Raw genomic sequence first — 57,069 nt, forward strand, 5'->3', positions numbered from 1 at the left:
TTTCCGAAAAATTTTTAGAGGCAGGATTTTCTGTGACTCTGGTGACCACCCCAACTGCGGTTCAACCGAATGCACACCCTCGTTTAACAAAAGTGATCATCAAAGATGTCGCTGAACTTCAAACAGTTCTTGAGAAAGAAACTCCAACTCATCAGGTCCTTATTCATTCCATGGCTGTCTCCGACTACAGTCCAGTCTATATGACAGGTTTTCATGCTGTAAAAGAAGCTACTAATTTAGAGCAATTTCTCCATCAAACCAATCAGGAATCGAAGATTTCATCGGAGGAAGATTATCAAGTTCTCTTTTTGAAGAAAAATCCTAAGTTGATTTCCTTGGTGAAAGCCTGGAATCCAGACATTCGTTTAATTGGATTTAAACTGCTGGTTGATGTATCCCAGGATCAACTGCTATCAGTTGCTCGTGCTAGCCTCAAAAAAAATCAGGCAGAAATGATTGTCGCCAATGACTTGAGCGAAATTCAAGACGGGAAGCATCGAGCATACTTAGTTACTAAAGATGCTACTCGAATAGCCAAAACGAAATTGGATATTGCTCAAAAAATCTTCCATCACATTACAAATAAAGGATAAAACCTATGGCCAATATTCTACTAGCTGTTACAGGAAGTATTTCTGCATATAAGGCAGCGGATATCACCAGTCAATTGACCAAGCTCGGTCATCAGCTGAAGGTAATCATGACTCCTGCAGCTACAGCTTTTATCACTCCCCTAACCCTTCAGGTCCTTTCAAAAAATCCAGTCGGTCTAGATGTCATGATTGAAGAGGATCCACAGCGGATTGAACACATCGACATTGGAAAAGAAACAGACCTCTTTCTAGTAGCACCGGCTAGTGCCAATACGATTGCTAAACTTGCCATGGGGCTAGCAGATAATATGGTGACGAGCACAGCTCTAGCCTTGCCTCAAGAAACTAAAAAAATCCTAGCCCCCGCTATGAATACGAAAATGCTGGAACACCCAGCTACCCAACGAAATCTAAAACTCTTACAAGACTACGGCTATCAGATTATTCAACCTCGCTATGCTACTCTGGCTTGTGGCGATCAAGGGGCTGGAGCTTTAGCTTCTATCGAAACCATTCTAACTACTATACAGGAGTCGCTTTCATGAAAAAATCCTCATCCATTTCACGCATTGCTATATTTTTCGCGGTAATGATTACCATCCATTTTACAACTTCCTTCATCTTACATTTTGTACCATCAGGTATTCAGCCAACCTTGGTTCATATCCCTGTCGTGATCGCGTCTATCATTTATGGACCTCGTACAGGTGCTATTCTAGGACTGCTTATGGGACTCTTTAGTTTAACGATGAATACTCTTGTTTTAACCCCAGCAAGCTATCTATTTAGTCCCTTTGTGCCAAACGGAAATCTCTATTCCCTTGTCATCGCTATAGTACCGCGTATTCTCATCGGGGTAACACCTTATTTTGTCTATCGATGGATGCACAATCGTACTGGGTTAATAACAGCCGGCATTGTCGGATCTATGACCAATACTGTATTCGTTTTAAGCGGGATTTACCTCTTCTTTGGTAATACCTTTGGGAGAGGAATTCAACATTTTCTTGGCTTGATTGTGTCTACTAACTCACTCATCGAAGTTATTGCAACGGTTCTGATCACTAGTGCCGTTGTCCCAGCCCTCGAAAAATTAAAATAAAAAGTTGAGAGTGGGACAGAAATCGGTCATTCGTTAGAATTTGATTTCGTTGTCCCACCTCCGCACAGTTGAGTAGGGCTGTAAAAGCTGATGAAATCAGCGTAGTAGAGCCCACTCAAGCACTGCGTCTTGCTCGACAATCTAAAGATAATTGAGAGGCTAGGACTTTTGTCCCAGCCTTTTTTCTATCCAAAATTCCCTCTTTATTTTTGAAAAGATTTACAATTATCGCTAGAATTTTCTGAAAAAATTTGCTATAATGTGAGCGATTAATTATATATTAAAAAGGAGACGCTTGCATGACTTATCAAGAAAACTTCCAAAAATGGGCTGATTTTGCTGACCTACCAGATTACCTTCGTCGCGATTTGGAAAACATGGATGAAAAAACCAAAGAAGATGCCTTCTACACGAACCTTGAATTCGGTACTGCTGGTATGCGTGGATTGATTGGTGCCGGTACCAACCGTATTAACATCTATGTAGTCCGTCAAGCAACTGAAGGTTTGGCTCGTTTGATCGAATCAAAGGGTGGAAATGAAAAAGAACGTGGGGTAGCCATCGCTTACGATAGCCGTCACTTCTCTCCAGAGTTTGCCTTTGAATCAGCAGCCGTTCTTGCAAAACACGGTATTAAATCCTATGTCTTTGAAAGTCTCCGTCCAACTCCAGAACTTTCATTTGCTGTTCGTCACCTCAACTGTTTTGCAGGGATCATGATTACAGCTAGCCACAACCCTGCTCCCTTTAACGGATACAAGGTTTACGGTGAAGATGGTGGCCAAATGCCTCCACACGACGCGGACGCTTTGACAACCTACATCCGTGCCATCGACAATCCATTCGCTGTGGAAGTCGCTGATGTTGAAGCAGAAAAAGCCTCTGGTTTGATCGAAGTTATTGGTGAAGCGATTGATGCTGAATACCTCAAAGAAGTCAAAGACGTGAACATCAATCCTGCCTTGATTGAAGAATTCGGTAAAGACATGAAGATTGTCTACACTCCACTTCACGGTACTGGTGAAATGTTGGCTCGTCGTGCTCTTGCTCAAGCAGGATTTGACTCTGTTCAAGTCGTTGAAGCTCAAGCAACTCCAGACCCTGACTTCTCAACTGTAAAATCACCAAACCCAGAAAGCCAAGCAGCCTTTGCTCTTGCAGAAGAACTTGGTCGCCAAGTAGGAGCTGATGTTCTTGTGGCAACTGACCCTGACGCTGACCGTGTCGGTGTTGAAGTCCTTCAAAAAGACGGTAGCTACCTTAACCTTTCAGGTAACCAAATCGGTGCTATCATGGCTAAGTACATCTTGGAAGCCCACAAAAACGCTGGAACCCTTCCAGAAAATGCAGCCCTTTGCAAATCTATCGTATCAACTGACTTGGTAACGAAGATTGCTGAAAGCTACGGCGCAACTATGTTTAACGTCTTGACTGGTTTCAAATTCATCGCTGAAAAGATTCAAGAATTCGAAGAAAAACACAATCACACTTACATGATGGGATTTGAAGAAAGCTTCGGTTACTTGATTAAACCATTCGTACGTGATAAAGATGCGATTCAAGCTGTCCTTGTCGTTGCTGAGCTTGCTGCTTACTACCGCTCTCGTGGTTTGACACTTGCTGACGGTATCGAGGAAATCTACAAAGAGTACGGCTACTATGCTGAAAAGACAATCTCTGTTACCCTCTCTGGTGTTGACGGTGCTGAGCAAATCAAGGCGATTATGGCGAAATTCCGTGAAAACGGGCCAAAAGAATTTAACTCAACAGAAGTTTCAATCACTGAAGACTTCAAAGCACAAACATCTACTGCTGCTGATGGCACTGTAACAACCTTGACAACTCCTCCAAGTGATGTATTGAAATACACACTTGCTGATGGTTCTTGGATTGCCGTTCGCCCTTCAGGTACAGAACCAAAAATTAAGTTCTACATTGCCGTTGTTGGTGAAAGCAACGAAGATTCTCAAGCTAAAATTGCTAACATCGAAGCTGAAATCAATGCCTTTGTAAAATAAGAAACCACAAAAGATGAGATCAACCAATCTCATCTTTTTTTCGTATCAAAATACAGCATTTTTTCGCCCTTTATGGCATACTAGATTTATAAGAAAGCGAGGTAATCTCATGGAACAATTTTTAGAAGATATTAAAGATCTTGAAGTAACCACTGTTGCGCGTGCGCAAGAAGCCATCGACCAAAAAGAAACAGCAACCTTCTTTATTGGACGCAAGACTTGCCCATATTGCCGTAAGTTCGCTGCTAAATTAGCAACTGTAGTAGCTGAAACAAAAGCTCATATCTACTTCATCAATAGTGAAGAACCAAGCCAATTAGAGGCTTTACAAGCCTTCCGTTCAACCTATGGCATTCCAACTGTACCAGGATTTTTACATGTCGAAGCAGGTGAAGTAACGGTTCGTTGTGACTCTTCTATGTCAGAAGAAGAAATTAAAGCATTCGCTCATCTATAAGAAAAAATTGAGGCTGGGACAAAAGTCCTAGCCTCTTAATTATCTTTGGATTGTCGAGCAAGACTCAGTGGTTGAGTGGGCTCTACTACGCTGATTCCATCAGCTTTTACAGCCCTTCTCAACTGTGCGGAGGTGGGACGACGAAATCGAATTCTAACGAATTACCGATTTCTGTCCCACTCTCATTTTTCGTTTTCTGTAAAAGTCGTCCAAATCTTTTGCTGGGGTTTGGCAAAAGGATAGGCCGAAAATTCTTCTGGTCTTAACCAAACAGTCGATTCACTTGTTGGCTGCTCTCCTTCTTTTACCAAGCCGTAACGAAGTTGAACCTGCCATTTGCGATGTGAAAAGACATGCTGGACGATGGGATAAGATTTCTCTTGCCAATCAATGACCAAGTCATAATCCTGTTCAAAGGAAAGTATTTCCGGAAGGTCTCCTGCTTGCCCCTTTCCATCCAGTAGAGACAACTGCCCCAAGTTCTCCGATAGATTATCCACTTCAATCAAGGGAAAATGCCAAAAACCAGATAATAGGCCTTCTCGTTCATTTTTCTCCAGCAAATAGCGCCCTTGACTATCCTTTATAATAAAGGCTGTTAAATAAACTGGCACTGGTTTCTTTTTAGGAGCCTTGATGGGATAACGATCCATGGTTCCATGCTGATAAGCCGCACTAAATTCCTTAACAGGACTCTCCTCCGGCCTTGGATTGACTGGTGATTCGATATCAGAGCCTAAATCCATTAAGGCTTGATTAAAGTCGCCAGGACGGTCCGGATCGATTAAGATTTCCATCATGGCTTGAAAAATTTTACGATTGGTCGGGATTCCGATATCATAGTCCACCTCAAACAAGCGGGCTAGGACCCGCATGACATTGCCATCCACTGCTGGTTCTGGCAAGCCAAAAGCAATACTAGCTATAGCACCGGCTGTATAAGGTCCAATTCCCTTAAGTTTTGAGATAGCCTCATAGGTTGATGGAAATAAACCTCCGTAGTCTTCCATCATCTGCTGAGCGGCTTTCTGCATATTGCGAACCCGTGAGTAATAACCCAAACCTTCCCAAGCTTTCAAGAGTTTCTCTTCTGGCGCCTTATCCAAATCCTCAATCGTCGGAAACCAGTCAAGAAAACGCTCATAATAAGGAATAACCGTATCGACGCGTGTCTGCTGGAGCATAATCTCTGAGATCCAAATTTTATAAGGATCCTGCGTCCTTCTCCAGGGAAGATCCCGTTTATTGGCATCATACCATGCTAATATTTTTCTTCGGAAAGAAGCAATTTTTTTCTCCTCCCACATGGTAATCCCGTAATCTTTTAAATCCATCATATTCCTAGTATACCACAGAATGGACTTTTACTTTTACAATTCTGACTTTATCAATAAAAAGAGGCTGGGACAAAAGTCCCAGCCTCTCAATTTTCTTTGGATTGTCGAGCAAGACGCAGTGGTTGAGTGGCCTCTACTACGCTGACTTCATCAGCTTTTACAGCCCTACTCAACTGTGCAAAGGTGGGACGACGAAATTGAATTCTAACCAATTACCGATTTCTGTCCCACTCTCCTTTAAATTATTCTTATTGTTCAACAGCTTGAGCCGCTGTGATCAAGGTCAACTTGTAAACGTCATCTGCATTACATCCGCGGGAAAGGTCGTTCACTGGCTTGTTCAATCCTTGCAAGACTGGACCTACCGCCGCAAAGCCACCAAGACGTTCTGCCATCTTGTAACCAATGTTACCAGCTTCGATACCAGGGAAGATAAAGACATTGGCTTGACCTGCTACCTTGCTTCCTGGAGCTTTCAATGCTGCTGTTTCAGGTACAAAGGCTGCGTCAAATTGCAATTCCCCATCAATTTCAAGATCTGGACGAAGCTCATGAGCGATTTTTGTTGCTTCAACTACTTTATCAACACTTTCACCAAAACCTGAACCTTTTGTTGAATAGCTCAACATGGCGATTTTTGGATCAATCCCAAACATCTTCGCTGTGATAGCAGAGTTGATGGCAATTTCAGCCAAGCCTTCAGCATCTGGATTGATGTTAATCGCACAGTCACCAAACAAGTAGCGTTCAGATCCGCGAACCATGAGAAAGGCACCTGAAGTCCGTTTAACATTTGGACGAGTTTTGATAATTTGAAGAGCTGGACGAACGGTTGCTGCTGTTGAGTGAATCGCACCTGACACCATTCCATCAACAATTCCAAGATGTACCAACATGACACCAAAGTAGTTGACATCATCTAGCAAAATTTGGCGTGCTTCTTCTTCTGTCATTTTACCCTTGCGACGTTCAACTAAGGAAGTTACCATCTCTTCAAAACCTGAGTAAGAATGCGGATCGATGACTTCGTATCCTTCCAAAACTCCTTCAATTTCAAGGTAAATGCCAATCTTATCCGGATTCCCAAGCAAGACAGGGGTTACGTCTGTTTCTTTCACAATTCGTTTTGCTGCTTGAAGAATACGTGGTTCTTCACCTTCTGGTAATACAATACGTGCATTCTTACCAACCAGGTTGGCTTTGAGGTTTTCAAAAACTTCCATGAGTTTCTCCTTTGAAAAAAATTAAATATTTGTTAACTGTTTTAAGACCTGGCTAAAATCATCTGGCAAAGAACTTTCAATTCGGAGTTCTTCTTCCAAAAAAGGATGACAGAAAGCCAAGGAATGGCAATGTAAGGCTTGTCGAAGTATCCCGTCTTCTAAGGAACCACCATAAAGATCATCTCCCAAAAGCGGATAACCAATATGAGAAAAATGAACGCGAATCTGATGGGTCCGGCCTGTATGCAATTGGATATCCACCAGATGAATATCACCGAAAGACTGGACAACTTGGTAGCTGGTATGAGCATACTTGCCACCTTTTGCTACTTTTCGGGTAATGATCGAGTCTTCATCACGCGCAATGGGGGCAATAATGTCACCCTTGCTTGCCAACTCTCCCGTCCCCTTTACCAATGCAAAGTAACGTTTTTGAATGGTCTTAGCCTGAAGTTGTTTATCCAATCGGGCATGGGCATAGCCATGTTTAGCAAAGAGCATGATTCCACTAGTGTCCTTGTCTAGACGGGTGACAATATGAACCAGCTGGTTTTCATACTGGTTTCGAACGTAGTAACCCTTGACAAAGTTTGCAATGGTATTGGAATGAAGAGAGCTAGGAATGGATGCCACTCCTGCCGGTTTGTTGAGGACTAAGAAATGATCGTCTTCATACAAGATTTCCAAATCACGATCAATGGCCTCCAAGGCTTCATAGCCTTCCTCAGAGGGAATATCAATCGTTACCTTATCTCCTATATCAAGAAGATAAATGGCATTTTGTTCAATGCCATTCACTAAAATCTGGCCTCCAGAAAACTTGATCTTGGCCAATAACCCCTTTGAAACCTGGTGCTTCTTCAGGAATGTTTTGACCTTGACGTGTTCGTCTGCAATAAACTCGAACCTCATTCGTCAATATCTCCAATAAAAGCATCCTTGACCCGATTCCAGAAACTGGTATGACTTGGGCTCGCTACGAAATTGATCTTGTGGTTATCAATCTGGTACTCGATATGGACGATATTTCGATAGGAATAAGTTGAATTATCAACAGAGAGAATGTGAAAACCAGGCCGGCTTGGCGTAATTTCAATCTTATCTTTTTTAGGAACAATGATCGATGAACCCAAAGTTCGATACACACGGTTATTGAGGCTAGCAATTTCTGCAATTTGAAGTGCTTCGATTGTCGGGTGAAGAACAGCCCCTCCCAAAGACTTGTTATAAGCCGTACTACCTGTAGGGGTTGAAACGGTAATGCCGTCCCCTCTGAACCGCTCAAAATGAACGCCATTGATGGTTAGGTCAGCCACCATGGTTCGGTCACTACGTTTGATAGTCGCTTCATTTAGGGCTCGCATAATCTTAGTATCGCCATTTTCAAAGGTCACTTTGACATTCAGGATTGGGTAAGATACCTTGGCACCTGTATCGTACTTAAGATTTTCTACTAATTTGTCAATCTCATCATCTAGATAGTCCGTATAAAATCCAAGATGCCCCGTATGCACCCCAACAAAACGAACCCGATCTAATTGACTCTCGTACTTATGAAAAGCCGAAAGCAACATGCCATCTCCACCAATGGAGATCACGATATCCGGATGTTTTTCAGTCAAGATAAAATTATTCTTTTTTAATTTATAACGAAGTTGTTGAAAGACCTCTTCGCTCTGGCGTTTTCGATTTCGAATAATCGAAACCTTCTTACCTGTAGTCCTCATCTGTATCATCACTATTTCCGACACCATCGTTTAATTTACGATGCATAGGATCAAAAAGGGCTTGCGCCTCCTGAATGGCATCACGAATGGCGCCCATTTCCTCATCGAGTTGATAAGCTAAATTCGCAGTGACTTCAAGACGCTTTTTAATCTCGTCCGGAAAATCTCCTTTATATTTGTAATTTAATGAGTGTTCAATGGTGGCCCAAAAATTCATAGACAGGGTACGAATCTGTATCTCTGCCAAAATAGTTTCATAGCCATTAATGGTATCTACTGGGTACTCTACTACGACGTGGTAGCTTCGATAACCACTAGACTTTTTGTGACGAATATAATCTCTTTCCTGCACCACGCGCATATCTTGACGCTTACGAAGAACTTCTAAGACTTCTTCTACGTCATCTACAAATTGAACCATAACCCGCAGACCAGCAATATCTTGCATATCTTGAGCCAGGTTCTCTTCAGAAATACTTCTGCGTTCCATTTTTTCGAGAATACTCTCAATCGGCTTCACACGACCGGTCACAAACTCGATTGGGGAATGCTTTTGTTGTTTGCGATACTGCTTTCTTATCCCACGAAGCTTAATCTTCAACTCACCAACTGCTTGGATATAGGGATCTAAAAAATTTTCCCAATCAATCGCCATTGAATCACCTTGTCATCTCAAAGTTTTTTGTATAAAATAAACACATCTATTATTATATCATAAAGAGCTTGCAAACGAAAGAAAAGGACGTGGCTATGAATCATTTAGAAATTGAATTTAAAACCTTACTAACCAAGGAAGAATACGACTCTCTTAAGGATTTTTTCAAGGAACAACCTCCTATTCGACAAACCAATCACTATATCGATACGCCCGACCAAGCCATCCGGAATCATCAGATGGCCTTGCGCATTCGTACCTTAGCTGATCGGGCTGAGCTAACCCTTAAAGTACCGCAAGAAGCGGGACATTTTGAATACAACCAAGCTCTTACATTTGATCAGGTAGAAGACTTTCTATCCAAGAAAAAACTCCCTCAAGGTGAGATTGCCAGCTTTCTCACTGATTTAGGAATTCCACTAGCTGCCTTAGATGTCTGGGGTAGTCTGGAAACAGAGAGACGTGAGAAAAGAATCCCTAAAGGTTTATTAGCCTTTGACCGTAGTCGTTATAATTCTATTGAGGACTATGAGTTGGAAATGGAGGTAGATGCTGCCTCAGATGAAACTTATTTTCACGAATTTCTCAAGGAAAAACAAATTGAATATAAGCCAGCAAAAAGTAAAGTGGCAAGATTAGCTCAAAGTTTGCTAAAAAGCTGAAATTACTGAATTTTTTTGCTAAAATAAGACTAGACAAAAATATCTAAATGAGGATCAAACACATGTCAGAAAAAAACAATATGAAGCTCTTCGCACTCAACTCCAATCAAGAAATTGCACAAAAAATTTCGGAAGTTGCTGGCATCCCACTCGGAAAGCTTTCTTCACGTCAATTCTCAGATGGTGAAATCCAAATTAATATCGAAGAAAGTGTGCGTGGATATGATATTTACATCATCCAATCTACTAGCTTCCCAGTGAACAATCACTTAATGGAATTGTTAATCATGGTAGATGCTTGCCAACGAGCAAGTGCCCATACCGTAAACGTGGTCCTTCCATACTTTGGGTATGCTCGTCAAGACCGCACTGCTGCTCCTCGCGAACCAATTACAGCAAAATTAGTTGCCAACATGCTTGTCAAGGCAGGGGTAGACCGTGTTGTAACCCTCGATCTTCATGCGGTTCAAGTACAAGGCTTCTTCGATATCCCAGTAGACAACTTGTTCACGATTCCTCTATTTGCTGATCACTATATCAAACAAGGTTTAACCGGTTCAGATGTAGTGGTTGTCAGCCCTAAAAATTCTGGAGTGAAACGCGCACGCAATCTTGCAGAATATCTAGATGCCCCAATTGCTATCATCGACTACGCCCAAGACGACTCTAGCCGTGACCAAGGCTACATCATCGGGGATGTCAAAGGAAAAAAAGCAATCCTTATCGATGATATTTTAAATACAGGAAAAACCTTCTCTGAAGCTGCAAAAATTGTCCAACGAGATGGCGCTACTGAGATTTATGCTGTTTCTAGTCACGGACTTTTCGTTAAAGGAGCTGCAGAATTACTAGACCAAGCACCGATTAAAGAAATTTTAGTTACAGACTCTGTAGCAACCAAAGAGCAAAAACCAAAAAATGTAAAATACATTACTGCAAGCGAATTGATTGGAGATGCCCTTGTACGTATCCAAGAGCGTAAACCAGTTAGTCCACTCTTTGCATACCACAAGAAATAAGGTGATGGCGTGATTTATTTTGACAATGCAGCAACAACTCCTCTAAGCCCTGGAGTAATCAAGGTGATGACAGAAACGATGGAATCCAGTTTCGGAAATCCATCCAGTCTCCACTCCCACGGTCGCCAAGCGAAAAAGATACTTAGAGATGCTAGGAAATGCGTTGCATCTTGTTTAAAAACCTCTAGTCAACAAATTACCTTCACTTCTGGGGGAACCGAAAGCAATAACACTGTTATAAAGGGCTACTGTCTCAAACACAGACAGAAAGGCAAGCATATTATCACCACGGCTATTGAGCACCATGCCGTTCTTGAACCGATTGAGTACTTGGTCCAAGAATATGGATTTGAAGTAACCATCATTCAACCAGTAGATCAAAAAATTCGACCTGAAGATATTCGAGCCGCCCTTCGTCCTGATACTATTTTGGTGTCCACCATGTATGCCAATAACGAGACGGGTGATCTCTTACCCATCAAGGCTATTTCAGACCTTTTAAAAGACCATCCTGCTGCTTTTCATGTGGATGCTGTTCAAGCCGTTGGTAAGCTTTCTGTAGCCCCTGAAGAGCTAGGAATTGATTTTCTAACCGCCTCTGCCCATAAATTTCATGGGCCTAAGGGAGTTGGTCTTCTCTATGCTAGAAAGCCTGACTTTTTCAATCTCTTACACGGTGGTGACCAAGAAGACAAGCGTCGAGCTAGTACAGAGAACTTGATTTCAATTGCTGGAATGGCTCAAGCCCTCAAAGAAGCAACTGATCAGTTAGACGCAAATTATCAGTATATTCAGAGCTTATCTGAACGTATCCTAACTGGCCTAGAGGATCTAGATTTTTATCTGAATTGCACAGACTCCAAACTTTCTCATGTCTTAAATATCGGCTTTCCAGGTATCAGCAATGATATCCTACTGCTTCGTTTAGACATGGCAGGAATTTCAGTCTCAACCGGCTCTGCTTGTACAGCAGGAACTGTTCAACCAAGCCACGTTCTTGCAGCTTATTATGGCGAAGATTCTCATCAATTGAAGGAATCTATTCGCATTAGTTTATCCGAATTCAATACGACCGCTGAGGTCGATACTTTTATAACAACCATTCACAAAATTTTAGGAGAATTACATGGCATTTGAAACATCTGTCTCATTACCAAACTGCGATTACACATACGCAATCCATCCAAATATTAAAAAATATACCCTACGCGACAATACCTTTGCACAAACAAAGGTTGGGAACTACGAATTAGATCGTTTATTAGAAGCTGTTCCAAACAGCGGGGATGGCTTTAAGCTAAAAATTATCATCAATAAGGATTTAACAGGATTTAAAATTAACATTACTGATAAGTCAGGCCTTCGCTTGGTGAATATTTTTAAAAATCCAGAAAATAAAATCATCCAACAAAAATTCTACTTCCTTATGGATAGTCTAGTTGAACGGGAAATCTTTGAAAGGATTGAAAAGTAATGACCAATGGTCTCATAGTCCTCACTTATTTGGATGCATACCAAAAGGAACGTCAAATCAGCTACGATAATTTGGATCACTGTTTATTAGCTTTTTCAGGCTGTGTGACCCTTCCAGATTCCTATCAGGTTGTTTCCGTATCCTACAAGGGACAAACATTACCTTTTACTGGAAAGATAGGCGACTTCTATCGCTATCTGATTCAGTTTGATCAGAGTTTAAGAAATTCCAACTAAGAAAGAAAAGCACCTTTTTGGTGTTTTTTTTAGTAGAAGATAGTTGCTTTATTCACAAACTTTTTATACAATAGATTTGAAAGGTTGTGATATTGTGAAACAAGATAAGACTAATCCAATTCCTCGTGCTACTGCCAAACGACTCTCCCTCTACTACCGCATTTTTAAACGCTTTAATGCAGAGAAAATCGAGAGAGCCAATTCAAAACAGATTGCTGAAGCCATCGGGATCGACTCCGCAACTGTTCGTCGCGACTTCTCCTACTTCGGAGAGCTAGGACGACGTGGTTTTGGTTATGATGTCAAAAAGTTAATGAACTTTTTCGCAGATCTCTTAAATGATAACTCCATCACCAATGTTGCTATCGTCGGTATTGGGAATATGGGAAGTGCCCTTCTTCACTATCGCTTCCATGAGCGAAACAAGATGAAGATTGTCATGGCATTTGATACCGATGATCATGAGTTAGTCGGTACTAAAAGTAAAGATGGTATTCCGATTTACGGCATATCAACGCTGAAAGAAAAACTAGAGGGACAAGAGATTCAAACAGCCATTTTAACCGTTCCAAGTGTAAAATCTCAAGAAGTTGCAGATGTACTGGTTGAAGCTGGTATCAAGGGAATCCTTAGCTTTTCCCCAGTACACTTAACAGTTCCAAAAGATGTGGTTGTCCAATATGTCGATCTAACCAGTGAACTACAAACCCTTCTCTACTTTATGCGCAAAAATACATGACAAAATGAGGCTGGGACAAAAGTCCTAGCCTCTCAATTGTCTTTGGATTTTCGAGCAAGACGCAGTGCTTGAGTGGGCTCTACTACGCTGAGTTCATCAGCTTTTATAGCCCTACTCAACTGTGCGGAGGTGCGACGACGAAATCGAATTCTAACGAATGACCGATTTCTGTCCCACTCTCTTTCTGTCTATACCAATAAGTCTGTCTCCTCTCGGTAGCTATAATAATCATCAGTTGAGACAATCAGATGGTCAAGAAAAACAATTCCAAGACAATTACAGGCTTCAATCATTTGTTGGGTGACACCATCATCATTCTTACTCGGATGAATGATTCCAGATGGATGGTTGTGAACAAGGATTAAAGACGTCGCCATATGCTTGATGGCATAATGCAAGATCTCTCGAGGTTCTGCAATGCTACGATTGACTGTTCCGATAAAAATCACTTGCTGATGGATAATTTGGTTCTGGGTATTCAGATACAAGGCCAGTAAATGCTCTTGTTTCTCATGGCCGATCTTTTGCTGCATCATCTTTGCAAGCTTCTGACTACTCATAATTTGTTCTGTTTCAATCACTTGGGAAGTCTGGATTCGTTTCCCAAGTTCAATAGCAGCTAACAGCTCAATTGCCTTTACTTTCCCAATCCCTGGAACTTCCTGTAGCTCCTGAAAGCTCATACTAGCCAATTCCTTTAAGCTCTTTAGTGAGCCTAAGAGCTCCTGTGCGATCTCGTAGACTGTTTTATTTTTGTTCCCCGTCCGTAATAAGATGGACAGCAATTCTTGATTACTGAGCTTATCAGGACCCTCTGTAAGCAAGCGTTCTCTAGGTAAAAGACTAGCTTCTTGAAATACAATATGATACATAAAAACCTCCTCAATTAATAATTCGCAATTGAGGAGGAAAATGGATGAGTCTGTATAAAATTTATATAGGACAAACTACTTCTCTTAGGTTTTCAAGGATTCGAGTTTCTTCATTTGAGAAGTTAATTCTATAGCCTTCTTGCACTTGTTCCAAGGTCCTTAGGAATTGACGAATTTCGTATCGAATTAAGTGTTCTTGATCATCAGGAAGGTTTTCAATGGTTTTAAAGACCTGTTCAACTTCGTAGATTCCCTTGGTAATGAGTCCCGTTTTTGGAAAATCATTGACCAGTAAGCCGTAGAAATTTCTTAGCAGAGTATAGATATCTTCTGTAGGCATTCGGTTCCTCCAAGCTTCTTTCTATCACTCTTCTATTATAAAATAGAAAGCATGCAAAAATATGTCAGTCAGGTAACATTTTATGACTATCCTCTTACAAATTGGCAGAAAATTAACAGAAAAAAAGAGGTCAAGGACCTCTTTTTTTGTTGATTATAATTGCATTTGATTATAAGATTTTGTGAAAGCTTCTAGGATATCTTTTGGTGCTTTTGAGTAATCTACTGAAGTTTCCAAAGTACCTTTTACAATCGTACGATAAGTTGCTGCGGCATCCTCACAGGTCACCAAAGTAATTTCATTTACCCCTTCTCGATCTGCAATGACATCGACCCGATCTGGCGTTACTGTCTCAACAGAATTGATGACATAGGTATACACCTTTTCCTTATCAGTGATATAGATTTTCATTCCAGCTTTGGCATGTTCTAATGGGGAAAAGAGCATTTCATTTGCCCCAGTCAAACCAAAGACATGGTGACTGGCCAAGGAGTAATTCCTTTGCCCCATAACCTGGTCCTCTTTCATGGTACCTGCCCCATAATAAAGCCCCACATTATCTAAGCCTTTAAAAATCGGAAGGTTCATCTTCAATTCTGGAATTGCAATTCCTCCAATAACAGGTAACTTTTGTGCCTGCCATTGGGCATTGATGACAGATTCTGTAGACAGCGATTTGACTTCTTTAAAGTCAAAGCTAGTCTTAGCCTCTTTATTCTTATCGATGGTCTTTTTCGATACCTTGTTGACCTGGTACTGATTGGTATGCCAAACCATGATCATGTTCCGAATCGGAGCATTAAAAATCAGAGCGATAGACAAAAGGATCAGCAAGGTAGCAAAGATATTAATCAAGCGATTGCGTAAGCTTGTTTTCTTCTTTTTTCTTCTTGAAGCCATTGTTCACCCTACCCTTCACTTTCCGTTTCAGTTTCTGACTCATCTTTTTCGTCAGCTTGAACCGTTGTAAAGGTTACGATTTGGGCATCTTGATCCAGACGCATGACTTTCACACCCATAGTCGAACGTCCAGTTTGAGAAATATTCGCTACGCTTGTACGAATCATGACGCCTGTATTGGTGATAATCATCAAATCCTCATCTCCTTTGACAGTCATGAGACCGGCAAGAGGACCATTTTTCTCAGCCACATTCGCAGTTTTAATCCCTTTACCACCACGTCCTTTAGTTGGATACTCATCAGCACGCGTGCGTTTACCATATCCCTTTTCAGTGATAATCAATACTTCATCTTGATCTGTAATCACGCTTGCACCGACCACTTGATCCCCTGGACGAAGGTTGACACCTCGGACACCAGTTGCTGAACGTCCCATATTCCGAACAACAGACTCTTTGAAACGAACAGAATACCCAAATTTAGTCCCAATGATAACGTCAGCATTCCCATCAGTAAGAAAGACGTTAATTAGCTCATCCTCATCTTTGAGGTTAAGAGCTTTCAAGCCATTTTGACGGATGTTGGCAAACTCGGCTACACTGGTTCGTTTAACTAGTCCAGAACGCGTTGTAAAGAAGAGATAGGCGTCTTCACTACGATCCTGAGCGACGTTAATAATTGTCTGGATGGATTCACCATCATCTAACTTCAGCAAGTTAACAATCGGAAGTCCTTTGGCTGTACGGCCGTATTCAGGGATTTCATAGCCTTTGAGACGATATACCCGTCCCTTATTGGTAAAGAAGAGCAAACGATCATGGGTGCTAGTAGAAACCAATTCACGGACAAAGTCATCATCCTTGACCCCTGTACCTTGAACACCACGTCCCCCACGTTTCTGAGCAGTAAATTCAGCTTGATCCAAGCGTTTAATATAGCCTTTGTTGGACAGGGTAATCAAAACGTCTGTTTCTTCAATTAAGTCCTCATCTTCAAGAGAAAGAACTTCTCCGACCATCAACTCAGTACGACGAGCATCGCCGAATTTACGTTTAACTTCATCCAATTCTTCCTTGATGATCGTAGCTACACGCTCAGGCTTAGCTAAAATGTCTGCAAGATCAGCAATCAAAGCAATGAGGTCATCGTATTCGCTTTGGATCTTGTCGCGTTCCAAACCAGTCAAACGACGAAGACGCATATCCAAGATAGCTTGGCTTTGACGCTCAGAAAGCTTAAACTTACTCATCAATTCAGCTTGAGCTTCTGCATCTGTCTGGCTATTCCGGATGATTTTAATCACTTCATCGATGTGATCAAGAGCGATTAAGAGTCCTTCCAAGATATGGGCACGAGCTTCCGCCTTCTCTTTATCAAAGATGGTCCGACGAGTCACTACTTCTTTTTGGTGCTCAATATATGATCCTAAAATCTCACGAAGGGAGAGAATTTTAGGGACACCATTTTGGATGGCCAACATGTTGAAACCAAAGTTGGTTTGCATTTGGGTCATCTTGAAGAGATTGTTTAAGATGACATTAGCTGAAGCATCGCGACGGACTTCAATGACGAAACGAACCCCTTCACGGTTTGATTCATCCCGAACAGCAGTAATGCCATCAATCCGTTTCTCTTGGACCAAACGTACAATATGTTCATGCACTTTGGTCTTGTTGACCATATAAGGAAATTCTGTCACAACAATGCGTTCACGACCAGTCTTGGTCTCTTCAATTTCCGTGCGAGAACGCAAGACAATCGAGCCCTTTCCTGTTTCATAGGCCTTATGAATACCTGATTTGCCCATGACCAAAGCTCCAGTTGGAAAGTCAGGTCCAGGAAGCACTTCCATCAACTCACGCGTTGTCACATCAGGATTGTCCATCATTAACTTGACAGCATCAATAGACTCACCGAGGTTGTGCGGTGGGATATTTGTCGCCATCCCTACCGCAATCCCTGTCGCCCCATTGACTAACAAGTTAGGGAAGCGAGCTGGAAGGACGTTTGGTTCCCGTTCGCTTGCATCATAGTTATCTGTGAAATCAACTGTATTCTTGTTGATATCTCGAAGCATTTCAAGAGCAATCTTGCTCATACGAGCTTCTGTATACCGTTGGGCAGCGGCTCCATCTCCATCCATAGAACCAAAGTTCCCATGCCCATCTACAAGCATGTAACGATAGCTCCACCATTGAGCCATACGAACCATAGCCTCATAAATAGAGGAGTCCCCGTGTGGATGGTATTTACCCATAACATCCCCAGTAATACGGGCAGATTTCTTATGTGGTTTATCTGGCGTAACCCCAAGTTCATTCATTCCGTATAAGATCCGACGATGAACTGGCTTTAAACCATCCCGTACGTCAGGAAGAGCCCGAGATACGATAACACTCATAGCGTAATCGATAAAACTGGTCTTCATTTCCGATGTTAAATTAACATCAACTAAGTTATTATCCTGCATTAAAACAATGCCTCTCTTTAATTAATTCACCATACTATTATAACACATTTAGTACTTTTTTTCTCCTTCGGAACACAAGTGTAAAAACGTTTACATCGTCCAAATTAGAGGTAAAACCGTGACAAAGAATAGTAAAAGTGGTAGAATAAATGCGAATGGGGAAACCCAAAAAAATAGAAGGAGACGTTTAGAATAATGACTTTAACTAAACAACATAAAAAAGTTATCCTTGTCGGTGACGGTGCTGTAGGTTCATCTTACGCTTTTGCACTTGTTACTCAAGGTATCGCACAAGAATTAGGTATCATCGAAATCCCTCAATTATTTGAAAAAGCGGTTGGTGATGCTGAAGACCTTAGCCACGCTCTTGCCTTCACTTCTCCTAAGAAAATTTATGCTGCTAAGTACGAAGACTGTGCGGATGCTGACCTCGTTGTTATTACTGCAGGTGCTCCTCAAAAACCAGGTGAAACTCGTCTTGACCTCGTCGGAAAAAACCTTGCTATCAATAAATCAATCGTTGAGCAAGTTGTTGCTTCAGGATTTAACGGTATCTTCCTTGTAGCTGCAAACCCAGTTGACGTCTTGACATACTCTACTTGGAAATTCTCAGGTTTCCCTAAAGAACGCGTTATCGGGTCTGGTACTTCTCTTGACTCAGCTCGTTTCCGTCAAGCTCTTGCTGAAACCATTGGTGTTGATGCACGTTCAGTCCACGCCTACATCATGGGTGAACACGGTGACTCAGAATTCGCTGTTTGGTCACATGCTAACGTTGCCGGTGTAAAATTGGAACAATGGTTGCAAGCAAACCGTGACTTGAATGAAGCTGACCTTGTAGATCTCTTCATCTCTGTACGTGATGCTGCTTACTCAATCATCAACAAGAAAGGGGCTACTTACTACGGTATCGCCGTTGCCCTTGCTCGTATCACTCGTGCCATCCTTGATGACGAGAATGCCGTACTTCCACTTTCAGTCTTCCAAGAAGGCCAATACGGAGTCGAAAACGTCTTTATCGGTCAACCAGCTATCGTTGGTGCCCACGGTATCGTTCGTCCAGTAAATATTCCATTGAACGACGCTGAAACACAAAAAATGCAAGCATCTGCAAAAGAATTGCAAGCTATTATTGATGAAGCATGGAAGAATCCAGAATTCCAAGCAGCTTCTAAAAACTAAGCAAATAATCAAACACCATGTCTAGGACATGGTGTTTTTTTATCTTATGAACATTAAAAAGGAGACCCGAAGGCCTACTCCAACTTTTAAAAATGCTTCTTGGCCTTGAAACAAAAAAGAGAGCCTCTCAGCTCTCCTACCGTCATCCACCCTGAGGGAATCGAACCCCCATCTCAAGAACCGGAATCTTACGTGATATCCATTACACTAAGGGTGGCAACTATGATAGTATATCAAAAAAACAATCATTTTACAAGTAAAAAAAGCTTACCAAAAGGTAAGCTTTAAAAATATTACAATTCGATATCGCCAAACAAGTCAGCCATTGAGAATCCAGTTTGAGTTTCTGGAAGTTCAAAGTCACGTTTTTCTTGTTTTGGACGACGTGGACGTTGTTGACGTTTTTCTTGTTTTTCGCCTTCTTCTTGAGCTGGACGTTCTTCAAGTGCTTTGATAGAAAGTGATACACGTTCATCAGCAGCATTTACTTCAAGAACTTTAACAGTTACTTCTTGTCCAACTTTAAGAACATCTTTTGGATTTTCAACACGTTTGTGTGAAATTTGTGAGATGTGAACAAGTCCATCGATACCTGGCAATACTTCAACGAATGCACCAAAGTCAGTCAAACGTTTAACTGTACCTTCGATGACATCACCAGCAGCCAATTTTTGTTCAACGCCATCCCATGGTCCAGGTGTTGTAGCTTTCAATGAAAGTGATACACGCCCTTCTTCTTCGTTCAAGTCAAGAACTTTCACTTCGATTTCTTCACCAACAGTTACAACTGATTTAGGTGAAACGTTGCGTTCGTGTGACAATTCAGTCAAGTGAACCAATCCATCAACACCACCAAGGTCGATGAAAGCACCGAAGCTAGTGATACGAGCAACTTTACCAGTTACAACATCACCAACGTTCAATTTACCAAATACTTCAGCGCGTGCTGCAGCTGATGCAGCTTCAACAACTTCACGACGAGAAAGGATGAAGCGGTTTTCTTTTGCGTCAACTTCTTTGATTTTAGCATCAAATTCTTGACCTACGAAACGTTCAGTGTTACGTACAAAACGAGTATCAAGCATTGAAGCTGGAATAAATCCACGAAGTCCTTCAAATTCTACTGAAAGTCCGCCCTTAACAGCGCGAGTTCCTTTAACAGTAACAACTTCTTCTTCACGTCCGACCAATTTGTCCCATGCTTTGCGAGCTTCCAAACGTTTTTTAGATACAAGGTAAGTTACTGTATCAGTATCTTTACCAACTACTTGACGAAGAACAAGCAATTCAAGTGTTTCACCTGGTTTAACCAAGTCATTGATGTCAGCATCACGATCGTTTGTCAATTCGCGAAGAGTCAAGACACCTTCGACACCAGTTCCAGAGATTGCAACGTTAGCTTGTGTAGCGTCAACTGTCAAAACTTCAGCAGTAACAACATCACCTGGCTCAACTTGGCTAACACTGTTTAGCAAATCTTCAAATTCATTCATCTAAAAAATCCTCCAACAATCAAGTTTTCTAAACTTGACATACTTATAATTATTTTTCCTAAGCAAGCACTCGCAACGAAATCAAAATGATCTACAACGACTTCTTCATATAAAGAAATAAAATACCTGAGTAGATATTTTACCACCTTATCTGATATTACCTAGAACTGGGGTAGCTGGATTCGAACCAACGCATGAGGGAGTCAAAGTCCCTTGCCTTACCGCTTGGCTATACCCCAAACATAGAATGGAGAGAGAGGGATTCGAACCCCCGAACCCGAAGGAGCGGATTTACAGTCCGCCGCGTTTAGCCTCTTCGCTATCTCTCCAAGCAAATCAACAGACACAATTATACCATTGATTAAATGAAAATGCAACCCCTTATTTGTTCAAATTATAATTTTCGATGGCACTTTCCACTGCTTTTTCAAGGGATTTAAAAAGACTATCTACGGATCCGTTTTTCACAAGAGCAAACTGAGCACCCATATCAGCAATCTCAGCAATAGCCTTTTTTCCAATCGTTAATTGGTAGCCATCAAAGGTTTCTTTACCTACAAGCACTTTACTATCTGCAATTTGAATTTCAATTTTTTTATCTTTCTTACTCATTCTTCCACCTCATTTCAACCCCTTTATTTTACAAAATTTTTCACATGCTTGCAAGCCGAAAATGTTTAATGATTAAATTATTTCATTTCGCAGCTATCTGCTTCTGGCAAAAAAAGAGAGAGTGGGACAGAAATCGGTCATTCGTTAGAATTCGATTTCGTCGTTTCACCTCCGCACAGTTGAGTAGGGCTGTAATAGCTGATGAAATCAGCGTAGTAGAGCCCACTCAACCACTGCGTCTTGCTCGACAATCCAAAGACAATTGAGAGGCTAGGACTTTTGTCCCAGCCTCTCTCATACTTGGTTTATTCAGTTACCTTGAAAATCCATCCTTCTGGCGCTTCAATATCACCAAACTGGATGCCTGTTAATTCATCATAAAGCTTCCGGGTAATTGGTCCTACTTCTGTTTCTGAATAGAAGACATGGAAGTCATCTCCGTGTTGAACTCCACCAATAGGAGAAATGACCGCTGCTGTTCCACAAGCACCTGCTTCAACAAAGCGGTCTAGATGATCAATTGGCACATCCCCTTCGATTGGTGTCAAACCAAGACGATGCTCTGCTAGATAGAGCAAGGAATATTTGGTAATTGATGGCAAGATGGAAGGACTCAGTGGAGTGACAAACTCATTATCAGCTGTAATTCCAAAGAAGTTTGCTGACCCTACTTCTTCAATCTTGGTGTGGGTCGCTGGATCCAAGTAAATCACGTCGGAGAAGTTCCGAGACTTAGCTAATTTACCAGGTAAGAGGCTAGCAGCATAGTTTCCACCAACTTTCGCTGCACCTGTCCCATGAGGTGCTGCCCGGTCGTACTCATCTTGAATCAGGAAGTTGGTTGGGACCAAGCCACCCTTGAAGTAGTTTCCTACTGGCATTGCAAAGATGGTAAAGATGTATTCCTCTGCTGGTTTCACACCGATAATATCTCCAACCCCAATCAACAAGGGGCGAAGATAGAGAGTTCCACCAGTCCCATACGGTGGGACATACTCTTCGTTGGCACGCACTACTGCTTTACAAGCTTCCACAAACATATCCGTTGGAACTTGAGGCATCAAAAGACGATCAGCCGTCCGTTGTAAGCGTTTTGCATTTTCATCCGGACGGAATAATTGAATACTGCCATCCTTTGTCCGATAAGCCTTCAATCCTTCAAAGGCTTGCTGTCCATAGTGCAAACTTGGAGAAGATTCTGAAATATGAAGAGTGGAATCTTCAGATAACTCTCCCTTCTCCCAGGCTCCATTTCGGTAATAAGAAATGTATCGATAGGGTAATTTCATATAAGAAAATCCAAGATTTTCCCAATCAAGTGATACTGTCATATTTATTTTCCTTCTTCCATTCAAGACTTGCTAAATAGCAAGAGCCACCTTTGAAGATGACTTATTCATGTACTCTATTTTACACCATTCCATGAGAATTTCAAGTGGAGTTTGCAATTTTCTGAAAATTTATCAATCAAGAAAGCCAGCTACAAAAGAGCTGACTTTTATCTTATTTAATTCTAGCAGTAAAGACTTCTTGATCAGAAATTTGATCATTGACAAAGGAACCATTGCTGGTTCGTTCTGACAAACTGAGTTGGGTAACATCCACTTCTGTCACCTGTCCTGTTGTCGAGGTGATTTGAAGGATCTGATCCTGCTCTCCTACTTCCTCCTGGCTCGTAAAGAGATCAAAATCTCCTTGGTCCGTGAAGACTGGACCTGCCTTGAAGACGCGGTGTGGCTTAGACTTCAGCTCACGTAAGACTTGTAGTCCACGTTTAGCCCGGCTGGTCACAGGAATATCGTCTTGCGACATCCGTTTGAGACTACCTCGTTGGGTCAGAATGTACATACTTGGTGTTGTCGATTTAAAGACGGCTACCACCTGATCCCCGTCTTTGAGGTTAATGGCTTTAACTCCTGCTGCTTTAGCCCCGACCACTGGGACTTCCTCAATATTGAAGCGTAAGCCATAACCATTTTTGGTAATGACCATGATGTCCTCGAGGACAACTGGTGCAACCGCTACGATACGGTCCTCTTGGTCCTTCAACTTAGCATACTTGGTTGATTTGGAGCGATAGGTCCGCCATGGGCTCAATTCCTTGCGTTCAAAGCGCTTGATTTGTCCCTGTTGGGTAGCTGCGAAGTAGGTCACGCCCTCAAACTGATCCACAATCTCTGCAAAAATAATTTCTTCTTCCTGCTCGAAATTGGTCAAGGTCTGACTGAGGTGTTCTCCGATATCCTTCCACTTGGTATCTGCCAATTCATGAACAGGTCGATAAATGGCATTTCCTAAATTGGTAAAGAGCAAGAGATGCTGGGTAGTCTTAGCAGGCTCTACAAAAATCAATTCATCGTCGTCTCGCTTACCGACTTCTTCCACTGTAGATGCATTGAAAGAACGAGGAGAGGTTCGTTTGATATAACCAGCACGGGTCACGCTGACGAAGGTCTCCTCTTCGACAATCAGACTAGCAGTATCAATCTCGATCGTCTTAGCGGTGTCTTGCAACTCACTGCGACGCGGATTGCCAAAGAGTTTCTTAACTTCACGCAATTCCTTCTTCATGAGATTGAACATGGTCCGTTCATCCCCAATGATGGCTGCCAAGGTCGCAATTTGCTCCTTGAGGTTAGCATGCTCTTCTTCCAAGGTTACGATATCCGTATTGGTCAAGCGGTACAATTGCAAGGTAACAATGGCTTCTGCTTGTTCTTCGGTAAAATCGTAGCTGATCTTGAGGTTTTCCTTGGCATCTGCCTTGTTATCAGAAGCACGGATCAAAGCGATGACTTCATCAAGGATAGAAATGACGCGGATCAAGCCCTCTACGATGTGGAGGCGTCGTTCCGCCTTTTCCTTGTCAAAGCGAGAGCGAGCGACAATGATATCCCGACGGTGAGCAATGTAGCTAGACAAAATCGGCACAATTCCCACTTGACGTGGGGTATAGTTGTCAATGGCCACCATATTGAAGTTGTAGTTAACCTGCAAATCTGTGTACTTAAACAAGTAGTTCAAGATCAAGTCTGCATTGGCATCTTTCTTCAACTCAATGGCAATGCGAAGACCATCCCGGTCAGACTCATCCCGAACCTCGGCAATACCGGCCACCTTATTGTTGACACGGACATCGTCAATTTTCTTAACCAAGACAGCCTTGTTGATCTCATAAGGAATCTCGGTAACGATAATTTGTTGCTTGCCGCCTTTGAGTTGCTCAATCTCTGTCTTAGAGCGAACAACCACCCGTCCCTTACCTGTTTCATAGGCTTTCTTGATCTCATCCCGCCCTTGGATAATGGCACCAGTCGGAAAGTCAGGCCCAGGTAAAAACTCCATGAGCTTATCTACCTTAGCAGATGGATGGTCGATCATGTAGACCACAGCATCGATGACTTCAGCAAGGTTATGAGGCGGAATATCTGTCGCGTAACCAGCTGAAATCCCTGTAGCCCCATTGACCAAAAGGTTTGGAAAGGCTGCAGGCAAAACAGTTGGCTCTTTTTCTGTATCATCAAAGTTCCAGGCAAACGGAACTGTGTTCTTTTCGATATCTTGAAGGAGATAACCAGCAATTTCAGATAGACGGGCTTCAGTATAACGCATGGCAGCCGGTGGATCACCGTCCATTGAACCATTGTTACCGTGCATTTCGACAAGGATTTCACGGTTTTTCCAATCTTGAGACATGCGGACCATGGCATCATAGATGGAACTATCCCCGTGAGGGTGGAAATTCCCCATGATATTTCCGACAGACTTGGCAGATTTCCGGTAGCCCTTATCATGGGTATTCCCGTCCTTATTCATCGAATAAAGAATCCGCCGTTGAACAGGTTTCAAGCCATCCCGAATATCAGGAAGAGCCCGTTCTTGAATAATGTATTTGGAGTAACGACCAAAGCGCTCTCCCATGATGTCCTCCAGGGACATGATTTGAATATTACTCATATAAGATACAAAGGGACGTTTCGGCTTGCCGAAAATTTCTGTAGAAAAATAGGAAATCGATGCAGGGTTCCATGAACCCAAAGCGATTTATCTTTTTTCCTAGGAAATTAGTCCCGTGTTCAGTTACTACAAATAACTAAACGATCCTTTCTGTAGTTTTAAATACGTTGTTAAATGATTGAATCAAGAGCTTCACACACCTTTAGGGCGTGTTCAACTCCTTTCAAAGAATGTAGAGTATGTGTAATGATAAAAGAATGTAGGTCGTGTTCAGTTACTACAAATAACTAAACGGTCCTTTCTGTAGTTTAAGGTGTTTAAAATAGATGATTGAATCAATGATTCGACAGTTTCTCCTCGGCATAAGCCATCATCTTCTTAGCCTCTATGTGATTGTAGGCAAACCCCATCTTTTTTGCCAATTTTTGCGCTTCACAATTGAATAGCTTCATGGTAGAAAACAAAGACTGAGTGACCTTCTCTAAACTAGATAAATCAAGCAGATTAGAGAACTCCTTCTCTTGCTCCGCTGGTAGATATTGAAAGAGATACTTGTAGTTCTTTCCGATGTCTACGGTACTCCGAGCACTTGCTACCTGCCAAGCCAAGACCTTCAAAAGTTCTTGCTGGCAAATGCTATAGAGGTGGTCAGCCGCATAGACCATTTGATTTCTTCGAATGCCCTTGACGACATAAGTCGATACCCACCAAAATTCATTGCAGGATGCTGCAAATTCCTCTTCGGAGGGCGGAGCAGTCCAGTATCGCTTCGGATTAGGTAGATAAGCTTCAAACAAGCCTTTGTCGTCTTTTAAGACTTTGAAACCTGCCTCGCTGTCCACCCACTCTTGGATGTGTTCCTTGGGACAGAGTGTCAAATCGATGCGGTTGCCATCTTCAAAGAGCATAAGATAAAGGTATCGATGACCAAGTAAATTGTGCTGTTCAATCAGACGGTTACCAAACCGGTTTAGCCAAGATAAATCTGAAATCAGCTCTTCCAGATTCTCAACTATATAGACCACGTCATAATCTTGAAACTCATCTTTTTGGGTCTGTGGATTGATCCGCGATCCGGATAAAGCCACTGCTTCCGCTTTCAAGTTATCAGCTATCTGCAAAATCAGAGTCATAATTTCTGTATCAGTTCTCATTTTAATACCTTTTTATAGTTGAACCTACATTTTAAATTAAAAATCTATTTAGATTATTTTTATGATTGTATTTTTTAGAAACTTAGACAGCTGAATAAAGTGAATTATAATCTCCACTCTTATCACTTGTCATTTGATTGACGCCATTCTTTATAGGACTCTATGTCTTTTTTTACCATAGACAAACAAAACGAAACAACTGCCATGTCATCTACATATCCAACACCTGGAATAAAGTCAGGAATAAGATCAATTGGAGACGCAAAATAAATAAGCGCACTAGTAACAGCTAAAATGGTTCCATAGGGGACAGAAGTATATTTTCCTTCTGCAAAATTTTTTACTAAAGATATCATGACTGGAATAATAGACAACTCCTTTCCAATCATTGGAATTTCTTCAATCTTTGTCTCTAACCCGCGCAAAAATTTATCTAATTTATCTTTATCATTTAATAAGGCTTTAGACCTTCCGTACCCACTCTCAAGAGCTTGCTTTACCTGCTCTTTATTCATACTATTTGCCATAGGATATTTCTCCACTAATTTATTAACAAATCAATTAAATAAAAATAGAATCTTTAAAACGCTGTCGTTTCTTCCAGGGTAAACTTGACGTTATCTTCGATCCATTGGCGGCGAGGTGCAGCCTTATCACCCATTAGGACCGAGACGCGGCGTTCTGCACGCGCTAAGTCATCAATGGTGACACGAATCAAGGTGCGGGTTTCTGGGTTCATGGTGGTTTCCCAAAGTTGGTCCGCATTCATCTCCCCCAACCCTTTGTAACGTTGGAGAGTTGCCCCACGGCCAAAGGTCCGACGCAGGTCTTCCAATTCACTATCTGTCCAAGCATAGGCCACTTCTTCTTTCTTCCCTTTGCCTTTAGACATCTTATAAAGAGGTGGCATGGCAATATAAACACGTCCTGCTTCAACCAAGGGACGCATATAGCGATAGAAGAAAGTTAGGAGCAAGGTCTGGATGTGTGCCCCATCCGTATCCGCATCGGTCATAATGATAATCTTGTCATAGTTGGCATCTTCGATTGTAAAGTCAGCCCCAACTCCAGCACCGATGGTATAGATCATGGTGTTGATTTCCTCGTTTTTGAGGATATCGCTCATATTGGCCTTCTCAGTATTGAGAACCTTCCCTCGAAGTGGAAGGATGGCCTGGAACTTACGGTCTCGACCTTGCTTGGCCGATCCACCGGCTGAGTCTCCTTCGACTAGATAGAGTTCATTCTTAGCAGCATTCTTGGACTGGGCCGGGGTCAATTTACCAGATAAGAGTCCCTTATCCTTCTTATTCTTCTTCCCATTACGACTCTCATCACGCGCCTTCCGAGCGGCTTCACGCGCATCCCGAGCCTTGATGGCCTTGCGAATCAGATTGGAAGCTAATTCCCCATTTTCCATGAGGAAGAAGGTCAACTTGTCAGCTACAATCCCATCAACAACTGGACGAGCCAAAGGACTTCCTAGTTTGTCCTTGGTTTGCCCTTCAAACTGCAAATGGGCTTCTGGAACCAAGATCGAAAGAACAGCGGAAAGGCCTTCACGATAGTCTGATCCCTCTAGGTTCTTGTCTTTTTCTTTGAGGAGACCTGTCTTTCTTGCATAGTCGTTCATGGCCTTGGTAATGGCTGTCTTAAGACCGGTCTCGTGGGTTCCCCCATCCTTAGTGCGGACATTATTAACAAAGGACAAGATGTTGTCAGAATAGCCATCATTGTATTGGAGAGCGACTTCTACTTGGAAGCCTTCTGATTCTCCATTAAAGTAAAGAACCGGCGTCAAGGTTTCCTTATCTTCATTTAAGTACTCAACGAAATCCTGAACCCCATTCTCGTAATGGAAGGCCACATAGTTGTCTTCTTCCTTACGTAGGTCTGTCAGCGTCAGCGTTACGTCTTTAAGCAAGAAGGCTGATTCTTTGATCCGTTCTGCAATGGTATTAAACTTGAAATCCGTCGTTGAGAAAATAGTTGGATCCGGCATGAAAGTAACCTTAGTCCCAGTCTTCGACTTAGGGGCCGTTCCTATCTTCTCAAGAGTGGTAACAGGCTTACCGCCATCTTCAAAGCGTTGTTTGTAGACCGCTCCATCACGAGTGATCTCAACCTCAAGCCAGCTAGAGAGGGCATTCACGACGGAAGACCCCACCCCGTGGAGACCACCAGAGGTCTTATAGCCACCTTGACCAAACTTCCCTCCAGCGTGGAGAACCGTAAAGATAACCTCAACGGTTGGTTTGCCCATCGCATGCATCCCTGTCGGCATCCCCCGACCTTGGTCAGCTACAGATAGAGACCCGTCCTTATTAATGGTAACGTCAATTTGAGAACCAAAACCTGATAGAGCTTCATCGACGGCATTGTCGACAATTTCCCAGACCAAATGGTGGAGACCATTTCCATCTGTCGATCCGATATACATCCCTGGACGTTTACGAACCGCATCCAACCCTTCTAGTACCTGAATGGCATCGTCATTGTAATTATTAATGTTGATTTCCTTTTTAGACACAAGGAACCTCCTGTTTGTTCATCTTTTCTATATTACAGCTTTTTAGGAAATTTTGCAAAATTTTTCTTTCTTCCCTCCCTTTCAGTAGCCCATTTAAGTGCGATTAGCTTTAACCGACTATCCGATGTGACAATTATGGACGAAATTTTCTTTTTCATTCAAAGCAATTTTGATATAATGAAATTATGATGAAAACAATTCTTTTACTCGTATTAGCCTACTTATTAGGCTCTATCCCTTCTGGTTTGTGGATTGGGAAAGCCTTCTTTAACATCAATCTACGGGAACACGGTTCTGGAAATACAGGGACCACCAATACCTTCCGCATTTTAGGGACGAAGGCAGGTCTGGTCGTCTTTGCTGTTGATTTCCTCAAGGGAACCTTGGCTGTTTTATTGCCGACCATTTTTGGGGTTTCAGGAATTTCTCCTATGATCTTTGGTCTTTTAGCGGTCCTTGGGCACACCTTCCCGATTTTTGCAGGCTTTAAAGGAGGCAAGGCAGTAGCAACCAGTGCAGGGGTCCTCATCGGCTTCTCCCCTCTCTTTCTATTTATCTTAGCTATTTATTTCTTTACTAGCCTCTATTTGACAAGTATGATTTCCTTTTCAAGTGTGACGGTCGCTATTCTGGCCAGTATCGGAGTCCTCATCCTCCCACTGACTGGTTGGATTCTCCCAAGCTACGATCTGATTTTCACCATCGTCGTCCTCGCACTGGCGACCTTGATAATCATCCGCCACAAGGACAACATCAAACGAATCCTTAACAAGAATGAAAACATCGTCACTTGGGGCAAAAACATCACCCATCAAAAACAAAAAGGGGAGTAGGACAGAACGAATTTTGAATAAAAATCGTTCGTTGGCCCACCCCCGCAAGGCTGATTAGGTCATCTTTGGAGCTTAAAAGGCGAACAAAGATGCCAATCAGCTACTGCGTCTTGCAGTTATAACTATCATATATAAGAGACTGGACACTTTATGCCCAGCCTCTTTTTTATGTTCAATAATAGAAGGTTTTTAGAAGAAAGCAAAGAGGAGTCTCCCCTCCACTTCTTCTATAACTTCACTTTCAATAGTCTCTCTATTTCTTGATAAAGAATCTTTGTTGGCTGGTAGCCTTTGCTTTTCTGAGCAAGAGCCTTTAAGTGTGACCAATCTTCTCGAGAAACCAATTCATTAAATAAGCGCAAGACTTCAGATTCCGTCTTTTTACGAGAAACTAATCCTACTTGGAATAACTCAGCCCGAACCGCATTGTCAAACTGGTCATAGTCCTGGGGCAAAATCAGACTTGGAATGCCCTTTTCGATACAGCCCATCAGAATCCCTGCACCTGCATGATGAATGGCAAAGTCCATTTGATCCAGAACATCTGAATAAGGGAGGTAATCAAAGATCAGAAGATTCTCCGACAAGATCCTTGGTGTATGCTCCAAACCAGCAGAGTCGCCTAAGGTTACGTAGAAGACATAGTCAGGATATTCTTGGCTCAAAATCTTTGCCAACTCCACCATCTGCTCTTTTTCCCATTTTAAATGAGTCCCGCAAGTGACGAAAACTCGCATTTTAGAGGTCGTAAGATACTGCTTCTGTTCTTGGGGAAGTCGGTCAAAAGATAGACAGCGATAACCAACCCATTTGAGCTGGGGTGGAAAATCGTCTCGAAACTCCAACTCTTTCATGCCTAGAGCTAAGATTGAGTAGGGAGAGTAAACTGCTTCTGTTCCATCTTCACGGTACAATTTGAAGTCCGCTAGGGTAACGAGATTCTTCTTAACCAGCGCAAGTCCAACTTTCTTTGCCAGACGAATGACCTGCCTGCCCATTGCATCTCTCCACTTGTAGAATATTCCCTGGTGTGGTCTCCAGCCACCTAGATAAGCAGGGGTAGTCGTGCGACTCTCAATCGCCACTGGACTTGGAATGGTCGTAATCCAGGGGATTTCCAAACGATCTGCTAACATACCAGCAGGAGCTGCTACAAAATCTGCAATAACCAAGTCAGGTTTTCCCTCAGAGTTCCAAATTCGATTTATTTCGTCGAAAACTTCAGGGAGCAGTCTGCTATTGGCTATTAATTGTTGGTACATGATAAATAGATTTGCTTGCTTTGGTGTATTCGCTATATCTTCCATCACTGTCGGACGATCAGGAAACAAGGCAAGGCAGTCAAAACCAATCTGCTCAACCAATGTCTTTTTCTGAAAACCTGTAATGACACGGATCTGAAAACGCGGATCCTCTAGCAAGGGCTTCACCAGAGTCAAGGTTGGAAATAAATGGCCACTAAAGGGAACGCTAATCACATCGATTTTTATCACTTTGTCTAATCCAGTCATAGATGATTCCTTTCACATCTTTTCTGTATTCATAGCTATAATGATCCGTATCCACTTGAATATCCGCTGAGTGGCGATCAAGAATACGTGAATAAGGATCTTTCTTTCCTTTGATGACTAGCAGTTCTATATCCTTTTGACTTAAGAGAAGCTGGGATACAGGTCCAAGCGCTATCACGCGCAATCTTGGAAGGGTGACCTGATTGCCTAAACTTCTGAGCCACTGGGTCAGCATATTGACCCCTGAACTCTTACAAACAAGAACTACTTCCTGCGCTTCCAACAAGGGAGACAAGTGCTCCTGTAACAACTTTAGGAAACGCGGGTTCAATATCGTATGCCAATAGTAGATGATATTGGACGTAGCAGCCGACAAGAGGGATACCTGAGGAAACTCTATGTGTTCAAAATCTTGATTGAAGGGGAAATTACTGGCTACTACTGAATAGCCAGATGGACAAATAGCATGGAGGAGATCTAGTTGTCCAGCTGTCAGCCCAGCACAAGTGATATCACTGCTCCCACTAAGAAAGAGGACCAAGCGATCAGAGTCTAGCATGGTCTGATCAAGAGACAAAGCAGACAAACGGTCTAGATAGGACTTCATCTTACTCATAACGAATCCTTCCATCTGTCACACGAATCTTCCGCCCCCGCCAATTAATCACAGGAGGAGTCACTAGAACATAGACAAAGAGCCAAGGAAGCAGGAAATCACTCAGCACTTCGTAGGCGACTTCATCCAAGTGTAGGCGATTGGATAGAATGCTTTGTCGATAGAGGAGCATCCATACTGCCTTGAATAGTAGTAAACTCAAGCCTAGAAGAAGATAAGGCCAACCTAAAAACAGACTTAGGATGAAGCCTGGAAAAGGCAGAAAACTCGGTAAGCCAATGAGGCAAAAGACCTTCCAATCCAGGTGTTCTTTGAGATAGATAGAGCTAAAGAGAAGCCACCGCTTCATCTGGAGCAGGTATTGTTTGACGTCCTTGATAGTGGTTCGAACATTACAGGTAACCCGCGTTTGGACAATGGATACTCCTTTACTCCTTAAAAAATCAGCCACAGCTAAATCATCACATAGATAATCCTTAATCGCTGTGAAGAGCCCCTGCTCTTTTGCAAGTTCTACCGGTAGGATATAAAACATCCCGTTGATGGAGTGATTCGCCTCAACTTCTGCCATGGTAAAATAGGTAATGAAGGAATTGCCATTGACGAATGCTGCAACTAGCTTGGACCAGAAATTACTTCTTTCTTGGTTATAGGGAATACCTGTCAGAATGACCTCTTGACCCAGATAGGCAGTCAATTCACCCATTTTAGAAAAATCAATCACACTATCATCGTCCAAAACAATCAGGTAAGGCCGGGTCAGCTCCTCTACAACCTGCTCAATCTTGTAACTCTTAGGATTAATCCCCTGAGGGACGTCTTCGATGAGAAAGATTCGAATGCGTTGGGCAAAGGAAGCATCTTGGCAAATCTGATCTGCTACTCGCTGGGCTTCTGTATCAGACTGGTCAATCAACCAGTAGAATTCTACTGCTTCTGTTTGCTGGAGATTGGCCCGCAAATCACTCTCTAAACGAGGATCCCCAGAGAGGATGGGTTGGACCACAGTAAAAAGCTCTTCTGGAAAGTCCGCAAGATGAGCCTGACCTTTTTTATAATAAGTGAAGGACAGCAACCAACGGATGAGAAATAAGAGAAGATAAGCAAAGCCTAAAAATATAACTAACAATTTCATCTATTAAGTCCCTTTCGTAAATACCTTGCAAGGAGACGAATGATCCATCTTTGGGGAAGCAAGCGACCCAGCCACACTAGCAAGCGATAGCGAAGGCCGATAACAGCATAGGAAGTACCCCTTTCTATGAATCGGATCAACTGCTGAGCGACTTTCTCAGGCTTCATCTGCAATCGACCGCCTCCCAATGCTTCTACTAGTTTAGGAGGAAAAATAGCTGTTTGGACTGGTCCAAGAATATAGAGACCTAGCTGGACTGGAGAATCTGATTGACTTAGTTCCTCCTGGAGAGCAAGGGTATAGGTCTGCAAGGCAGCCTTGCTGGAACTGTAGGCTGCTAGATAGGGATGAGGAAAAAGAGCTGCCAGAGATGACAGCTGGACCAGCTGGATCTTCTGATTTTTCTGCACTAACTTTTTGATTAGGTGGACCGGAGCATGATAATTGATTTGCCAGAGATCTTGCTCATTTGCTGTGGCTAGATCGCTACCTAGGGAAAAATAGGCTACCCCTGCACAATTGACGAGAAGATCTGCATCTAGGTTCTCTACAAAAGCTTCTAGAGCCTTTTGATCTAGCATATCTAATATTACGGTTGACAGTTGCGCCTCGCTCCCAGTTAGTTCCTCTTGGACTTGGGAGAGTTTGTCTGAATCACGACCTACTAAGACCAGATGATCCAGACGTTTTGCCAGTTCTTTTGCAAGCTGCCGGCCAATCCCTCCTGTAGCCCCTAAAATGATCGCTTTTTTTATTGTATCTTCCATCTTCATAGCTCTAGTGTACCAAATTTCGATTAGATAGGAAACTCCTACTGCCATTTCCAACCTTTAAGCTACAATCCATACCTTAAAAAATGAGAATTTCACTTTTAATCATTGAAGTAGGGATTGAAATAGTTTATAATAGCTTGAATTAACAATAGAGAGGGATTTTTATGAAATTCTATTCCTATGACTATGTACTGAGTCAGATTAGCCAACAGAATTGGGTCATTGTTATTATGTCCATTCTCTTAATCTTGGTAACGGCTTTTTTCGCCTTTAAGGCTTATAAGGATAAACGCGGAAGTAAGTTCCGTGAATTATCTATCATTTCTGTGTTAATCTTAGTAGCCTTTGTTTTGATTAGTATTTCAAACTTCCAAACCAAGCAGTCTAATGACAATCAATTTCGCTCTTCCCTTCACTTTATCGAGGTTGTTTCAAAGGAATTGGGTGTTGATAAAGAAGAGGTCTATGTTAATACTTCAGCTGCAACTGATGGAGCCATTATTAAGGTAGGTGACCGATTCTACCGCGCTATTAGTGGAACAGATCCAGATAGTTATTTACTTGAAAAAATGGATTTATATAAAACAGATGTCGAACTGGTGGAGGTTGAAAAATGATAAGCTTTTTTGTTACAATTGCGATTAAATTGGCCTTAGGGCTTCTGTCTCTTGTTTTTGTTATCAATGTAACAGGTAAAGGAAATCTAGCACCAAGTTCTGCAGTAGACCAAATACAGAACTTTGTGCTTGGGGGTATTATTGGTGGGGTTATCTACAATAGTTCTATTCCCATTCTTCAATATGTCATCATCCTCATCATCTGGACGATTTTGATTCTGTCACTCAAATGGCTTAATACCAATGTTTACTTTATCAAACATCTGATTGATGGAAAACCAACCATTATCATTAAAAACGGAAAATTAGATCCAGAAGCTTGTCGCTCAAAAGGCCTTTCTGCTTCTGATGTTGCACTGAAATTACGCTCTCAAGGGATTTTCCAACTGAAAGAAGTTAAAAGGGCCGTCATCGAGCAAAATGGCCAACTCATTATTGTGCGAATGGGAGATGAAAATCCCAAATACCCAATCATTACAGATGGTGTGGTCCAAGTAGAAATTTTAGAAACCATCGGTAAAACTGAAGAATGGCTTATGGCTGAACTAAATAAACAAGGATTTGAAAATGTTGATGACATCTTTATCGCAGAATACGACAAGGGTGAGATTAATGTGGTGACTTATTAAAAACTTACTTCAACTCCTACTTAATCAAAAGGACTCTATTCGCAAAATAGAGTCCTTTTATTTTTTGTCTATTTCCCGACCGTACTTCGATAACTACTAGCTGTTAAGCGATCAAACAGGAAAGATCGGTTTAATAAAACTATTGCAACTGTGATGATTGCAAATAGTAGCAACATTAAAAAAGTCAGAGCGAACAAGCAAAGGAACACGAGCCTATCTGCAGCTTTGTTAAACTCATTCATCAAAGTCACTAGGCCAATGGAATCAAGCAGAAATAGCTAACTAATAAGATTCCTTTAGGGATGATAGCAAGTAAAACAGCTCCCTCTTTGAGAGGTTTATGACGAGCCAACCACTTTAACTCTGAACAAGGAGAAAATCGGATTCATCAAGCGCTGGCTAGTTATCTATACTTTAGCCTCAGTATAAATACCTTGTTTTTTGTTTTGAAATAAATATGCCTTATAAGGAATCGACTATATCCTTAATAATCTCCATAGGTTTGCTTTTCTTACGACCATTAACGGTTTCAACGATATTATAAACTTTTAAACGATTGTCAGTACCGAAGACAAACTCAAAACGAAAATTACGGCCGTTTGGTGCCGTTGTATCAAATTCTGTTTTATATTTATCATGAATGGGACTAACTGGAAATTTATTAAAGAGCAAACGGCGTTTCTCTCCGGCTTCTTTCAGACAGTTTTCTAACTCCCGACAATAGTTATAAAACATCTGATAGAGGTCTTCTTCCGAAATTCTTCTTCTAAAAACTAATGATTTAAAATCCCAAAAAATTCTGCGCGGGATTTCAATGCTAAATGAAAATCCCTCTTGATTGATTCTTTCTAAAAATTCATCTCTTGTAATCATAGAACCACTTTCTCTTTTTTCAATCTGTAGTATACCATTATTATTTCTATACCTAGTCATTCCATAATGAAATCAAGCAGATCCATCAAGGTGAGTTTCTTACGACCATTGACTGTCTCAAATAGATTATAAACTCTTAGTTGTTGATTCTTTTTGAAAACAAACTCAAACCGGAACTCCCGACCATTTGATTCGACTACATAAAATCTGGTATTATACTTACCCTTCAGCTCTAATTCATGCATTTGCCGGTCTTCTATCTCCCTACAAAGTGAAAGAAATATCTGATAAAGCTGCTCTTCAGAGAGCCTTTTTCTTCGAACCAATGACTTGAAGTCATTATATCCCCACCATGGAATTTGGATATTGAATAAAAAGCCTTCCAGATTCACTTTATCTATAAATGCTTTTCTAGAAATCATACCAATTCCCCTTCTTTGGAATAGCTTTTGACTCTATTATACCATCTTTTATTGTTTCACAAAAAGAGGCTGGGACAAAAGTCCCAGCCTCTCAATTGTCTTTGGATTGTCGAGCAAGACGCAGTGGTTGAGTGGGATCTACTACGCTGATTTCATCAGCTTTCACAGCCCTACTCAACTGTGCGGAGGTGGGACGACGAAATCGAATTCTATCGAATAACCGATTTCTGTCCCACTCTTTACTCTATTTCTTAATAGTACTCCCCTTGACGGTAGTTCCAAGAGTTGAAATGATCGGATAAGTGCATCATGATCTTATCGATATCCAATCCTTTACGGATCACGACTGGACAAGTATTGACAGAACGGCTACCTGCTCCTTGTTCTGGGATGAGTTTTCCTTCCGCATCCACCATAGAAACCATCACCCCTTGTTCATAGCGCGTTTCAATGGTCTTATCTGGTTGGATAGAGGCTACATAATCATCGGCTTCGATGACCAAATCTACGGCACCTTCGATACGCTCACCAATTCCTTGGACCTTCCCACGGTTTCCTTTGCCTGAAGGGTTAGCTGAAGAGGCGTAAACCATCTTGCCTTCTTTTTCCCACATTTCTTTGGCGATTTGCTCACCAGCTTTACCGAATTTGATGACAAAACAGCTGGTTCCACGAACGTCTGTCATGAGTTCTTCGCGTCCATCGCCGAAAGCTTGTAACTTAGCATAGGCATCTTCACGCCAAGGAAGGATACAACCAAGCAAGATATCTTCATCCCAATGTTTTTGGTAGAAGGCATCAATTTCAGGATTCAATTGTGCAAGGGCACGAAGTTCAGCCATGCTTCCACAAAGAACGACACCTGGCTTGTTGCGGTTACGTTCTTTAGCTTCGAACTTCCGTTCCAAGCCAGCCTTGTCACTGGTCATGATGATGTAGCCGACTTTTGTAGGACAGACGATACAACCTCCCTCTCCTTTCAAAATGTCAAATCCTTCTTGTGAAAGTGTTCCGTCCCATTGAATGTGTTTTGTCATAAATTTCGTCCTCTTCTATTCTTTTTTTCTATTCTATCAGATTTCCTGAAAATCTACAATATATTTTCTGAATATTCTTAATTAACTATACAATTTTATTGCCAATAAGCTGGCCGTTGCTTTTCATAAGCGGCAATCAAGTCCTCATATTGAAGTGTAATCCCAATATCATCTAAACCGTTAAGCAATTTGTGCTTCCAATCTTGATCGATCTCGAAGCTAAATTCTCCAACTGGCGAGATAACCTTTTGCTCTTCCAAATCCACCGTCACTGGATCTATTGGCTTCAAGCTGGCCAGTTTTTGTCGAACCTCTAAGGGCTGTACAATCGGGAGCATTCCATTATTGAGTTCATTATTGTAATGGATATCTCCAAAGGATCCGGCGATGACGACTTTAAAGCCATAATCAGCCAAGGCCCAGGCTGCATGTTCCCGAGAGGAACCTGCCCCAAAATTGTCACCAGTGATCAAAATGGTTGCCTTGCGGTATTCCGGCTTATTAAAGATAAATGTTGGATCCTCGGTATACTGATCGTCCAAATAGCGCCAAGCATACATGAGGTATTTGCCAAAGCCTTTTTTATCAATCAGCTTTAAGAATTGCTTGGGGAGGATTTGATCGGTATCGATATTATCGTTCATTAAGGGAACGGTTGTCCCCGTATAAATGGTAAATTTCTCCATGATTCCTCCTTTATTGAACTTCAGGCATTTGGCGCACATCGACAAAGCGACCAGCTATTGCCGCTGCAGCTGCCATAGCGGGGCTACAGAGATGAGTCTTGGCCCCAAATCCTTGGCGATCTTCAAAATTTCGGTTGCTGGTAGAGGCACAGTGGACCCCATCTGGAACCTTATCTGGATTCATTCCTAGACACATAGAGCATCCTGGGTCCCGCCATTCAAAACCTGCATCCATAAAGATTTTATCCAAGCCCAACTTTTCAGCGGCTTGCTTAACCGGACGAGAACCAGGTACGACAATGGCTGTTAAGTTGGGCGCGATCTTTTTGCCTTTCACAAACTTGGCTGCCAACTCCAAATCGCTGAGACGCGCATTGGTACAAGATCCGATAAAGATATAGCCTAATTCAATGTCTGCTGGTTTTTGGCCAGGTTCTAGATCCATATAATGATAGGCACGTTCATCGTTCATGTCCCGAATCTCTGGAAAGGGAGTTTCAATGTCCACTCCCATAGAAGGATTGGTCCCCCAAGTTACCATCGGAGCCAAGTCAGATACATCCATACGGATGACCTTGTCATATACGGCATCGTCATCACTGACCAGAGTCTTCCAATCCGCTACTGCTGCCTCAAAATCATTTGGCACACATTCGCGTCCGCGAAGGTAGTCAAAGGTCTTTTGGTCTGGATTCATGATTCCCATCTTAGAGCCAAACTCAATAGACATGTTACAGATGGTCATCCGCTCTTCCATGGTTAAGCGATCAATCGCTTCTCCCCGATACTCTACGACGTAGCCAACTCCACAGGCAACACCGTAGCGCGCTATCAAAGCTAGGATGTAATCCTTTGAATAAATCCCTTTTTGCGGGGTTCCGGTGAATTCGACCAACATCTTCTTGGGTTTGACCTGCCAGATGGTCTGGGTGGCAAAGACATGCTCTACCTCACTGGTCCCAATTCCAAAGGCAATTGCACCGAAGGCTCCATGGGTTGCAGTATGGCTGTCTCCACAGACGATGAACTTTCCAGGCTGAGTTCGTCCAGTTTCAGGACCAACCATATGAACAATTCCTTGCTTAGCAGAACCATGGGCAGCATGATCAATCCCAAAGTCTTTGACATTCTCAGCTAATTTATCAATCTGGGCCTTAGAAATCACATCCCGGATATCATAAATGTTAACAGTGGGGACATTGTGATCAAAGGTTCCAAAGGTTAAATCTGGCCGTCGAACCTTGCGTCCTGCATCCCGTAATCCCTGAAAGGCTTGGGGACTGGTGACCTCGTGGATATAGTGTTGGTCCACATACATGAGTTGGGGCTGGCCTTGCTCACCGGTCACTACATGCCGTTCCCAGATTTTATCAAAAATTGATTTTCCTGCCATCCTTACCTCCATAAAGCGTAGAGTGTGTATAGGGTGATAAGGGTTCCTAAAAGCCAGGTAACCTTAAAATACCACTTCTGTGTTTTGTGATGAAAGAGGAGCCCTCCAGTCCAAGCCCCTAGCCCCCCAACTGCAAAAGCATAAAAGAGCAAGGTCTTTTCTGGTATCCGCCAGTCATTTCGTTTAGCCTTTTCCTTATCAACTCCGTAGAGGATCCCTACGAAGAGATTCCATAGAAGAATCAAGCCAGTAATCATTCCTTTTACACTCATAATCGTTTTATAATCTCTTCTGTCATTTCTCTTGTCGAAGCACTGCCTCCTAGATCTCTCGTGAAGACGCCTGTTGCTAGAGTCGCTTCAACCGCTCTTTCAATACGGCTAGCTTCTTCCTCTCGATCAAAGCTCTCTCGCATCATCATGGCAACAGAGAGGATCATCGAGACTGGATTCGCCACGCCTTGACCCGCAATATCTGGAGCTGATCCATGAATAGGCTCATACATGCTTGGTCCTGACTCCGAATGACTAGCCGATGGCATAACGCCAAGAGTTCCAGATAAGACACTGGACTCATCTGAAAGGATATCTCCAAAGAGGTTTTCCGTCACGATCACATCAAAGCGAGAAGGATTGGTAATCATCAGCATAGCTGCTGAGTCTACCAACTGGTGCTCCAAGGTCACATCCGGAAAGTCTAATGCCACTTGGTCTGCAACTTTTCTCCAAAGCTTGGAGGTTGCGAGGACATTTTGCTTATCAATGCTGGTGACTTTCTTGCGACGTCCACGCGCAATCTCAAAAGCCTTACGCACAATTCGCTCCACTTCTTCCACTGTGTAATCATTGATATCCCGCGCTTGATCATCTTCTAAGATATGCTCTCCAAAGTAAATCCCACCGGTTAGTTCACGAACCACTACAAAATCTACCCCATGAATCCGGTTTTCCTTCAAAGGTGAGAGGTGCTTGAGGGGGTCGTAGATTTTGACTGGGCGAATGTTGGCATAGAGGTTGAGCTCCTTACGAAGAGCCAATAAAGCTTGCTCTGGCCGAATCGGTGCCTGGTCATACTGGGGACTTCCGATAGCTGCTAAGAGAATGGCATCGGCTCCCCTTGCAGCCTCAAGAGTGGAAGCTGGTAGAGGATGACCAGCCACATCAATCCCAGCTCCACCAAATGGATGCGCTTGGACTGAATAGTCAAAATTTGTTTTTTCTGCCACTGCTTGCAGAACGGTCAGTCCAGCTTCCATGATTTCTGGTCCAATCCCGTCCCCGGCTAGGGCGACAATTTTTTTCGTCATTACATTCTCCTTTAGGCTTCTGGTAGATCCCGATAGGACACAATATGGCCAATCTCTCCGGCATTCTCTTTTTGCACCAAGGTATTGGCATTGATATAAGCGATCGCTGAAGCCTTCAAGACGTCAAAGTCCAAACCGGATGCATTGAAGATAGTATCCGTCGCTTCGTTTTCAACAGTGACCAGTACACGCGCTTGGGCATCAATCCCATCTGTCACCGCATCAATAGTGTAGGAAGTCAGACGAACTTCTTGATGGAAGAATTGATCAATAGCATTAAAGATTGCTTCCACTGAACCTTGACCTTTGGCAAGGTATTCAAGAATTTCACCATTTTCATTTTTCAGACTGACTGCTGCGGTGATGCTTTCATCTTCATTGGTTGTAAGGCGAAGATCATCAAAGTGGAAGCCTTCTGGATTTTCCACTGCTGTACCGGCAACAAGGGCGCGGATATCGGCATCAGTGATCTCGTGTTTCTTGTCTGCCAGAGATTTGAACTTCGCAAACAATGGCTGGATGTCTTCTTCTGTGAATTCCAATCCCAACTCATGCAGTTTTTCGACAAAGGCATGGCGCCCTGACAATTTACCAAGTGGAAGACTGTTGCTCTTGACACCCACCAACTCAGGCGTGATGATTTCATAGGTAAGCGGATTTTTAAGGACTCCATCTTGGTGAATCCCAGACTCGTGTGAGAAGGCATTGCCGCCAACCACTGCCTTGTTTTTAGGAATTGGAATCCCAGAGTAACGAGAAACCAACTCAGAGGTGTTGATGGTTTCATTAAGGACAATCGGACTCTCCACTTGGAAATAGTCTTCGCGAATATTAAGGGCGACCGCCACTTCTTCAAGCGCAGCATTTCCAGCCCGTTCACCGATTCCATTGATGGTTCCTTCGACACGACCAGCTCCATTCTTGACAGCGGCGAGGCTATTAGCAACTGCCATCCCTAGATCATCATGGCAATGAGGAGAATAGATGATCTCGCGGTCTGTTTTGACATGGTCAATCAAGTATTTGAAAATCGCGCCATATTCTGCTGGTGTCGTGAAGCCGACCGTATCAGGAATATTGATGTAGCTAGCCCCTGCATCGACTGCAGTTTGAACGACTTGCAAGAGGAAATCCAATTCCGTCCGAGTCGCATCTTCCGGTGAGAACTCCACAATCTCAAACTTAGAACGTGCGTAAGAGACGTGCTCTTTGATAGCCTCAAGAATTTCTTCCTTGGTCTTGTTGAGTTTAAACTCCCGGTGAATCGGACTGGTTGCGATAAAGACGTGAACTTGCGGATACTTAGCATCTTTCAAGGCTTCATAACAAGCATCAATATCGGATTTGACCGAGCGAGCCAAACCCGTCACAGCAGTCTTGGTCAAGGTCTTTGCAATTTCCTGCACAGCTGTGAAAGAATCGGGACTGGCTGCTGGAAAACCTGCTTCGATAGCAGAAATGCCCCACTTCTCCAATTGCTTGGCAATGGCAATCTTTTCTTTGATGGAGAAATTGACTCCAGGAGTCTGTTCGCCATCCCGAAGACTGGTATCTAAAAATTCAACTTTACGCATAGGGTCTCCTCTTTTCTAAACATAGTGAATAAAATAAAAACATCTCGCCAGTTACCTAAGCGAGATGTTTTGTTACTCCCGCTTGGTAAGCCAAACAGGACTAATGCTTTTGCACTAGCCCGAGTACCTCAACAACAAAGCAAATTGAATAAACTTAGCTGTTTTCATGTTTGACTTTTCTCCTTTGTTTGATGTCTTGTTTAGTATTTTAGCACAGGGAAAATTGAATGTCAAGAATTTTCTATAATATTCTGAATTTTTTGAATAGAAGAAAAATAAAGGCGAAAGCCTCTTTTTGCTTTCGCCTCTTATTCTTATTTTTTTCTGTAGAGATCAAAGATGATTTGATCATTGTAAAGATCAATGGTATTTGCTTTGACATAAAAATTCATCTCATTTTTGATCTTGGCAAGCTCGATCTTTATCGTCGCCTCTTTGCTATCAATGCTTACAAAGTCAGGTAGATCCTTGTTTGTAGATAGCATCTGCATCACGGTCTTCTTAGGAAGTTTCAAGGTCCCAACTGAAAAATCCTTGAGAGTCAAGAGGATGCTCCCATCCTCTAGCTTACTCGGCTGGAAATAGATATAGAGGGGGTACTCCTTTCCTAAAAAGTTCAGTTTCCCCTCCAGTAACATCTGTTGATTGTCTGCATAAAGTTGATAATCACTCAAATGATAACTTTTCAGCATGACCTTGATGGTTTCATTAAGTTGAGCTCTTGTCGTTGTCATACTGCCAATCTTAACATCTCCTTTTTGGTTAGGAGTCTGTAGTTGACGGACATCCTCTCGAACCGTTGAGAAGCGAGTCCATACGACTAGACTGGTTGCGAATAAGAAACTGACCAAGCTAAGAAAGAGCCATTTCCAGATATTTATCGGGGTTTTCTCTCGTCTCTCCTTAAAATGAGGCCCTGTGGTTGGTGGCTTGACCTTCTTTTCACTCAAACCATTTTTTCTTAGTTGCATGTATTTTCTCCAGTACGGCTTCTTTCATAATTTCATATCCTGTATTATTGGGATGAAAACTATCCTCGTCATACAAGGCATCGTTGGTCACAGTTTCTTTTCCTAATTCGTTCTCTGTCACCCCACTCTTACCATCAATGCCCTTATAGAGAAGGTCGTTGATCGGAACAAAATAGACGCCCTGATAAGCAGAGAGGGTCTCCTCCGTTCTTTGGTTCCATTGATCCACAAGCGTCTGCAATTCCGTTAAATCGGGGAAGTTGAGATACAAGGGATTATAGATCCCCACTACGTAAATAGGCAAATCAGGATTGTCTTTGCGGGCCAATTCAATAATTTGTTTAAGATTTTTCACGTAAGTCTTAGACGGCTTATCAAAGCGATCCAGATCTAAGTTGCTGGTATCCTCAAGAATGGCCTTTCGCAGATCATTGCCCCCGACAGTGATGGTCAGTAACTGAGCCTGCTTCAAATCCTTTCGAATCTCCTTTTTCTCCTGCATACGTGTCAAAATTTGACTGCTGGTATTGCCAGCTACACCATAGTTAATCGCTTTGAATTCAAGACCTGTTTCATTGGTCAAACTCTGAGCAAGAAGAGGAACAAAGCCTCCTTGATTGGTGCTATCTCCTACGCCTTTCGTCAAAGAATCCCCAATCGCTACATAGGTGACTGTCTTTTTTGGGGCGCTTGCTGATGGTTTGGTCATCACTGGTTCTGCCGAAGGAAGGAGCCAATTGACCAGAAAAAAGCAGACCAGAAAAGTGACCAAACAATACAAGATCATTTCTAGTATTTTTCTACTATTCATATACTCCTCATTCGTCCAGCCTTTAATTTAGATTTCTTGATTGTCTTTTAGTTCCGTTCAGGCTTGGTAGACAATGTTCCCCTGGCAGATGGTATAAGCTACCTGTCCCTTGAGGGATTCTCCAACAAATGGGGAATTGGCTGCCTTAGAGGCAAAATGATCAGATACCAAACGGTCAGCCTCTGGGTCAAAGATCACAATATCTGCTGGTCCACCAACTTCTAAATAGCCTGCTTCAAAGTGATAGAGTTTTGCAGGATTATAAGTCATTTTTTCTAAGAGCTCCATTAAACTAAGCTCTCCAGCGTGAACCAAATAGGTCAAACCAAGCGATAGAGAGGTTTCTAATCCTGTCATGCCGGAAGGAGCTTTGGTGATATCGGCCACGTTCTTTTCATCCGCATGATGAGGCGCGTGGTCCGTTGCAATCACAGAAATAACTCCTGACTTCAAGCCTTCGATCACTGCACGGCGATCCTCTTCCCGACGAAGGGGAGGATTCATCTTGGCATTGCTTCCCTTAGACAGCAAAAGATCTTCTGTCTTAGAGAAATGCTGAGGAGCTACTTCTGCTGTGACTGGAGCGCCGATTGCTTGAGCAAACTCAACTACCTTCACACTCTCAGCTTTAGAAAGGTGCTGGATGTGGAGGTGACCACCTGTCGCATGAGCAATCATGGCATCACGCGCTGCCATAGAGTATTCAGCTACACCTGTCGCTCCACAAACCTTGAAGTGTTCTCGGGCAATGTGCTCATTGAGTCCCAGAATGCCATTCAATTCTGGATCTTCTTCATGCAGACTAATAAAGGTACCTAGACGCTTGGCTTCTTCCAAAGCTTGACGCACTACTTTGGTACTTTGCAAAGGTATCCCATCATCAGAGAAACCGACAGCCCCAGCTTGTAACAAGCCTTCAAAGTCGGTCAAATGTTGGCCATCAAAGTTCTTGGTAACCGTCGCAACTGTCTTGACATGAATGGCTTCCTTGGCAGCAGAATCCAAGACTTCATTTAAGGTCTCGACATCCGAAATAGTTGGAGTGGTATTGGCCATCATGACAACTGTCGTAAAACCACCCGCTGCGGCTGCCAGAGCTCCGGTGTGAATATCTTCCTTGTGGGTCTGACCAGGTTCACGGAAGTGAACATGAATGTCCACTAAACCTGGCGCTACCACCTTGCCACTTGCATCAATGACTTGGGCTTGCTCGTAAGAAAGAGATGGGCCTATTTCAACAATTTTACCCTGATCTACCAAGAGATCACACACTTGATCCAAACCAGTTTTTGGATCCATGACACGACCATTTTTAATGACTAACATCTTCTACTCCTTTATTCATAGAAATCGACATGGGTCTCTAGTAAGCGATCCCCATCATAGCGAAACATTGCTGAAAAGAAGGGTCTATCTTCCAAGAGCCACTCGACAAAGGTGTGGTCCCCTTCCCAAGTAGGTTTTGAGAGGACTTGATCATAAGGCACCCACTCCAATGTCCCTTCGTTACACTCGATGAGCTCTCCTTCAAAATCGGTCACCTTGAAGACATAGGTGTACCAGTCCAGATCTGGAGTAAATTCAGGGAAGGTAATGATCCCTTTCAAGACTGGCTTGGCTCTAAGGCCCGTCTCCTCAAAAATTTCACGCGCAGCACACTCTTGAGGAGTTTCTCCGCGTTCTAATTTTCCACCAACTCCAATCCATTTGCCTTCATGGACATCATTGGGCTTTTTATTGCGATGCAACATGAGAAATTCTTTCCCATTGTCGATATAACAAATCGTTGCTAATTGTGGCATTTCTTTCTCCTATCTTAACCAATCAATCGGCTCGCGTCCCGCTTTTTCCAAAAATTGATTGGTTTTTGAAAAGGGCTGGGAACCAAAGAATCCTCGGTAGGCCGATAAGGGACTTGGATGAGCTGATTCAAGGACCAAATGTCGATCGTGGGTAATCAAAGGCTTTTTCTTACGAGCGTAAGATCCCCAGAGGATAAAGACGACTGGCTCCTCCAACTCATTAACCACCTTGATCACAGCATCTGTAAACGGCTCCCAAATTTTTCCAGCATGGCCATTGGCCTGCCCAGCGGGCACCGTCAAGCAGGCATTGAGCAAGAGCACCCCTTGTTCAGCCCAAGTAGTCAGATCATGCGACCGCTTCTCACCAATGTCTGAGCGCAATTCTTTGAGAATATTTTGCAAAGAAGGCGGTGCTGGTACATGATCCGGGACAGAAAAACTTAAGCCTTGTGCTTGATCCGGTCCGTGGTAGGGATCTTGGCCTAAGATCAAGACCTTGACCTGATCCATCCCCGTTGTCTGTAGGGCCTTAAAGACCTTATCACGTGGTGGATAGACCACTCCTTGGCTATAAACCTCATTCATAAAGTCATTGATCTGATGAAAATACCCTTCCGGAAGATGGGATTTGATGGCTTCGTGCCAGGGGGAATGTTGCATGGAAACTCTCCGCTATCCAATAAATTCTTACCTTTCATTATACCACATTTGACACAGATCCACTGGATAAAAAAGAGGCTGGACAAGTTTATCCAACCTCTGTTTCTGCCTGTTCAATAAGCGAGAGCTTTAGTTGTTTTCTTTCTTAGTAAATCCTGCTAAACCAATCGAAGCCACTAGCAAAATTTGCGGTAAGAATTGGATGAGGTAACGGGTCTTCCCGCCTTCAAAGATGGTTAAGAAGAGCAAACCACCAAAAACCGATAAGGAAAGGAAGTTAAAGGCATCCGTATCTCGACGCTTGAGATAAGCCCCAAGCAAGCCAGCCGACAGGACGATCCAGATCACCTGCTTGATAAATTCATAATTCTTGTACTGTGGCCGATCCGTGCTGAGGAAATAGGTCCGCACCCATTTAGCAAATCCATTATTTTTTGTGAGTGTTGCATAGAGAGGATTGATATAAGGCGTCTTCTCATACTCTACATCTCGGTAAAGCCAACCCAGGGTGCCTTCTGCTACCGTCAAGGATTGCTTGTAGTAGATATGACCGATCAAACCGAAAGGTCCATACTCCTTGAGACGGCGCTTGATTTCTTTAATGACATTTTCCTTCTTGAAGAGACCATTGTTGTAGTCTGAGCGCTTGTCCTCATCGATATAAGCCAGCAAGCCCTCTTTCATATCTTCTTGGTTATGCCCCATATCCGTCAAGCCTAGATTGATAAACAAGAGTGGTCCTTTGGCCAGCCCTTCTTCTTTCAGAATCGGCACGACCCTTTGATGATTGACCGCTGTATTCAATCCTGCAAAGACAAATCCTGTCGTCATAACGGTCACCGTAGCAATCTTGCCAAAGACCTTCCAGTTTCCTCTAAAGAAGAGTACAGCCCAAAAGGCGATCATGACAATAATTGTCGTTGGACGAATCAGCATTGTTACACCAGATAAAATCCCTAAACCAAACATCTTCTTCCAGGAGATCCCTGCTTGGTTTTCCTTCAAGAGATCCAAGGCCCACCATAATTGCAGAGCAATTAAAGGAAGTGGCGGAATGTCCGTATACATGGAATAGAAATAAGGCGAGTAACAGATCAAGCTCACATAAAAGAGATAGACTAAATCAGCCGTTTTTTGATTAAAATGCTTCTGTGACAGTTTGTACAAGAGGACGGCCCCCAGATTGACATAGAGCATATTGAGAAGTTGCATGACCCACAGACCACTAGAGCCAAACAACACATAGAAAAACTTTTCATAGAGAAAGAGCGGAATGTTATTCGGATTGCGGCTGAGATAGTTGGTGATGGAAGATTGCTTCAGAAGCTCAAAAGCCCCCTTAAAAACCACCGCAGCATCCCGACGGATCAAAAGTTCCGCACAAACCATGACAATCAGCTGAAAGACGATTGCACCAAGCAAGAAGCCTTTTTTGTGCTGGGTCAACCAAGCAAGGGCTCTTTTGACCCCATCGCGTTTCAACCAGCCTAGCAGAAATAGCAATCCAGCACCTAAAATGGCTAGCCATGAAATCTCTCTCAGATAGGTCACACTGATCAAGAACCAGTGGACCATCACTAGCAACATGATACCATGAAGCATCCCAAATAGAATACGTTTACTTTTCGATAACATAAATCCATTATATCAAAAAAACAGCATTTCTGCTGTTTGTGACTGGTACGAAATCATTTAGGCCGAGGAATGATCTTCACTATTTGCAATCTTCCTTGAAATCAAGCTTGACTTCTCGCAACTCTGTGAATGCAAGTCCTCTGTAAAATAGGATCACAATTAGAAATAAATTCAATGCCAAAAACAAGCCAAAATGTTGTTCCTGTCATTTGCATTTTTATACCCTTCCACATAGACTAGCGACTTCCAAATTCCCTAAAAAGAGTTCTTACTCTTCTCTTTTCAACCAATTTTCACGCTGTGCTTCTTCTGCTAAATCTTTTGCTTTATCGATATCCAATGAATTTGAATTCGAGGGGGTGTTGGATTCAATATCTTCTTCCAATTCTTGTAAGATTTGAACATCCTTAGGGGTCAAATTCGAAACTGTAGGGTCTGCTTTAGGCAGAGGACGATAGAACATAAAGAAACCTACAATGACAATCAGAAGAGCGGCAACCGATATGAGAAACCCTTTCTGGAAATCTTCAACAGGTATTTTAGTACCTTTCGTGGACAAGTCCTTCCACTCTGGGTGTTGCTCCTCAGCCTCTTTTTTAGCATTAAAAGCAGGTGTAATCAAGACTCGATTCATCAAGGTGATTGCACCCAGGGACATTAGCAAAAACGGAATATGGCGTGATTGACTGATGATCACTAAACTTCCACCTGTAATAGCAATCAAGCTGATGAGGATATTAACGGTAAACCAAACTCTCGCCTGCTTTTTCGTTTCCAAATACTTTTCTTTTGTCATGTGCTTCTCCCTTAAGATCGCTTATATCGTAAAACAATTACCATAATCATACAGGATTATTCTATGTATTTCAAGTTAGCTAACAACTAGTGAAAAGAGGATAAAAAAGAAGCGCAAGAAACGCTTCTGTACGATTAGTTATTTTGCCAAGTTTCTTGGTTTTCCTTGAAACGGCGCAACATTTCCAAACCTTCAGAGGTAATATAACCTTGTTCTTCTGCCAAATGAATCAGTTCTGTGTAGTTAGACAAGGTTTCGAGTTGAACGCCAGCTTCTGCAAATTTCTTATCGGCTTTTTCCAATTGGTAGGTGAAGATAGCCACCACACCAAGGACATCTGCTCCTTCACGTTTCGCAGCTGCGACAGCATCCAAAACTGAACCGCCTGTAGAAATCAAATCTTCCACCACTACCATCTTTTGACCTTGTGGGACACGGCCTTCGATTTGGTTCCCAGCACCATGATCTTTTGGTTTGCTACGAATGTAGGCAAAAGGCAAGTTCATCTTGTCAGCGATAATGGCACCGTGAGGAATCCCTGCAGTTGCTGTTCCAGCAATCACTTCTACTTCAGGGAAAGCTTCTTTGATTTTGTCTACAAATCCATTCTCAATCAAGGTACGAGTTTCAGGATAAGCGAGGGTCACACGATTATCTGTATAAATAGGGGACTTGATCCCTGAAGCCCAAGTAAAAGGCTCTTCTGGTTTCAAATAAACGGCTTCAATTTTTAGAAGATGGCTGGCAATATCTTTAGCTAATGACATAATAACTCCTTTTTTACGATTTTAATCGAATACGAATTAAATAGGAAATAGTTTTAAACAATAACAGTATAGGTTGGTGAATGCGTTAGGAAAAGTCCCATCGGACTTTCCAGAGTTCCGACACTTGTTTGAAAGAAACGATAATTTTTTTTCAAACAAGTTAGGGAATGGTTTAGGGAAGGCCCCATCGGGCTCCGATTATTCCGACGATTAGAAGAAAGAAACGATATTTTTCTTTCTTCTAATCTAGTGAATGCGTTAGGAAAAGTCCCATCGGACTTTCCAGAGTTCCGACACTTGTTTGAAAGAAACGATAATTTTCTTTCAAACAAGTTAGTGAATAGTTTAGGGAAGGCCCCATCGGGCTCCGATTATTCCGACGATTAGAAGAAAGAAACGATATTTTTCTTTCTTCTAATCTAGTGAACTCGTTAGGGAAGATCCTATCGGACTTCCCGTAGAGCTACAAAAGTTTCACTTTTAGTAGCTCTTACGAGTTCCACTGTCTCTTAATCTCATGGTAAGCATCCCATGGGTTTTCTGCTTGGATGATCGGACGTCCAACGACAATGTAGTCTGAACCGATGGCGTGGGCTTCTTGTGGGGTCATGACCCGTTTTTGGTCACCAATTTCTGCTCCCGCAGGACGGATACCTGGGGTTACACAGACAAACTCTTCTGATGTAGCCTTCTTGATCAAATCAACTTCATGGGCTGAACAAACAACTCCGTCCAAACCAGCCTCTTGTGCTTTTCGGGCATAATTAACTACTGATTCTTGGACAGTGGTTTGGATGTTTTGGCAATCACGCATGTCTTCTTCACTGGTAGAAGTCAACTGAGTCACCGCCACCAACTTGGCCCCTGACCCAAGTGCTTTTTTAGCTTCGCGCATCATCTCTACACCGCCGGCCGCATGAACTGTCACCATATCCACACCAAAGGTGCCAAGGACAGACATTGCTGACTTAACCGTATTTGGGATGTCGTGCAATTTTAGATCCAAGAAAATACTGTGGCCACGACCTTTCAGATAGTGGACAATTTCTGGTCCAACTGCATAGAAAAATTCCATTCCTATTTTTACAAAAAGTTTTTCATCTTCTGGGAAATGTTCTAAAAAGTTTTTTACATCTTCAAAAGCTGGAAAGTCAAGGGCGATGATGGGACGTTCTTCACGCATGGGTTTCTCCTTTTAATGGGTGACATTTTTTCCACAAAAAAACCTTGCCCGAGGCAAGGTTACACGAAAATTAGGTAGTATCTACCCTGATTCACCGTCTAGACCTTAGGAGCCTCTCTGGACCACTTTAAAGGTTTTTCTACATTGTAGTACGATATTAAAGAAAAGTCAAGAAATAATCATAAAACGTTCGGATTCCATCTGTCTTTTTCATCTTTCGACTAGGAAAGATTCATAAACATGTTAAAAGATTGACGAATAAACGTTTTTCCTGTAAAATTTTTGCTATGCTGAGTAAGGGTTGTTTCAGTTGTAGCTTACTCAGTAGCCTGTTGGGGTTGTAGCCAGCAGGCATTTTTTATTTTCATGATAATCCTTATAATAGATTTTCTCGAACATGTTTTCGTAAGTTCTCAAGAGTGTCAATGCCATATCGATCCATGACCTGCGGCAGGGCTTCGATGATCGTTGGACAAGCATAAGGATCGGTGAAATTGGCAGTGCCGACACCGATCGCAGAAGCGCCAGCAATCATCATTTCAATCGCTGCTTCTGCTGAATCTACACCCCCCATTCCAATGATTGGAAGTTTCGTGGATTGGGCTACTTGGCGGATGAGTTTCAAGGCTACTGGGAAGATAGCTGGTCCTGACATACCTCCCGTACCATTGGCAATAATAGGCTTACCAGTCTTGAGGTCGAAGCGCATCCCGACCAAGGTATTGATCATGGTTAAGCCACTTGCTCCCGCATCTTCCGCAGCCTTGGCTACTTGAGTGATGTCTGCTACACTAGGGGTCAATTTAACGTAGACAAGGACTGAGGATGCTTCTACTGCAGCTTTTACCGCATCATAGGCCAACTCAGGAACCTGACCAATCAAAAGCCCGTTATTCCCATGGTCCACATTGGGACAAGAGATATTAAGCTCGATGGCCTTTACATTTGGTGCTTGAGAAATCTTCCGCGATACCGTCGCATACTCTTCGTTGGAAAATCCTGCTACGTTGGCAATAATCGGTAGATCTGGATAATGCTGGGCTAACCAAGGGAGTTTCTCTGCGAGAACGACATCGACACCTGGATTTTGGAGACCAATGGCATTGAGCATTCCTGCAGGAGTCTCTGCGACACGTGGTGTGGGATTGCCAAAACGAGCCTCAGCTGTCGTTGCCTTGATCATAATGGATCCTAATAAGTCCAAGTCATAGTATTTGGCATATTCTTGGCCAAACCCAAAACAGCCAGAAGCTGGGATGATGGGATTTTTCAAGTCTAATCCTGGTAAGGATACAGCTAATCGATTACTAGTCATACTTTCCTCCCTACATCACAATCGTACCAGTTTCAAAGACTGGACCATCTTCACACACGCGTTTATTGGCTGCTTGGCTTGCATTTTCCAGATGAACGACACAGGCATAGCAAGCTCCCATCCCACAGGCCATACGGGATTCCATTGAAATATAGGCCCGAGGGTGATCATAGAACTTGCTGTTGACGTATTTGAGCATACCAGGGGCTCCACATGAATAAACCGCATCAATATCTTCATTGAGTGTTTCCACTACAGTTGACACATTACCTTGGATCCCATAGGAACCATCGTCAGTTGTAATGGTCACTTGCCCATACTGCTTCAACTCTTCTTCAAGGATAACCGCTTCTTTAGTAGAAAATCCAAGGACAGAATGGACTTCTACTCCTTGCTCATGTAGCTGTTTAGCCACTTGGACCAAGGGAGGTACTCCAATCCCGCCACCGATAATCAAAGTACGCGCCCCTTGGCCAATACCTTTTAGGTCAAAGCCATTCCCTTGAGGACCCATGACACTTAGAAAACTACCAATAGGCAGCTGAGAAAAGATGGCCGTTCCGCCTCCTTCTACGCGATAGATGAGGCGACAGGTATGGCTGGCTTGATCAATCTCTGAGATAGAAATGGGACGACGAAGGAGCTTAGAGTCATCCGGTACACGGATATGGAGAAACTGCCCAGCTAGCATCTGCTCGACCATTTGCCCCTTCAAGACCATTGAAAAAATCCGTGGCGCAATTTCTTCTTGAGCGATTAACTCCATGTCTTCCATCATGATTTTTCCAAACCGTTTTTTACAGCTGTCACTGACCATTGGTTTCCTCTTCTTTCTTCCAGCAAAAAAGACCTCGCAAAAGCAAGGTCCTACAAATGATCAGCTAGACTCAGTCCGCTGATCTTTTTTTCTGTCTTTCCTTGCAGGCCTCTCTGGACCCCTTAAAGGTTAAATTTGTATCATTATATCGTGCTACTAGATGCTTGTCAAGTAGAAATCGGTGATTTAAGAAGCTTTCTTGGGATCAAAATCCTCTGGGATCGGTTTGATGTATTGCATGGCGATTCGGTTCTCAGGCTTGCGATCGACCAGGTAAAGAACCAACAAGAAGACCCATTCCAGAGGCTTCATCAGATAGTAAATGACATCCATAGCCCATTTCTTCTTGATATGTTTAGCAAAAGGATAGCCATAGCGGTCATAATTGCGACGTAAGAAGCGATGGAAACGTGGCGTCTTTTCTTCCAGTACTTGCTCAAAGGCATTGGCAATGCAGAGCTGTCGATTGACGACCACTGGATGACCATGCCGGACTCCCATCCGCTGGGGCTTGACCACCTTTTCATGGCCACCTGCTGCGACCGTACAGAGATAATGCTCATCTATGATCAGATTCTGAGGAGGAATCTTTTCCGAGAAAGTCCAATCTGCCGTATTGGTCCAGGCCTTGACCAAGCTATCAGGTCGCTGACCAAAAAGCATCAGAACCATGACCAATACAGCTAACAAGGGAAGGGCAAAGACGACCGCCAGCCAAGGCCAGTGTTTGGATTGGTGGAGGATGGTGTGAAAGCGCTGGAGAATGGGATTGTCATAGACCCTATTTGGATCAGACTCTCCCTCCCACTCCTTCATCCTGGTCCTTAAGAGACTAATGGAATAAACTAACCAGAAAACCGTGTGACAACCGATGACTTGCAACTGGATGTCAAACAATCCTACCAGCACCAAACCCATCAATATCCCACTGATACAAAAGATATTCAAAAGTGGAGACAAGGAATTAGCATCCCGGTAGGAATAAATGACCAGAGCCAAGAGGGAAATAAGAGCCAAGGTAATGATAGTTGGCAGAGCCTCTGTCCAAATCATGGTATGCTTCTGCTCATTAATGAGCTGTTTTGTCCAATCATAACCGGTCAGATCCTTTACCTGATAGATAATGAAAGATTCTAGAATACAGCCAAAGAATCCTATCCAAAGGATCACAAAGTACTTGCGATTGTTGACCCTTCGTTTAATTTTTTCCTCTTCTTTCTCGTCATAGACACCGACCAGCTCCTTTTCCAAGGTCTGGGCCTGTATCGTAGACCATCTAGAAATAACATACAGAATCACAAAGATATTAGGAACAAAATAACTGACCCCTAGGGCATGAACCAGAATTGTAACACTGTAAACTGCAACTCCAAAAATAGCATTCCAGAAACCCAAAGATTGGATATTTCCTGGCAAGCTCCCGACAATTAGAAAAGCAGACAAACTAAGAAATATCAGGAAGTTGGTCATAAAGTTCATCTTTAATACACTGGCTAAAAATTTAGTCTCCAGTTCCTGGTTCCATTTTTTGTACCAGTTAGCAATTTTTTTCATAAGGCCTCCAAAGCTTATCTTTTCCATCATTCTACCAAGGTGTTAACATTCCTTCAATTCTAAACCTGATTTATAGGGAAAAATCCTTCTAGAGACTGATACCAGCTAGGATTTTCTGCGAAAAGTATGTTAAAATATAAGCATGAGAATCCAACAATTACATTACATTATCAAAATCGTCGAAACAGGCTCTATGAATGAGGCATCCAAACAACTCTTCATTACCCAGCCAAGTTTGTCTAATGCTGTGCGGGACTTGGAAAAAGAAATGGGGATTGACATCTTCATCCGTAATCCCAAAGGTATCACTCTGACCAAGGATGGGATGGAGTTCCTTTCTTATGCCCGTCAAGTCGTGGAGCAGACCCAACTCTTAGAAGAACGCTATAAAAATCCAGTAGCCAATCGGGAGCTCTTTAGCGTATCATCCCAGCACTATGCCTTCGTGGTCGAAGCCTTCGTCTCTCTCCTCAAGAAAAGTGACATGGAGAAATACGAGCTCTTCCTACGGGAGACTAGAACCTGGGAAATCATCGATGACGTCAAGAACTTCCGAAGTGAGATTGGTGTCCTCTTCCTGAATGGGTACAACCGGGATGTCCTCTCAAAAATGCTAGATGATAGCCACCTCAAGGCAACCCACCTCTTCACAGCCCAGCCCCACATCTTCGTCAGCAAGTCCAATCCGTTGGCAAACAAAGATGTGGTCAAGCTAGAAGACCTAGAAGACTTCCCTTATCTCAGCTATGACCAAGGGACCCACAACTCCTTCTACTTCTCAGAAGAGATCCTCTCCCAAGAGCATCACAAAAAGTCTATCGTGGTCAGCGACCGTGCCACCCTCTTCAATCTCTTGATTGGTCTGGACGGCTACACTATTGCGACCGGTATCCTCAATAGCAACCTCAACGGAGACAATATCGTCTCCATCCCACTAGATATTGATGACCCAATCGAGCTGGTCTATATCCAACATGAGAAAGCTAGCCTCTCCAAGATGGGTGAGAAATTTATCGAATACTTACTTGAGGAAGTCCGATTTGATAAATAAGGACTAACCATCTACACAAGCCCAATAAAAACACCTGAAACAAGTAGCCTTCTACTTCCTTCAGGTGTTCTTTTATTGTCTTAATTTAGAAAACACTTGGCCAATCTTCCCTTCAATAACCAGGTCCGCCTGCTTGTCTTGCTGGATACTGGTTTTGTTGATCACGACAAGATTCTTCCCTTGGAAATATTGTATCAAGCTGGCTGCTGGATAGACCACAAGGGAAGTTCCACCGATGATGAGAAGGTCAGCCTCTTGGATAGCTCGAGCTGCTTGGCTAAAGACGTCCATATCGAGGGGTTCCTCGTAAAGGGTCACATCCGGCTTGACCACCTTGCCACAGTCGAGGCAATGAGGAATAGTCCCTGCCAAAGCTAGAAAGGCCTCCAGATCATAAAAGCGCTGACAGCCCGTACAGTAATTGCGATCGGCACTACCATGGAGTTTCAAGACTTTTTTAGATCCTGCCATCTCATGGAGACTATCAATATTTTGCGTCACCACTGCCTTAAGCTTCCCTGTCTGCTCCAGCCAAGCAAGATAACGATGGGCTACATTGGGTTTGGCATCAGGATAGAGCAGGTATTTCTTATAAAAGTCGAAAAAATCCTCTGGATAGCGCTCAAACATGGTATGAGAGACCAATTGCTCAGCTGTAAAATGACGACCTAAGGTGACACTATAGACGCCATCTGAGCTACGAAAATCTGGAATATTGGACTCTGTAGAGACACCTGCTCCACCAAAAAAGACAATATTCTGACTACGGTCAATCACGTCCTGCAACTCTTTTAGTTTATCCATGTCTTCCTCCTCACAAGAGAGCCTCGATAAGGGCATTGGCCTGGTCGAAATAAAAAGGTTCTCGTTGATAAACAATCCCCGTCTCCTGGGCCAAGCTCACTAAGAGCTCCATAAAATGTTGAGAAGAGAAACCTGTCGTCCGGTGCAATTTTTCCTCATCAAAGGGTTTGATCAAATGGGCCAAAGGATTGCGGACAGATTTTTCCAACTCCCGCAGTTGCTTGGCCGCATCCATGGTGGAATCCGGCAAGTCTAAAAGTAAAATCAACTCCGTCAAACTGGACGAATTGACTGCACTCTCGCTATGGAAATTCTGCAAGGCTGGATGGTCAGATGACCGAATTTTGTCAAACTTCCAATGGTCATAGCTAGACTCCTTGGAGTTGTGAATGTAGTCTGCAATATCAGGGATCTGCATTTCAATCAAGCGCATAAAGATCCGGTAAATAGCAGGACTCACCGCACGAATGAAGTCAATCATCTGATCGTTGCGGAGCTTAGCTTCTAAGTCATAAAGGTAGTTAGCTAGCTGTTCCTCTTCTGGATCCTCATGCCAAAAAAGCTGAAAACCTGTTGCATCCAGCAACTTGGTTCTCAACTTTTGGTTCATGATTGGCTGGATATTAAGCTCTCGACGCTCGGCCATTAAGTCCAATAAGGTCAAGACCAGCTCTGGCACTTCCTTCTGCTTCTTAGCAGAGCGGAGGGCCCGACCATACTGGTAGGTCTGAAGGTCGTAAAG

Annotated in this window: 58 protein-coding genes and 3 tRNA genes (2 of these 61 only partly in view); 16 read left to right on the forward strand and 45 right to left on the reverse strand. The window is 42.8% G+C overall.

The genetic code is table 11. The features are described 5' to 3' along the window. From DW930_RS02250 to DW930_RS02270, 5 genes are all read left to right on the forward strand, one after another. Positions 1-593 carry the 3' portion of a phosphopantothenate--cysteine ligase gene (locus tag DW930_RS02250; RefSeq protein ID WP_117744227.1) on the forward strand. Its footprint begins 94 nt before the window's first position, so 593 of the gene's 687 nt are visible here — the last part of the coding sequence; its start codon lies beyond the left edge, outside the window; it ends in the stop codon at positions 591-593. A gap of 5 nt (positions 594-598) precedes the next feature. Next, on the forward strand, positions 599-1,138 hold the full coding sequence (coaC, locus tag DW930_RS02255) for a phosphopantothenoylcysteine decarboxylase (protein ID WP_117744226.1): 540 nt from the start codon (positions 599-601) through the stop codon (positions 1,136-1,138). Further along, positions 1,135-1,695, forward strand: a complete 561-nt coding sequence (locus DW930_RS02260; protein ID WP_117744225.1) for an ECF transporter S component — start codon at positions 1,135-1,137, stop codon at positions 1,693-1,695. The genes coaC and DW930_RS02260 overlap by 4 nt, the downstream gene beginning before the upstream one ends. A gap of 299 nt (positions 1,696-1,994) precedes the next feature. Next, the gene (locus tag DW930_RS02265) at positions 1,995-3,713 is read left to right on the forward strand and encodes a phospho-sugar mutase (RefSeq protein WP_123159213.1); all 1,719 of its coding nucleotides are present in this window, start codon (positions 1,995-1,997) and stop codon (positions 3,711-3,713) included. Positions 3,714-3,822: 109 nt separating this feature from the next. Beyond that, positions 3,823-4,170, forward strand: coding sequence for a thiol reductase thioredoxin (locus DW930_RS02270; protein ID WP_023023176.1), 348 nt, complete (start codon positions 3,823-3,825; stop codon positions 4,168-4,170). A gap of 182 nt (positions 4,171-4,352) precedes the next feature. Here DW930_RS02270 and mutY read toward each other — a convergent pair whose 3' ends face one another. From mutY to DW930_RS02300, 5 genes are all read right to left on the reverse strand, one after another. Beyond that, the gene (gene mutY, locus DW930_RS02280; RefSeq protein ID WP_123159214.1) at positions 4,353-5,507 is read right to left on the reverse strand and encodes an A/G-specific adenine glycosylase; all 1,155 of its coding nucleotides are present in this window, start codon (positions 5,505-5,507) and stop codon (positions 4,353-4,355) included. A gap of 248 nt (positions 5,508-5,755) precedes the next feature. Beyond that, the gene (gene pta, locus DW930_RS02285; RefSeq protein WP_123159215.1) at positions 5,756-6,730 is read right to left on the reverse strand and encodes a phosphate acetyltransferase; all 975 of its coding nucleotides are present in this window, start codon (positions 6,728-6,730) and stop codon (positions 5,756-5,758) included. 21 nt (positions 6,731-6,751) lie between these two features. Continuing rightward, positions 6,752-7,642 (reverse strand): RluA family pseudouridine synthase, encoded by an 891-nt coding sequence (locus DW930_RS02290; RefSeq protein WP_123159216.1) that lies wholly within the window; start codon positions 7,640-7,642, stop codon positions 6,752-6,754. Next, on the reverse strand, positions 7,639-8,457 hold the full coding sequence (locus tag DW930_RS02295) for an NAD kinase (RefSeq protein ID WP_023023169.1): 819 nt from the start codon (positions 8,455-8,457) through the stop codon (positions 7,639-7,641). The genes DW930_RS02290 and DW930_RS02295 overlap by 4 nt, the downstream gene beginning before the upstream one ends. Then, positions 8,441-9,112, reverse strand: coding sequence for a GTP pyrophosphokinase family protein (locus tag DW930_RS02300; protein WP_023026784.1), 672 nt, complete (start codon positions 9,110-9,112; stop codon positions 8,441-8,443). The genes DW930_RS02295 and DW930_RS02300 overlap by 17 nt, the downstream gene beginning before the upstream one ends. A gap of 95 nt (positions 9,113-9,207) precedes the next feature. Between DW930_RS02300 and DW930_RS02305 the strand changes: the two genes are divergently transcribed. The 6 genes from DW930_RS02305 (at position 9,208) to DW930_RS02330 (ending at position 13,242) form a co-directional block, all read left to right on the forward strand. Beyond that, the gene (locus DW930_RS02305; protein ID WP_123159458.1) at positions 9,208-9,774 is read left to right on the forward strand and encodes a CYTH domain-containing protein; all 567 of its coding nucleotides are present in this window, start codon (positions 9,208-9,210) and stop codon (positions 9,772-9,774) included. Between the two features lie 62 nt (positions 9,775-9,836). Next, positions 9,837-10,793 (forward strand): ribose-phosphate diphosphokinase, encoded by a 957-nt coding sequence (locus tag DW930_RS02310; RefSeq protein ID WP_123159217.1) that lies wholly within the window; start codon positions 9,837-9,839, stop codon positions 10,791-10,793. A gap of 9 nt (positions 10,794-10,802) precedes the next feature. Then, complete coding sequence (locus tag DW930_RS02315) at positions 10,803-11,930, forward strand: cysteine desulfurase family protein (RefSeq protein WP_123159218.1); 1,128 nt, start codon at positions 10,803-10,805, stop codon at positions 11,928-11,930. Further along, entirely contained in the window at positions 11,920-12,267 is a 348-nt protein-coding gene (locus tag DW930_RS02320) for a DUF1831 domain-containing protein (RefSeq protein ID WP_123159219.1), read from the forward strand. The genes DW930_RS02315 and DW930_RS02320 overlap by 11 nt, the downstream gene beginning before the upstream one ends. Further along, the gene (locus DW930_RS02325; protein WP_123159220.1) at positions 12,267-12,503 is read left to right on the forward strand and encodes a DUF4649 family protein; all 237 of its coding nucleotides are present in this window, start codon (positions 12,267-12,269) and stop codon (positions 12,501-12,503) included. Before DW930_RS02320 ends, DW930_RS02325 begins: the two co-directional genes overlap by 1 nt. Positions 12,504-12,597: 94 nt before the next feature. Next, positions 12,598-13,242, forward strand: a complete 645-nt coding sequence (locus DW930_RS02330; protein WP_042361403.1) for a redox-sensing transcriptional repressor Rex — start codon at positions 12,598-12,600, stop codon at positions 13,240-13,242. A gap of 188 nt (positions 13,243-13,430) precedes the next feature. On the opposite strand, the gene radC is transcribed toward DW930_RS02330, so the two are convergent. From radC to gyrA, 4 genes are all read right to left on the reverse strand, one after another. Then, on the reverse strand, positions 13,431-14,114 hold the full coding sequence (radC, locus tag DW930_RS02340; protein WP_023023154.1) for a DNA repair protein RadC: 684 nt from the start codon (positions 14,112-14,114) through the stop codon (positions 13,431-13,433). Positions 14,115-14,175: 61 nt separating this feature from the next. Further along, positions 14,176-14,454 carry a hypothetical protein gene (locus tag DW930_RS02345; protein ID WP_023023152.1) on the reverse strand — a complete coding sequence of 93 codons (279 nt, stop codon included), beginning with the start codon at positions 14,452-14,454 and terminating at the stop codon, positions 14,176-14,178. Positions 14,455-14,607: 153 nt separating this feature from the next. Then, positions 14,608-15,354 carry a class A sortase gene (locus tag DW930_RS02350; RefSeq protein ID WP_023023150.1) on the reverse strand — a complete coding sequence of 249 codons (747 nt, stop codon included), beginning with the start codon at positions 15,352-15,354 and terminating at the stop codon, positions 14,608-14,610. Between the two features lie 8 nt (positions 15,355-15,362). Further along, positions 15,363-17,825, reverse strand: a complete 2,463-nt coding sequence (gene gyrA / locus DW930_RS02355) for a DNA gyrase subunit A (RefSeq protein WP_023026778.1) — start codon at positions 17,823-17,825, stop codon at positions 15,363-15,365. 195 nt (positions 17,826-18,020) lie between these two features. Between gyrA and DW930_RS02360 the strand changes: the two genes are divergently transcribed. Next, positions 18,021-19,007 carry an L-lactate dehydrogenase gene (locus DW930_RS02360; RefSeq protein WP_006596417.1) on the forward strand — a complete coding sequence of 329 codons (987 nt, stop codon included), beginning with the start codon at positions 18,021-18,023 and terminating at the stop codon, positions 19,005-19,007. A gap of 145 nt (positions 19,008-19,152) precedes the next feature. Here DW930_RS02360 and DW930_RS02365 read toward each other — a convergent pair. The 10 genes from DW930_RS02365 to parE form a co-directional block, all read right to left on the reverse strand. Then, positions 19,153-19,224, reverse strand: a tRNA-Arg gene (locus tag DW930_RS02365). A 76-nt stretch (positions 19,225-19,300) separates the two neighbouring features. Next, positions 19,301-20,500, reverse strand: a complete 1,200-nt coding sequence (gene rpsA / locus DW930_RS02370; RefSeq protein WP_006596419.1) for a 30S ribosomal protein S1 — start codon at positions 20,498-20,500, stop codon at positions 19,301-19,303. 167 nt (positions 20,501-20,667) lie between these two features. Next, positions 20,668-20,739 (reverse strand) — tRNA-Gln (locus tag DW930_RS02375). Positions 20,740-20,748: 9 nt separating this feature from the next. Then, positions 20,749-20,829 (reverse strand) — tRNA-Tyr (locus DW930_RS02380). Between the two features lie 52 nt (positions 20,830-20,881). Next, complete coding sequence (locus DW930_RS02385) at positions 20,882-21,112, reverse strand: DUF2969 domain-containing protein (protein ID WP_023023146.1); 231 nt, start codon at positions 21,110-21,112, stop codon at positions 20,882-20,884. A 305-nt stretch (positions 21,113-21,417) separates the two neighbouring features. Further along, a complete protein-coding gene (locus DW930_RS02395) occupies positions 21,418-22,443 on the reverse strand; it encodes a branched-chain amino acid aminotransferase (RefSeq protein ID WP_023026777.1) in 1,026 nt (341 codons plus the stop codon). Positions 22,444-22,615: 172 nt separating this feature from the next. Then, complete coding sequence (gene parC, locus DW930_RS02400) at positions 22,616-25,069, reverse strand: DNA topoisomerase IV subunit A (RefSeq protein WP_042507509.1); 2,454 nt, start codon at positions 25,067-25,069, stop codon at positions 22,616-22,618. 335 nt (positions 25,070-25,404) lie between these two features. Then, a complete protein-coding gene (locus DW930_RS02405; RefSeq protein WP_123159221.1) occupies positions 25,405-26,223 on the reverse strand; it encodes an aminoglycoside 6-adenylyltransferase in 819 nt (272 codons plus the stop codon). Between the two features lie 122 nt (positions 26,224-26,345). Next, positions 26,346-26,750, reverse strand: a complete 405-nt coding sequence (locus tag DW930_RS02410) for a YkvA family protein (protein ID WP_023023138.1) — start codon at positions 26,748-26,750, stop codon at positions 26,346-26,348. Between the two features lie 53 nt (positions 26,751-26,803). Next, complete coding sequence (gene parE / locus DW930_RS02415; RefSeq protein WP_023023136.1) at positions 26,804-28,753, reverse strand: DNA topoisomerase IV subunit B; 1,950 nt, start codon at positions 28,751-28,753, stop codon at positions 26,804-26,806. Between the two features lie 188 nt (positions 28,754-28,941). On the opposite strand from parE, the gene plsY reads away from it, so the two are divergent. Beyond that, positions 28,942-29,586 carry a glycerol-3-phosphate 1-O-acyltransferase PlsY gene (gene plsY / locus DW930_RS02420; RefSeq protein ID WP_023023133.1) on the forward strand — a complete coding sequence of 215 codons (645 nt, stop codon included), beginning with the start codon at positions 28,942-28,944 and terminating at the stop codon, positions 29,584-29,586. A 227-nt stretch (positions 29,587-29,813) separates the two neighbouring features. Here the strand turns inward: plsY and DW930_RS02425 are convergent, their stop codons facing one another. Genes DW930_RS02425 through DW930_RS02440 form a run of 4 tightly spaced genes read right to left on the reverse strand, consistent with a single transcriptional unit; the run spans position 29,814 to position 33,621 of the window. Then, on the reverse strand, positions 29,814-31,097 hold the full coding sequence (locus DW930_RS02425; RefSeq protein WP_123159222.1) for a glycosyltransferase: 1,284 nt from the start codon (positions 31,095-31,097) through the stop codon (positions 29,814-29,816). Beyond that, positions 31,057-31,713 (reverse strand): hypothetical protein, encoded by a 657-nt coding sequence (locus tag DW930_RS02430; RefSeq protein ID WP_118228215.1) that lies wholly within the window; start codon positions 31,711-31,713, stop codon positions 31,057-31,059. Before DW930_RS02430 ends, DW930_RS02425 begins: the two co-directional genes overlap by 41 nt. After that, positions 31,706-32,848 (reverse strand): glycosyltransferase, encoded by a 1,143-nt coding sequence (locus tag DW930_RS02435; RefSeq protein WP_123159223.1) that lies wholly within the window; start codon positions 32,846-32,848, stop codon positions 31,706-31,708. Before DW930_RS02435 ends, DW930_RS02430 begins: the two co-directional genes overlap by 8 nt. Continuing rightward, positions 32,845-33,621, reverse strand: a complete 777-nt coding sequence (locus DW930_RS02440) for an SDR family NAD(P)-dependent oxidoreductase (protein ID WP_123159459.1) — start codon at positions 33,619-33,621, stop codon at positions 32,845-32,847. Before DW930_RS02440 ends, DW930_RS02435 begins: the two co-directional genes overlap by 4 nt. 164 nt (positions 33,622-33,785) lie before the next feature. On the opposite strand from DW930_RS02440, the gene DW930_RS02445 reads away from it, so the two are divergent. Together DW930_RS02445 and DW930_RS02450 are read left to right on the forward strand one after the other, a co-directional pair. Continuing rightward, positions 33,786-34,238, forward strand: coding sequence for a DUF3290 family protein (locus DW930_RS02445; RefSeq protein ID WP_123159224.1), 453 nt, complete (start codon positions 33,786-33,788; stop codon positions 34,236-34,238). Next, the gene (locus DW930_RS02450) at positions 34,235-34,867 is read left to right on the forward strand and encodes a DUF421 domain-containing protein (protein WP_123159225.1); all 633 of its coding nucleotides are present in this window, start codon (positions 34,235-34,237) and stop codon (positions 34,865-34,867) included. The genes DW930_RS02445 and DW930_RS02450 overlap by 4 nt, the downstream gene beginning before the upstream one ends. A 462-nt stretch (positions 34,868-35,329) precedes the next feature. Here DW930_RS02450 and DW930_RS02455 read toward each other — a convergent pair whose 3' ends face one another. The 20 genes from DW930_RS02455 to DW930_RS02550 form a co-directional block, all read right to left on the reverse strand. Beyond that, positions 35,330-35,740, reverse strand: coding sequence for a hypothetical protein (locus DW930_RS02455; RefSeq protein WP_042507507.1), 411 nt, complete (start codon positions 35,738-35,740; stop codon positions 35,330-35,332). Positions 35,741-35,796: 56 nt separating this feature from the next. Further along, complete coding sequence (locus DW930_RS02460; RefSeq protein ID WP_123159226.1) at positions 35,797-36,162, reverse strand: hypothetical protein; 366 nt, start codon at positions 36,160-36,162, stop codon at positions 35,797-35,799. Positions 36,163-36,413: 251 nt separating this feature from the next. Continuing rightward, positions 36,414-37,199, reverse strand: a complete 786-nt coding sequence (locus DW930_RS02465; RefSeq protein WP_123159227.1) for a Sua5/YciO/YrdC/YwlC family protein — start codon at positions 37,197-37,199, stop codon at positions 36,414-36,416. 95 nt (positions 37,200-37,294) lie between these two features. Next, the gene (leuD, locus tag DW930_RS02470; protein WP_123159228.1) at positions 37,295-37,885 is read right to left on the reverse strand and encodes a 3-isopropylmalate dehydratase small subunit; all 591 of its coding nucleotides are present in this window, start codon (positions 37,883-37,885) and stop codon (positions 37,295-37,297) included. Between the two features lie 10 nt (positions 37,886-37,895). Continuing rightward, a complete protein-coding gene (gene leuC / locus DW930_RS02475; RefSeq protein WP_123159229.1) occupies positions 37,896-39,278 on the reverse strand; it encodes a 3-isopropylmalate dehydratase large subunit in 1,383 nt (460 codons plus the stop codon). A 2-nt stretch (positions 39,279-39,280) separates the two neighbouring features. Further along, positions 39,281-39,550 (reverse strand): DUF1294 domain-containing protein, encoded by a 270-nt coding sequence (locus DW930_RS02480; protein WP_123159230.1) that lies wholly within the window; start codon positions 39,548-39,550, stop codon positions 39,281-39,283. After that, the gene (gene leuB / locus DW930_RS02485; protein ID WP_123159231.1) at positions 39,547-40,584 is read right to left on the reverse strand and encodes a 3-isopropylmalate dehydrogenase; all 1,038 of its coding nucleotides are present in this window, start codon (positions 40,582-40,584) and stop codon (positions 39,547-39,549) included. Before leuB ends, DW930_RS02480 begins: the two co-directional genes overlap by 4 nt. An 11-nt stretch (positions 40,585-40,595) precedes the next feature. Continuing rightward, a complete protein-coding gene (locus tag DW930_RS02490; RefSeq protein WP_123159232.1) occupies positions 40,596-42,158 on the reverse strand; it encodes a 2-isopropylmalate synthase in 1,563 nt (520 codons plus the stop codon). Positions 42,159-42,472: 314 nt separating this feature from the next. After that, complete coding sequence (locus tag DW930_RS02495) at positions 42,473-43,129, reverse strand: YpmS family protein (RefSeq protein WP_123159233.1); 657 nt, start codon at positions 43,127-43,129, stop codon at positions 42,473-42,475. Then, positions 43,101-43,940 carry an SGNH/GDSL hydrolase family protein gene (locus tag DW930_RS02500; RefSeq protein WP_023026763.1) on the reverse strand — a complete coding sequence of 280 codons (840 nt, stop codon included), beginning with the start codon at positions 43,938-43,940 and terminating at the stop codon, positions 43,101-43,103. The genes DW930_RS02495 and DW930_RS02500 overlap by 29 nt, the downstream gene beginning before the upstream one ends. Before the next feature lie 57 nt (positions 43,941-43,997). After that, positions 43,998-45,266 (reverse strand): dihydroorotase, encoded by a 1,269-nt coding sequence (locus DW930_RS02505; RefSeq protein WP_123159234.1) that lies wholly within the window; start codon positions 45,264-45,266, stop codon positions 43,998-44,000. A gap of 11 nt (positions 45,267-45,277) precedes the next feature. Continuing rightward, entirely contained in the window at positions 45,278-45,742 is a 465-nt protein-coding gene (locus DW930_RS02510) for an 8-oxo-dGTP diphosphatase (RefSeq protein WP_123159235.1), read from the reverse strand. A 9-nt stretch (positions 45,743-45,751) separates the two neighbouring features. Beyond that, positions 45,752-46,405 (reverse strand): uracil-DNA glycosylase, encoded by a 654-nt coding sequence (locus tag DW930_RS02515; RefSeq protein WP_123159236.1) that lies wholly within the window; start codon positions 46,403-46,405, stop codon positions 45,752-45,754. A 129-nt stretch (positions 46,406-46,534) separates the two neighbouring features. Beyond that, complete coding sequence (locus DW930_RS02520) at positions 46,535-48,040, reverse strand: glycosyltransferase family 39 protein (protein WP_123159237.1); 1,506 nt, start codon at positions 48,038-48,040, stop codon at positions 46,535-46,537. Between the two features lie 268 nt (positions 48,041-48,308). Further along, on the reverse strand, positions 48,309-48,836 hold the full coding sequence (locus DW930_RS02525) for a hypothetical protein (protein WP_123159238.1): 528 nt from the start codon (positions 48,834-48,836) through the stop codon (positions 48,309-48,311). 134 nt (positions 48,837-48,970) lie between these two features. Continuing rightward, positions 48,971-49,603 carry an orotate phosphoribosyltransferase gene (gene pyrE, locus DW930_RS02530; protein ID WP_023023091.1) on the reverse strand — a complete coding sequence of 211 codons (633 nt, stop codon included), beginning with the start codon at positions 49,601-49,603 and terminating at the stop codon, positions 48,971-48,973. A gap of 490 nt (positions 49,604-50,093) precedes the next feature. Then, positions 50,094-50,786 (reverse strand): orotidine-5'-phosphate decarboxylase, encoded by a 693-nt coding sequence (gene pyrF, locus DW930_RS02535; RefSeq protein ID WP_123159239.1) that lies wholly within the window; start codon positions 50,784-50,786, stop codon positions 50,094-50,096. A 376-nt stretch (positions 50,787-51,162) separates the two neighbouring features. Further along, positions 51,163-52,101 carry a dihydroorotate dehydrogenase gene (locus DW930_RS02540; protein WP_023023087.1) on the reverse strand — a complete coding sequence of 313 codons (939 nt, stop codon included), beginning with the start codon at positions 52,099-52,101 and terminating at the stop codon, positions 51,163-51,165. 10 nt (positions 52,102-52,111) lie between these two features. Then, positions 52,112-52,918 carry a dihydroorotate dehydrogenase electron transfer subunit gene (locus DW930_RS02545; protein WP_123159240.1) on the reverse strand — a complete coding sequence of 269 codons (807 nt, stop codon included), beginning with the start codon at positions 52,916-52,918 and terminating at the stop codon, positions 52,112-52,114. A gap of 186 nt (positions 52,919-53,104) precedes the next feature. Further along, positions 53,105-54,472 carry a DUF6688 family protein gene (locus DW930_RS02550; protein ID WP_120702354.1) on the reverse strand — a complete coding sequence of 456 codons (1,368 nt, stop codon included), beginning with the start codon at positions 54,470-54,472 and terminating at the stop codon, positions 53,105-53,107. A gap of 142 nt (positions 54,473-54,614) precedes the next feature. On the opposite strand from DW930_RS02550, the gene DW930_RS02555 reads away from it, so the two are divergent. Further along, the gene (locus DW930_RS02555) at positions 54,615-55,523 is read left to right on the forward strand and encodes a LysR family transcriptional regulator (RefSeq protein ID WP_120701981.1); all 909 of its coding nucleotides are present in this window, start codon (positions 54,615-54,617) and stop codon (positions 55,521-55,523) included. A gap of 72 nt (positions 55,524-55,595) precedes the next feature. Here DW930_RS02555 and DW930_RS02560 read toward each other — a convergent pair whose 3' ends face one another. Together DW930_RS02560 and DW930_RS02565 are read right to left on the reverse strand one after the other, a co-directional pair. Then, positions 55,596-56,327 carry an NAD-dependent protein deacylase gene (locus DW930_RS02560; protein ID WP_123159241.1) on the reverse strand — a complete coding sequence of 244 codons (732 nt, stop codon included), beginning with the start codon at positions 56,325-56,327 and terminating at the stop codon, positions 55,596-55,598. Positions 56,328-56,337: 10 nt separating this feature from the next. Beyond that, positions 56,338-57,069, reverse strand: the 3' portion of a protein-coding gene (locus tag DW930_RS02565; RefSeq protein ID WP_123159242.1) for a hypothetical protein. Its footprint extends 27 nt past the window's final position; the window shows 732 of its 759 coding nt (coding positions 28-759); the start codon falls outside the window, past its right edge — the gene reads right to left on this strand; its stop codon occupies positions 56,338-56,340.

The sequence above is a fragment of the Streptococcus sp. AM43-2AT genome, assembly GCF_003603405.1.
In the GTDB taxonomy this organism is placed as follows: domain Bacteria; phylum Bacillota; class Bacilli; order Lactobacillales; family Streptococcaceae; genus Streptococcus; species Streptococcus ilei.

Bases quoted from the DNA above. Each gene is read 5' to 3' on its own strand.
- coaC (WP_117744226.1), top strand. From the start codon at position 599: ATGGCCAATATTCTACTAGCTGTTACAGGAAGTATTTCTGCATATAAG.
- DW930_RS02260 (WP_117744225.1), top strand. From the start codon at position 1,135: ATGAAAAAATCCTCATCCATTTCACGCATTGCTATATTTTTCGCGGTA.
- DW930_RS02265 (WP_123159213.1), top strand. From the start codon at position 1,995: ATGACTTATCAAGAAAACTTCCAAAAATGGGCTGATTTTGCTGACCTA.
- DW930_RS02270 (WP_023023176.1), top strand. From the start codon at position 3,823: ATGGAACAATTTTTAGAAGATATTAAAGATCTTGAAGTAACCACTGTT.
- mutY (WP_123159214.1), bottom strand. From the start codon at position 5,507: ATGATGGATTTAAAAGATTACGGGATTACCATGTGGGAGGAGAAAAAA.
- pta (WP_123159215.1), bottom strand. From the start codon at position 6,730: ATGGAAGTTTTTGAAAACCTCAAAGCCAACCTGGTTGGTAAGAATGCA.
- DW930_RS02290 (WP_123159216.1), bottom strand. From the start codon at position 7,642: ATGAGGTTCGAGTTTATTGCAGACGAACACGTCAAGGTCAAAACATTC.
- DW930_RS02295 (WP_023023169.1), bottom strand. From the start codon at position 8,457: ATGAGGACTACAGGTAAGAAGGTTTCGATTATTCGAAATCGAAAACGC.
- DW930_RS02300 (WP_023026784.1), bottom strand. From the start codon at position 9,112: ATGGCGATTGATTGGGAAAATTTTTTAGATCCCTATATCCAAGCAGTT.
- DW930_RS02305 (WP_123159458.1), top strand. From the start codon at position 9,208: ATGAATCATTTAGAAATTGAATTTAAAACCTTACTAACCAAGGAAGAA.
- DW930_RS02310 (WP_123159217.1), top strand. From the start codon at position 9,837: ATGTCAGAAAAAAACAATATGAAGCTCTTCGCACTCAACTCCAATCAA.
- DW930_RS02320 (WP_123159219.1), top strand. From the start codon at position 11,920: ATGGCATTTGAAACATCTGTCTCATTACCAAACTGCGATTACACATAC.
- DW930_RS02325 (WP_123159220.1), top strand. From the start codon at position 12,267: ATGACCAATGGTCTCATAGTCCTCACTTATTTGGATGCATACCAAAAG.
- radC (WP_023023154.1), bottom strand. From the start codon at position 14,114: ATGTATCATATTGTATTTCAAGAAGCTAGTCTTTTACCTAGAGAACGC.
- DW930_RS02345 (WP_023023152.1), bottom strand. From the start codon at position 14,454: ATGCCTACAGAAGATATCTATACTCTGCTAAGAAATTTCTACGGCTTA.
- DW930_RS02350 (WP_023023150.1), bottom strand. From the start codon at position 15,354: ATGGCTTCAAGAAGAAAAAAGAAGAAAACAAGCTTACGCAATCGCTTG.
- gyrA (WP_023026778.1), bottom strand. From the start codon at position 17,825: ATGCAGGATAATAACTTAGTTGATGTTAATTTAACATCGGAAATGAAG.
- DW930_RS02360 (WP_006596417.1), top strand. From the start codon at position 18,021: ATGACTTTAACTAAACAACATAAAAAAGTTATCCTTGTCGGTGACGGT.
- rpsA (WP_006596419.1), bottom strand. From the start codon at position 20,500: ATGAATGAATTTGAAGATTTGCTAAACAGTGTTAGCCAAGTTGAGCCA.
- DW930_RS02385 (WP_023023146.1), bottom strand. From the start codon at position 21,112: ATGAGTAAGAAAGATAAAAAAATTGAAATTCAAATTGCAGATAGTAAA.
- DW930_RS02395 (WP_023026777.1), bottom strand. From the start codon at position 22,443: ATGACAGTATCACTTGATTGGGAAAATCTTGGATTTTCTTATATGAAA.
- parC (WP_042507509.1), bottom strand. From the start codon at position 25,069: ATGAGTAATATTCAAATCATGTCCCTGGAGGACATCATGGGAGAGCGC.
- DW930_RS02405 (WP_123159221.1), bottom strand. From the start codon at position 26,223: ATGAGAACTGATACAGAAATTATGACTCTGATTTTGCAGATAGCTGAT.
- DW930_RS02410 (WP_023023138.1), bottom strand. From the start codon at position 26,750: ATGGCAAATAGTATGAATAAAGAGCAGGTAAAGCAAGCTCTTGAGAGT.
- plsY (WP_023023133.1), top strand. From the start codon at position 28,942: ATGAAAACAATTCTTTTACTCGTATTAGCCTACTTATTAGGCTCTATC.
- DW930_RS02425 (WP_123159222.1), bottom strand. From the start codon at position 31,097: ATGACTGGATTAGACAAAGTGATAAAAATCGATGTGATTAGCGTTCCC.
- DW930_RS02430 (WP_118228215.1), bottom strand. From the start codon at position 31,713: ATGAGTAAGATGAAGTCCTATCTAGACCGTTTGTCTGCTTTGTCTCTT.
- DW930_RS02435 (WP_123159223.1), bottom strand. From the start codon at position 32,848: ATGAAATTGTTAGTTATATTTTTAGGCTTTGCTTATCTTCTCTTATTT.
- DW930_RS02440 (WP_123159459.1), bottom strand. From the start codon at position 33,621: ATGAAGATGGAAGATACAATAAAAAAAGCGATCATTTTAGGGGCTACA.
- DW930_RS02445 (WP_123159224.1), top strand. From the start codon at position 33,786: ATGAAATTCTATTCCTATGACTATGTACTGAGTCAGATTAGCCAACAG.
- DW930_RS02450 (WP_123159225.1), top strand. From the start codon at position 34,235: ATGATAAGCTTTTTTGTTACAATTGCGATTAAATTGGCCTTAGGGCTT.
- DW930_RS02455 (WP_042507507.1), bottom strand. From the start codon at position 35,740: ATGATTACAAGAGATGAATTTTTAGAAAGAATCAATCAAGAGGGATTT.
- DW930_RS02460 (WP_123159226.1), bottom strand. From the start codon at position 36,162: ATGATTTCTAGAAAAGCATTTATAGATAAAGTGAATCTGGAAGGCTTT.
- DW930_RS02465 (WP_123159227.1), bottom strand. From the start codon at position 37,199: ATGACAAAACACATTCAATGGGACGGAACACTTTCACAAGAAGGATTT.
- leuD (WP_123159228.1), bottom strand. From the start codon at position 37,885: ATGGAGAAATTTACCATTTATACGGGGACAACCGTTCCCTTAATGAAC.
- leuC (WP_123159229.1), bottom strand. From the start codon at position 39,278: ATGGCAGGAAAATCAATTTTTGATAAAATCTGGGAACGGCATGTAGTG.
- DW930_RS02480 (WP_123159230.1), bottom strand. From the start codon at position 39,550: ATGAGTGTAAAAGGAATGATTACTGGCTTGATTCTTCTATGGAATCTC.
- leuB (WP_123159231.1), bottom strand. From the start codon at position 40,584: ATGACGAAAAAAATTGTCGCCCTAGCCGGGGACGGGATTGGACCAGAA.
- DW930_RS02490 (WP_123159232.1), bottom strand. From the start codon at position 42,158: ATGCGTAAAGTTGAATTTTTAGATACCAGTCTTCGGGATGGCGAACAG.
- DW930_RS02495 (WP_123159233.1), bottom strand. From the start codon at position 43,129: ATGCAACTAAGAAAAAATGGTTTGAGTGAAAAGAAGGTCAAGCCACCA.
- DW930_RS02500 (WP_023026763.1), bottom strand. From the start codon at position 43,940: ATGAATAGTAGAAAAATACTAGAAATGATCTTGTATTGTTTGGTCACT.
- DW930_RS02505 (WP_123159234.1), bottom strand. From the start codon at position 45,266: ATGTTAGTCATTAAAAATGGTCGTGTCATGGATCCAAAAACTGGTTTG.
- DW930_RS02510 (WP_123159235.1), bottom strand. From the start codon at position 45,742: ATGCCACAATTAGCAACGATTTGTTATATCGACAATGGGAAAGAATTT.
- DW930_RS02515 (WP_123159236.1), bottom strand. From the start codon at position 46,405: ATGCAACATTCCCCCTGGCACGAAGCCATCAAATCCCATCTTCCGGAA.
- DW930_RS02520 (WP_123159237.1), bottom strand. From the start codon at position 48,040: ATGTTATCGAAAAGTAAACGTATTCTATTTGGGATGCTTCATGGTATC.
- DW930_RS02525 (WP_123159238.1), bottom strand. From the start codon at position 48,836: ATGACAAAAGAAAAGTATTTGGAAACGAAAAAGCAGGCGAGAGTTTGG.
- pyrE (WP_023023091.1), bottom strand. From the start codon at position 49,603: ATGTCATTAGCTAAAGATATTGCCAGCCATCTTCTAAAAATTGAAGCC.
- pyrF (WP_123159239.1), bottom strand. From the start codon at position 50,786: ATGCGTGAAGAACGTCCCATCATCGCCCTTGACTTTCCAGCTTTTGAA.
- DW930_RS02540 (WP_023023087.1), bottom strand. From the start codon at position 52,101: ATGACTAGTAATCGATTAGCTGTATCCTTACCAGGATTAGACTTGAAA.
- DW930_RS02545 (WP_123159240.1), bottom strand. From the start codon at position 52,918: ATGGTCAGTGACAGCTGTAAAAAACGGTTTGGAAAAATCATGATGGAA.
- DW930_RS02550 (WP_120702354.1), bottom strand. From the start codon at position 54,472: ATGAAAAAAATTGCTAACTGGTACAAAAAATGGAACCAGGAACTGGAG.
- DW930_RS02555 (WP_120701981.1), top strand. From the start codon at position 54,615: ATGAGAATCCAACAATTACATTACATTATCAAAATCGTCGAAACAGGC.
- DW930_RS02560 (WP_123159241.1), bottom strand. From the start codon at position 56,327: ATGGATAAACTAAAAGAGTTGCAGGACGTGATTGACCGTAGTCAGAAT.